General features: G+C 35.9%; 62 protein-coding genes (1 of these 62 only partly in view). 33 read left to right on the top strand and 29 right to left on the bottom strand.

Annotation, left to right across the window (positions count from 1 at the left end):
• The 4 genes from ACHUE4_RS09830 to ACHUE4_RS09845 form a co-directional block, all read right to left on the bottom strand.
• A protein-coding gene (locus tag ACHUE4_RS09830) for a disulfide oxidoreductase (RefSeq protein WP_394189471.1) crosses the window boundary here: on the bottom strand, positions 1-114 show its beginning. It extends 333 nt beyond the left edge of the window; the window shows 114 of its 447 coding nt (coding positions 1-114); the start codon lies at positions 112-114; the stop codon falls past the left edge of the window.
• Positions 107-784, bottom strand: coding sequence for a DsbA family protein (locus ACHUE4_RS09835; RefSeq protein ID WP_394189473.1), 678 nt, complete (start codon positions 782-784; stop codon positions 107-109). The genes ACHUE4_RS09830 and ACHUE4_RS09835 overlap by 8 nt, the downstream gene beginning before the upstream one ends.
• 23 nt (positions 785-807) lie before the next feature.
• Positions 808-1,695 (bottom strand): copper resistance D family protein, encoded by an 888-nt coding sequence (locus ACHUE4_RS09840; RefSeq protein ID WP_394189475.1) that lies wholly within the window; start codon positions 1,693-1,695, stop codon positions 808-810.
• A 206-nt stretch (positions 1,696-1,901) separates the two neighbouring features.
• Positions 1,902-2,444, bottom strand: a complete 543-nt coding sequence (locus ACHUE4_RS09845; RefSeq protein ID WP_394189477.1) for a copper resistance CopC family protein — start codon at positions 2,442-2,444, stop codon at positions 1,902-1,904.
• Between the two features lie 150 nt (positions 2,445-2,594).
• Between ACHUE4_RS09845 and ACHUE4_RS09850 the strand changes: the two genes are divergently transcribed.
• The 3 genes from ACHUE4_RS09850 (at position 2,595) to ACHUE4_RS09860 (ending at position 5,580) form a co-directional block, all read left to right on the top strand.
• Positions 2,595-2,978, top strand: coding sequence for an ArsR/SmtB family transcription factor (locus ACHUE4_RS09850; RefSeq protein ID WP_394189479.1), 384 nt, complete (start codon positions 2,595-2,597; stop codon positions 2,976-2,978).
• Positions 2,971-5,079: a heavy metal translocating P-type ATPase gene (locus tag ACHUE4_RS09855; protein ID WP_394189481.1), complete on the top strand. Its 2,109-nt coding sequence runs from the start codon at positions 2,971-2,973 to the stop codon at positions 5,077-5,079. The genes ACHUE4_RS09850 and ACHUE4_RS09855 overlap by 8 nt, the downstream gene beginning before the upstream one ends.
• 258 nt (positions 5,080-5,337) lie before the next feature.
• Complete coding sequence (locus ACHUE4_RS09860) at positions 5,338-5,580, top strand: hypothetical protein (protein ID WP_394189483.1); 243 nt, start codon at positions 5,338-5,340, stop codon at positions 5,578-5,580.
• Between the two features lie 410 nt (positions 5,581-5,990).
• Here ACHUE4_RS09860 and ACHUE4_RS09865 read toward each other — a convergent pair whose 3' ends face one another.
• The 3 genes from ACHUE4_RS09865 to ACHUE4_RS09875 form a co-directional block, all read right to left on the bottom strand.
• Positions 5,991-6,206 carry a hypothetical protein gene (locus ACHUE4_RS09865; RefSeq protein WP_394189485.1) on the bottom strand — a complete coding sequence of 72 codons (216 nt, stop codon included), beginning with the start codon at positions 6,204-6,206 and terminating at the stop codon, positions 5,991-5,993.
• A 192-nt stretch (positions 6,207-6,398) separates the two neighbouring features.
• Positions 6,399-7,121, bottom strand: a complete 723-nt coding sequence (locus ACHUE4_RS09870; protein WP_394189487.1) for a ZIP family metal transporter — start codon at positions 7,119-7,121, stop codon at positions 6,399-6,401.
• A 142-nt stretch (positions 7,122-7,263) separates the two neighbouring features.
• A complete protein-coding gene (locus ACHUE4_RS09875; protein ID WP_394189489.1) occupies positions 7,264-7,653 on the bottom strand; it encodes a hypothetical protein in 390 nt (129 codons plus the stop codon).
• Positions 7,654-7,893: 240 nt separating this feature from the next.
• Between ACHUE4_RS09875 and ACHUE4_RS09880 the strand changes: the two genes are divergently transcribed.
• Positions 7,894-8,193 carry a YjzC family protein gene (locus ACHUE4_RS09880; protein ID WP_394189491.1) on the top strand — a complete coding sequence of 100 codons (300 nt, stop codon included), beginning with the start codon at positions 7,894-7,896 and terminating at the stop codon, positions 8,191-8,193.
• Between the two features lie 89 nt (positions 8,194-8,282).
• Here ACHUE4_RS09880 and tatC read toward each other — a convergent pair whose 3' ends face one another.
• The 7 genes from tatC to ACHUE4_RS09915 all read right to left on the bottom strand — a co-directional run bounded on the left by tatC (position 8,283) and on the right by ACHUE4_RS09915 (position 13,486).
• Entirely contained in the window at positions 8,283-9,005 is a 723-nt protein-coding gene (tatC, locus tag ACHUE4_RS09885) for a twin-arginine translocase subunit TatC (protein ID WP_394189493.1), read from the bottom strand.
• 37 nt (positions 9,006-9,042) lie between these two features.
• Positions 9,043-9,237 (bottom strand): twin-arginine translocase TatA/TatE family subunit, encoded by a 195-nt coding sequence (locus ACHUE4_RS09890; RefSeq protein ID WP_394189495.1) that lies wholly within the window; start codon positions 9,235-9,237, stop codon positions 9,043-9,045.
• A 45-nt stretch (positions 9,238-9,282) separates the two neighbouring features.
• Positions 9,283-9,468 (bottom strand): transcriptional regulator, encoded by a 186-nt coding sequence (locus ACHUE4_RS09895; protein WP_394189497.1) that lies wholly within the window; start codon positions 9,466-9,468, stop codon positions 9,283-9,285.
• Positions 9,469-9,527: 59 nt separating this feature from the next.
• A complete protein-coding gene (locus ACHUE4_RS09900) occupies positions 9,528-10,697 on the bottom strand; it encodes a ZIP family metal transporter (protein WP_394189499.1) in 1,170 nt (389 codons plus the stop codon).
• A gap of 15 nt (positions 10,698-10,712) precedes the next feature.
• On the bottom strand, positions 10,713-11,729 hold the full coding sequence (locus ACHUE4_RS09905; RefSeq protein WP_394189501.1) for a multicopper oxidase domain-containing protein: 1,017 nt from the start codon (positions 11,727-11,729) through the stop codon (positions 10,713-10,715).
• A gap of 535 nt (positions 11,730-12,264) precedes the next feature.
• On the bottom strand, positions 12,265-12,654 hold the full coding sequence (locus ACHUE4_RS09910) for a hypothetical protein (protein ID WP_394189503.1): 390 nt from the start codon (positions 12,652-12,654) through the stop codon (positions 12,265-12,267).
• 346 nt (positions 12,655-13,000) lie between these two features.
• The gene (locus ACHUE4_RS09915; protein WP_394189505.1) at positions 13,001-13,486 is read right to left on the bottom strand and encodes a hypothetical protein; all 486 of its coding nucleotides are present in this window, start codon (positions 13,484-13,486) and stop codon (positions 13,001-13,003) included.
• 239 nt (positions 13,487-13,725) lie between these two features.
• Between ACHUE4_RS09915 and ACHUE4_RS09920 the strand changes: the two genes are divergently transcribed.
• The gene (locus tag ACHUE4_RS09920; protein WP_394189507.1) at positions 13,726-13,884 is read left to right on the top strand and encodes a hypothetical protein; all 159 of its coding nucleotides are present in this window, start codon (positions 13,726-13,728) and stop codon (positions 13,882-13,884) included.
• A 35-nt stretch (positions 13,885-13,919) separates the two neighbouring features.
• Here ACHUE4_RS09920 and ACHUE4_RS09925 read toward each other — a convergent pair whose 3' ends face one another.
• Positions 13,920-14,378, bottom strand: a complete 459-nt coding sequence (locus tag ACHUE4_RS09925; RefSeq protein ID WP_394189509.1) for a JAB domain-containing protein — start codon at positions 14,376-14,378, stop codon at positions 13,920-13,922.
• A gap of 625 nt (positions 14,379-15,003) precedes the next feature.
• Between ACHUE4_RS09925 and ACHUE4_RS09930 the strand changes: the two genes are divergently transcribed.
• On the top strand, positions 15,004-15,129 hold the full coding sequence (locus tag ACHUE4_RS09930; RefSeq protein WP_394189511.1) for a hypothetical protein: 126 nt from the start codon (positions 15,004-15,006) through the stop codon (positions 15,127-15,129).
• A 776-nt stretch (positions 15,130-15,905) separates the two neighbouring features.
• On the top strand, positions 15,906-16,304 hold the full coding sequence (locus tag ACHUE4_RS09935; RefSeq protein ID WP_394189513.1) for a hypothetical protein: 399 nt from the start codon (positions 15,906-15,908) through the stop codon (positions 16,302-16,304).
• Between the two features lie 44 nt (positions 16,305-16,348).
• Here ACHUE4_RS09935 and ACHUE4_RS09940 read toward each other — a convergent pair whose 3' ends face one another.
• Positions 16,349-16,783: a hypothetical protein gene (locus tag ACHUE4_RS09940; protein WP_394189515.1), complete on the bottom strand. Its 435-nt coding sequence runs from the start codon at positions 16,781-16,783 to the stop codon at positions 16,349-16,351.
• 311 nt (positions 16,784-17,094) lie between these two features.
• On the opposite strand from ACHUE4_RS09940, the gene ACHUE4_RS09945 reads away from it, so the two are divergent.
• Positions 17,095-17,520 (top strand): ribbon-helix-helix domain-containing protein, encoded by a 426-nt coding sequence (locus tag ACHUE4_RS09945; RefSeq protein ID WP_394189517.1) that lies wholly within the window; start codon positions 17,095-17,097, stop codon positions 17,518-17,520.
• A gap of 564 nt (positions 17,521-18,084) precedes the next feature.
• On the opposite strand, the gene ACHUE4_RS09950 is transcribed toward ACHUE4_RS09945, so the two are convergent.
• The 5 genes from ACHUE4_RS09950 to mobQ form a co-directional block, all read right to left on the bottom strand.
• A complete protein-coding gene (locus ACHUE4_RS09950) occupies positions 18,085-18,951 on the bottom strand; it encodes an Abi family protein (RefSeq protein WP_394189519.1) in 867 nt (288 codons plus the stop codon).
• Between the two features lie 184 nt (positions 18,952-19,135).
• Complete coding sequence (locus ACHUE4_RS09955) at positions 19,136-20,737, bottom strand: ArdC family protein (protein ID WP_394189521.1); 1,602 nt, start codon at positions 20,735-20,737, stop codon at positions 19,136-19,138.
• Entirely contained in the window at positions 20,727-20,951 is a 225-nt protein-coding gene (locus ACHUE4_RS09960; protein ID WP_394189523.1) for a hypothetical protein, read from the bottom strand. The genes ACHUE4_RS09955 and ACHUE4_RS09960 overlap by 11 nt, the downstream gene beginning before the upstream one ends.
• Before the next feature lie 50 nt (positions 20,952-21,001).
• Positions 21,002-22,987 (bottom strand): VirD4-like conjugal transfer protein, CD1115 family, encoded by a 1,986-nt coding sequence (locus ACHUE4_RS09965; RefSeq protein ID WP_394189525.1) that lies wholly within the window; start codon positions 22,985-22,987, stop codon positions 21,002-21,004.
• 15 nt (positions 22,988-23,002) lie between these two features.
• Positions 23,003-25,063, bottom strand: coding sequence for a MobQ family relaxase (gene mobQ, locus ACHUE4_RS09970; protein ID WP_394189527.1), 2,061 nt, complete (start codon positions 25,061-25,063; stop codon positions 23,003-23,005).
• 219 nt (positions 25,064-25,282) lie between these two features.
• Here mobQ and ACHUE4_RS09975 point away from each other — a divergent pair, with 219 nt between their 5' ends.
• The 5 genes from ACHUE4_RS09975 (at position 25,283) to ACHUE4_RS09995 (ending at position 28,508) form a co-directional block, all read left to right on the top strand.
• The gene (locus ACHUE4_RS09975; protein WP_394189529.1) at positions 25,283-25,513 is read left to right on the top strand and encodes a hypothetical protein; all 231 of its coding nucleotides are present in this window, start codon (positions 25,283-25,285) and stop codon (positions 25,511-25,513) included.
• The gene (locus ACHUE4_RS09980; protein ID WP_394189531.1) at positions 25,500-25,763 is read left to right on the top strand and encodes a hypothetical protein; all 264 of its coding nucleotides are present in this window, start codon (positions 25,500-25,502) and stop codon (positions 25,761-25,763) included. Before ACHUE4_RS09975 ends, ACHUE4_RS09980 begins: the two co-directional genes overlap by 14 nt.
• 235 nt (positions 25,764-25,998) lie before the next feature.
• Positions 25,999-26,727, top strand: coding sequence for a Fic family protein (locus ACHUE4_RS09985; protein ID WP_394189533.1), 729 nt, complete (start codon positions 25,999-26,001; stop codon positions 26,725-26,727).
• A gap of 39 nt (positions 26,728-26,766) precedes the next feature.
• Positions 26,767-27,432, top strand: a complete 666-nt coding sequence (locus tag ACHUE4_RS09990) for a Fic family protein (RefSeq protein WP_394189535.1) — start codon at positions 26,767-26,769, stop codon at positions 27,430-27,432.
• Between the two features lie 437 nt (positions 27,433-27,869).
• Positions 27,870-28,508, top strand: a complete 639-nt coding sequence (locus ACHUE4_RS09995; protein WP_394189537.1) for a hypothetical protein — start codon at positions 27,870-27,872, stop codon at positions 28,506-28,508.
• 317 nt (positions 28,509-28,825) lie between these two features.
• On the opposite strand, the gene ACHUE4_RS10000 is transcribed toward ACHUE4_RS09995, so the two are convergent.
• From ACHUE4_RS10000 to ACHUE4_RS10020, 5 genes are all read right to left on the bottom strand, one after another.
• On the bottom strand, positions 28,826-29,140 hold the full coding sequence (locus tag ACHUE4_RS10000) for a hypothetical protein (RefSeq protein ID WP_394189539.1): 315 nt from the start codon (positions 29,138-29,140) through the stop codon (positions 28,826-28,828).
• Positions 29,141-29,348: 208 nt separating this feature from the next.
• Entirely contained in the window at positions 29,349-29,690 is a 342-nt protein-coding gene (locus ACHUE4_RS10005; protein WP_394189541.1) for a hypothetical protein, read from the bottom strand.
• A 263-nt stretch (positions 29,691-29,953) separates the two neighbouring features.
• Entirely contained in the window at positions 29,954-30,475 is a 522-nt protein-coding gene (locus ACHUE4_RS10010) for a hypothetical protein (protein ID WP_394189543.1), read from the bottom strand.
• 104 nt (positions 30,476-30,579) lie between these two features.
• Complete coding sequence (locus ACHUE4_RS10015; protein ID WP_394189545.1) at positions 30,580-31,071, bottom strand: hypothetical protein; 492 nt, start codon at positions 31,069-31,071, stop codon at positions 30,580-30,582.
• A gap of 147 nt (positions 31,072-31,218) precedes the next feature.
• On the bottom strand, positions 31,219-31,410 hold the full coding sequence (locus tag ACHUE4_RS10020) for a hypothetical protein (RefSeq protein WP_394189547.1): 192 nt from the start codon (positions 31,408-31,410) through the stop codon (positions 31,219-31,221).
• Between the two features lie 782 nt (positions 31,411-32,192).
• Between ACHUE4_RS10020 and ACHUE4_RS10025 the strand changes: the two genes are divergently transcribed.
• The 5 genes from ACHUE4_RS10025 (at position 32,193) to ACHUE4_RS10045 (ending at position 37,039) form a co-directional block, all read left to right on the top strand.
• Positions 32,193-32,861 (top strand): hypothetical protein, encoded by a 669-nt coding sequence (locus ACHUE4_RS10025; protein WP_394189549.1) that lies wholly within the window; start codon positions 32,193-32,195, stop codon positions 32,859-32,861.
• 104 nt (positions 32,862-32,965) lie between these two features.
• Positions 32,966-33,394: a hypothetical protein gene (locus ACHUE4_RS10030; protein ID WP_394189551.1), complete on the top strand. Its 429-nt coding sequence runs from the start codon at positions 32,966-32,968 to the stop codon at positions 33,392-33,394.
• A 370-nt stretch (positions 33,395-33,764) separates the two neighbouring features.
• Entirely contained in the window at positions 33,765-34,622 is an 858-nt protein-coding gene (locus tag ACHUE4_RS10035; RefSeq protein WP_394189553.1) for a ParA family protein, read from the top strand.
• Positions 34,615-34,977 carry a DUF5388 domain-containing protein gene (locus ACHUE4_RS10040; RefSeq protein WP_394189555.1) on the top strand — a complete coding sequence of 121 codons (363 nt, stop codon included), beginning with the start codon at positions 34,615-34,617 and terminating at the stop codon, positions 34,975-34,977. The genes ACHUE4_RS10035 and ACHUE4_RS10040 overlap by 8 nt, the downstream gene beginning before the upstream one ends.
• A gap of 550 nt (positions 34,978-35,527) precedes the next feature.
• Positions 35,528-37,039, top strand: a complete 1,512-nt coding sequence (locus tag ACHUE4_RS10045) for a primase C-terminal domain-containing protein (RefSeq protein WP_394189557.1) — start codon at positions 35,528-35,530, stop codon at positions 37,037-37,039.
• Positions 37,040-37,170: 131 nt separating this feature from the next.
• On the opposite strand, the gene ACHUE4_RS10050 is transcribed toward ACHUE4_RS10045, so the two are convergent.
• The gene (locus ACHUE4_RS10050; protein ID WP_394189559.1) at positions 37,171-37,485 is read right to left on the bottom strand and encodes a helix-turn-helix domain-containing protein; all 315 of its coding nucleotides are present in this window, start codon (positions 37,483-37,485) and stop codon (positions 37,171-37,173) included.
• A 317-nt stretch (positions 37,486-37,802) separates the two neighbouring features.
• Here ACHUE4_RS10050 and ACHUE4_RS10055 point away from each other — a divergent pair, with 317 nt between their 5' ends.
• From ACHUE4_RS10055 to ACHUE4_RS10105, 11 genes are all read left to right on the top strand, one after another.
• Positions 37,803-38,747: a replication initiator protein A gene (locus tag ACHUE4_RS10055; RefSeq protein WP_394189561.1), complete on the top strand. Its 945-nt coding sequence runs from the start codon at positions 37,803-37,805 to the stop codon at positions 38,745-38,747.
• 219 nt (positions 38,748-38,966) lie between these two features.
• Positions 38,967-39,191 carry a hypothetical protein gene (locus ACHUE4_RS10060; RefSeq protein WP_108587780.1) on the top strand — a complete coding sequence of 75 codons (225 nt, stop codon included), beginning with the start codon at positions 38,967-38,969 and terminating at the stop codon, positions 39,189-39,191.
• 20 nt (positions 39,192-39,211) lie between these two features.
• A complete protein-coding gene (locus ACHUE4_RS10065) occupies positions 39,212-40,246 on the top strand; it encodes a TrsD (protein WP_394189563.1) in 1,035 nt (344 codons plus the stop codon).
• A 12-nt stretch (positions 40,247-40,258) separates the two neighbouring features.
• Positions 40,259-42,130 (top strand): VirB4 family type IV secretion system protein, encoded by a 1,872-nt coding sequence (locus ACHUE4_RS10070; RefSeq protein WP_394189565.1) that lies wholly within the window; start codon positions 40,259-40,261, stop codon positions 42,128-42,130.
• Between the two features lie 17 nt (positions 42,131-42,147).
• Positions 42,148-43,221, top strand: a complete 1,074-nt coding sequence (locus ACHUE4_RS10075) for a M23 family metallopeptidase (protein ID WP_394189567.1) — start codon at positions 42,148-42,150, stop codon at positions 43,219-43,221.
• Between the two features lie 14 nt (positions 43,222-43,235).
• The gene (locus tag ACHUE4_RS10080) at positions 43,236-43,787 is read left to right on the top strand and encodes a hypothetical protein (RefSeq protein WP_394189569.1); all 552 of its coding nucleotides are present in this window, start codon (positions 43,236-43,238) and stop codon (positions 43,785-43,787) included.
• Between the two features lie 30 nt (positions 43,788-43,817).
• The gene (locus ACHUE4_RS10085) at positions 43,818-44,069 is read left to right on the top strand and encodes a hypothetical protein (protein WP_394189571.1); all 252 of its coding nucleotides are present in this window, start codon (positions 43,818-43,820) and stop codon (positions 44,067-44,069) included.
• Complete coding sequence (locus ACHUE4_RS10090; protein WP_394189573.1) at positions 44,066-45,091, top strand: conjugal transfer protein TrbL family protein; 1,026 nt, start codon at positions 44,066-44,068, stop codon at positions 45,089-45,091. The genes ACHUE4_RS10085 and ACHUE4_RS10090 overlap by 4 nt, the downstream gene beginning before the upstream one ends.
• A gap of 14 nt (positions 45,092-45,105) precedes the next feature.
• Positions 45,106-45,846, top strand: a complete 741-nt coding sequence (locus tag ACHUE4_RS10095; RefSeq protein WP_394189575.1) for a hypothetical protein — start codon at positions 45,106-45,108, stop codon at positions 45,844-45,846.
• Between the two features lie 38 nt (positions 45,847-45,884).
• Positions 45,885-47,429, top strand: coding sequence for a hypothetical protein (locus ACHUE4_RS10100; protein WP_394189577.1), 1,545 nt, complete (start codon positions 45,885-45,887; stop codon positions 47,427-47,429).
• A 12-nt stretch (positions 47,430-47,441) separates the two neighbouring features.
• Entirely contained in the window at positions 47,442-47,690 is a 249-nt protein-coding gene (locus ACHUE4_RS10105; RefSeq protein WP_394189579.1) for an AbrB/MazE/SpoVT family DNA-binding domain-containing protein, read from the top strand.
• A 690-nt stretch (positions 47,691-48,380) separates the two neighbouring features.
• On the opposite strand, the gene ACHUE4_RS10110 is transcribed toward ACHUE4_RS10105, so the two are convergent.
• Positions 48,381-48,653, bottom strand: a complete 273-nt coding sequence (locus ACHUE4_RS10110) for a hypothetical protein (RefSeq protein ID WP_394189580.1) — start codon at positions 48,651-48,653, stop codon at positions 48,381-48,383.
• 506 nt (positions 48,654-49,159) lie between these two features.
• Positions 49,160-52,123 carry a Tn3 family transposase gene (locus tag ACHUE4_RS10115; protein WP_394189582.1) on the bottom strand — a complete coding sequence of 988 codons (2,964 nt, stop codon included), beginning with the start codon at positions 52,121-52,123 and terminating at the stop codon, positions 49,160-49,162.
• A 147-nt stretch (positions 52,124-52,270) separates the two neighbouring features.
• On the opposite strand from ACHUE4_RS10115, the gene ACHUE4_RS10120 reads away from it, so the two are divergent.
• The 4 genes from ACHUE4_RS10120 (at position 52,271) to ACHUE4_RS10135 (ending at position 56,677) form a co-directional block, all read left to right on the top strand.
• Entirely contained in the window at positions 52,271-52,846 is a 576-nt protein-coding gene (locus ACHUE4_RS10120) for a recombinase family protein (protein ID WP_258858938.1), read from the top strand.
• 875 nt (positions 52,847-53,721) lie between these two features.
• Positions 53,722-53,901, top strand: coding sequence for a phospholipase D-like domain-containing protein (locus ACHUE4_RS10125; protein WP_258858981.1), 180 nt, complete (start codon positions 53,722-53,724; stop codon positions 53,899-53,901).
• 27 nt (positions 53,902-53,928) lie between these two features.
• A complete protein-coding gene (locus tag ACHUE4_RS10130; RefSeq protein WP_394189585.1) occupies positions 53,929-54,612 on the top strand; it encodes a DUF421 domain-containing protein in 684 nt (227 codons plus the stop codon).
• 1,618 nt (positions 54,613-56,230) lie between these two features.
• On the top strand, positions 56,231-56,677 hold the full coding sequence (locus ACHUE4_RS10135) for a hypothetical protein (protein ID WP_394189587.1): 447 nt from the start codon (positions 56,231-56,233) through the stop codon (positions 56,675-56,677).
• The last annotated feature ends 91 nt before the right edge of the window (positions 56,678-56,768 follow it).

Here is a 56,768-nt window from a genome sequence, read left to right on the forward strand (position 1 = left end):
AAATCCTCTGATTTCACTGAAATACAAACTTCCCATTGTTGCAACTACTGAAACCAACCATGCAAAATAGAGAAACCAAACCTTTTTGCCCTTGTTGTTGGTTGCATTATTCATTTTTTTTTGCCTCAAGCTCTTGATCAATCATCTCTTTAATTGCTTCATAATTAAAAGGATCTTCAATTGTGCTTCCATTTATTTTTATGGTAGGCGTCTGAGTTACATTATGTTCTGTATATAATTTCTCATCAATATCCACTTGAGGCTTCGTTAACTCTTCTTCAATATCTTGCTTGAGCTGATCTTGATTAATTGAAGGGAACTCTTGGGCAAGTTCAAGCATTTTCTCTTTTGAAAGCCATACATCATCATGGTTCACTTCAGGCTGAGCATCATAAATAGCTTTATGAAAATCCCAATAAGAATCAGGGGCTTGCTTAAAAACAGATTCCGCAGCCATTGCACCAACAGTTGATTCTTCTCCATGGAACAACACATTAACATAAGAGAATTTAATATCACCAGGTATTAAGTAATCTTCTACTAATTGCGGATAGATAGTTTCACCCCACGCTTTACATGATGGGCATTTGAAGTCACCAAACTCAACCACTGTTACCGGTGCATCCTTTTCACCTAAGGCGGGTTGACCTGTAAGATCGACCTCTGTTTTTTCAGTCACGGATTGTTCCTGACTTTTATTGCTGCTTATTACCACAATTATAGCCAGTAAGGCTACCGCAACAATTGTTACGATTACTGCAAATTTCATATTGGAATTCTTCATCGTCAACACTCCTATAATTTTATTTAGAAAACAACACTATTCATTAAACCTAAATACATTGAGATGATGCAAAGAATACTCATACTAAAAGCTAGAAGAGGTGAGAATTTTTTCACCGTCGCAATCCATGCAAAACATAAGAAACAGAGTGATAATGCGAAAAATAATGTGCCTAACATGCTGAAATCCATGTAAGCATCAATTGGCAAAGAAATGGATTCGGAGTAAACCGTACTGAATAATTTCGACATGCCATTGCTCCCTGCCACTGCTCCAATGTCATGTGGTGGTTCTTGTTGTCCGAGTAAAGCTGTCGCCGAGAATATGAGTAATAAAGTAAAACTCTCTGCTTTTACCCAATTACGTGGATTAAATGTTGGGTCTTTTTGAATTTTCCGTTTTATCCAAATTCCATTAACACATGAAAAAAAAAGGATTGGAATAAGGATTAGATGCTTGATAAGCAAGGATTGTCCATATGGAAGAATCCAAGAATTAGGATAACTGGTTAAATCAATCACTAAAGTCACTAAAAAGTAGCCCGTTATAGATATGACTAAGAGACAACCAAGAGCAACGGGTGTAAACCATTTTAAAAACGCAAGCCAGTTCTCATGATTCAAAGAAAACCAACTAACTACGAGTAATAATCCTACCCATATGGTTACCGCTAGAAAATGAAGCGAATGTGCGATAAATCCACTCCACTCGTTCAGAGAAGCCGAATGGCTAGCCCATCCTAGGGCTAAGAGAAGCATTATGCTAAAAGTTAATGAGATGACTGTATGAATCTTTTTAGTGAAAATCGGGATGATGGAGACATACAAATAAAATGCAATGGATACAAACAACGTAAATGACCATGCTTGTCCCACTTCAAACGTGGAAATCACGTTCTGTATGGTCATCATTAACCCTATATCCTCATAAAGAAAAAGGACTAGCCGTATGACCGGAAAAAGAGAGAAAACCACAATCCCTAAAATGGAAATCTGAATCCATCGTTTGTGAATGAATATTTCCGGCTTTTTACTAGAAGGTATAAGTGAAAAAATGAGTGAACCTATAATAAGTGAAAAGCACAAATATAAAAGCGTTTCGGATAAATAAATCCAAATCATTTCCTTCGCTCCTTTTTAAACAACACTAAAGCTGTGCCAAATGCTATTCCAGTTAACAAAATTGCCATTACAATGACGACAAAATTGGATTTCTTAGATTTAATAGTTTCCTTTTGGGGCTTTTCGATAGGAGTCGGAATCATTTCTTCATGTTGTTTTTCCTTCGTCACTTCTGAATTGGCGTTCTTTACAAGCTCTACGGAAAATGAAAACTCCCCCTCAATCGGATGGCCATCTTTTCCGATGATTTTCCATCTAACCATGTACTTCCCTTTAGCTAAGGGTTTCTCAAGTTTCCCAACCATTTCATCCACGTTTATTAAAGTTTTTTCAATGGGCATTTCAACGCCGTCTGCATTAATGACTTTAAGCATGCTGGTATTCTCAATTGTAGTGTTAAATCGTAAAGATACACTTTGCACTTCATCTTTCATGATTTCTTCAGTGGCAGGGTTGGAACTTGAAAGTCCAGAATGCCCTAAAGCTACAGGGGTTAAGATAAAAAGAAATAGTAATGTGAAAATACATGTTTTTTTCATTTGGAAGCCTCCTATTTCCCTATACTTCATGATTGTAACAGGAATCAAATCATATTCAAACAAACATTTGAATATGATTATTGACAATATATTGTCTATTGCATACACTAAAAATAACAATCAAACGATTATTTGAATGAGGTGGAGTAAATGAGTGAATTGATTGAAATTACAGCAACGGATGTTTGTGAAACGACTTGTTTCGACGAAGTAGTTGTGAATCGTGTTAAACCTAAGATAGAAGAAATAACTGGTGTCGAATTATTATTTAAAGCTTTATCAGATGCTACTCGGTTGAAAATAGCGTATGCATTGAGTCTTGAAACAGAGTTGTGTGTTTGTGACGTTGCAAATATTATTGGGACTTCGACAGCTACGGCTTCTCATCATTTGCGTTATTTACGAAAAATGGGATTGGCTAAATATCGAAAAGAAGGAAAAATGGTCTTTTATTCCTTAGTCGATGAACATGTACATCAATTAGTACGTATTGCACTGGATCATTCGAAAGAAGGGTGGAACAAACATGAATGAGGATAAAAATGTATATAGATTGCAAGGACTATCTTGTACGAATTGTGCTGCCAAGTTTGAAAAAAACATTCGCGATATCCAAACTGTTCATGATGTCCAATTAAATTTCGGTGCATCCAAACTTACCGTACTAGGAAATGCCACGGTAGACGAATTGGAAAAAGCTGGTGCTTTTGATGGGATTAAAGTTGTACCTGCAAGCCAAAAAATCCAGATAGAGAAAGAGCCTTTCTGGAAAAAAAGAGATAATCAAACGACTTTTATTTCTGCGGTATTACTCCTTCTTGGATATTTGTTCTCAACGGTTTATGGAGAAGAAAGTATTCAAACCATTCTTGTATTTGGAGCATCGATTTTGATTGGTGGCTACAATCTCATCAAAGTGGGATTAGCTAATTTAATTAAATTTCAATTTGATATGAAGACATTGATGACAATAGCCGTAATTGGTGCTGCTATTATCGGAGAATGGGGTGAAGGAGCTGTTGTCGTCTTTCTCTTTGCCATAAGTGAGGCATTGGAAAGCTATTCAATGGAAAAAGCACGACAGTCCATTCGAACTCTCATGGATATTGCACCAAGTACGGCAATAATCAGACGTGGTAAAAAAGAGTTTGAAGTGGCAGTGGAAGACATACAAATCGGAGATATCATGATTCTGAAGCCTGGCCAAAAAATTGCCATGGACGGTGAGGTAATTCATGGCCAATCATCTATTAATCAATCCGCCATTACTGGGGAATCCGTACCAGTCCATAAGGTAATCGGTGACGAAGTATTTGCTGGCACGTTGAATGAGGAAGGATTATTAGAAGTTAGTGTAACAAAGCGAGTGGAAGATACCACGATTGCTAAAATTATTCACTTAGTAGAAGAGGCTCAGGCCGAAAAAGCACCATCTCAACAATTTGTAGATAAGTTTGCCAAGTATTACACACCGGCAATCATGTTAATTTCATTATTGGTTGTGGCGGTACCTCCCCTTTTCTTAGGTGGAGATTGGAGTGAGTGGATCTATCGTGGGTTGGCAGTCTTGGTTGTTGGATGTCCATGTGCACTCGTCGTATCCACACCAGTAGCAATTGTAACTGCCATCGGAAACGCTGCAAGAAATGGTGTATTGATTAAAGGCGGTATCCACCTAGAAGAAACCGGTCGCTTAAAGGTTGTGGCATTCGATAAAACCGGAACACTAACAAAAGGAACACCTGAAGTAACGTCTGTGGTTTCTCTTTCAGATTTGAGCATTGCGGAAATTCTTCAGCTGTCTGCTTCCATCGAAAAATTTTCACAACATCCTCTTGCTTCAGCCATCTTAAAAGAAGCTGAAAGACAAAAAATCGAATTGGTACCGGTTGATAATTTTCAATCAATTACAGGAAAAGGTGCCAAGGCGACGATTGGTGAACAAAATATCTTTATTGGAAGCCCAAAAATGTTTAGAGAAACTCAGTCTTTATCTAGTGCCATTGAAGATGAAGTGAAAGCGCTCCAAATGGATGGGAAAACGGTTATGTTACTGGGCAATGAATATGAAATTAAGGGATTCATTGCAGTTGCTGATCAAGTGAGAAAAAGCAGCCTAACTGTCATAAAAAAACTTCACGAATTGGGTATTCAAAAGACCATTATGTTAACGGGGGACAATCAAGCAACTGGTCGAGCAATTGGTCAGCAATTAGAGTTAACTGATGTTCGAGCTGAACTGATGCCACAAGATAAATTGAATGTGATTAAATCACTTCGAGAAGAGCATGGTAAAGTTGCAATGGTCGGAGATGGCGTGAATGACGCGCCAGCATTAGCAAGTGCAACGGTCGGCATCGCCATGGGGGGTGCCGGAACCGATACAGCGTTAGAAACAGCTGATATTGCTTTAATGGCTGACGACTTAGAAAAACTTCCTTATACCATTGCGTTAAGCAGAAAGACATTAAACGTCATCTATCAGAATGTTGCATTTGCCCTGGGCTTGAAAGTTTTGGCTCTCCTATTGATAGTCCCAGGTTGGTTAACCTTATGGATGGCAATTTTTGCGGATATGGGAGCCACGGTAATAGTTGTACTGAACTCATTGAGACTGTTACGTACAAAAGATTGATTTTTTAAGAGTGAAGGATAAATGAATAAAAGAACCCTACCGAATCCTTCGTATTAGTCGGTAGTGAATTAATTTTGATTATTGCTTATTTCATTAGTTCAAATTTTTAGAAGGACTCACTCCAAATGAATTGTGAAATGAACTGGTAAAAATGATATCGTCACGGTTTGTTCACTCTTCCTTCCCACGAGACATTTAAAAGACTGTATAATGTCAAATTATAAGTACTAAAAAATGTCTTTAAAAAGGATGGTTTACATGGAATTTTTGTATTTTCCAGAGGATAAAACTGAATATATAAAAGCGATTTTCACTTTTTTACCGTTTATTTTGGGGACTATTTTCACATTTTGGTGGCTCTCAAGGCTTTCAAAAAAAGAACAGTCATATATGGAGAGATCTCCAGAACAGTACATTTCAGAGAAACTATTCATACAACCCTACATGAGTGAAGAAAAAAATAATCAAAAACAGAAATTCAATAAAAATAATATTTATTAGGAACCTTCATTCACATTATATGACATGTAAAATTAGGGGTCTTTTGTTTCAGTAATCCATAGAACCGTATTGTCTTGGTCATAATTGAAAAAATAAGCACTACTAAGTGCTTTTCAGACTGAAGACAAACTCATCAAATTTGAGTTTGTCTTCAGTCTTTTTTTCTTTTTATATCTGAAATATAAATAGTTTAGGGGAAATCGACCATGAAGACGATGAATTTAGGAAACAAAAGCGACCAGCTTGAGATGTGTACTTGAACCTGGCAAGATCTAATTATGAGCATAAAATAAATGTTCCAATGACCAAATAATCAAACCAATTTAGTATAAATTCAGCAAAAAAATAAACGAACCTGAAATCGGAAAAATTTCAAGTCCATTTGTCTACAGTTTGAGAAACTGAGGGTTTCATTTTTGTTTAGGAATGGGTTTTGGATCAACTTTTTGAGAATCATTATCGTTCCTTAATAAAAAATAGGAAATGATACCGGAAACAACGGATCCCCCTGCAGCAATTAAAATACGTGTGACAAGTGGTACTTCTGAATAATCCTTTTTAAGGAACCAAATTGCAAGAATGGCCACAACAACCATGATGGGAATGACAAATCTGAAACGCTTCATATAATACATCCTTTTTTTCTTTGAGTGTACCATATAAATTATTGATACCTTGGCGTAAATTGTAGCGTTTTTAAGTCTTTTGGATTCAGTATATATTGCTAGTTGTAATTTCAAAATACTAAGTAATCAATCACAGTTTCAAAAAAAAACAGATTGTATTTTGGATCGTATTTTAGGGAGATAAACATAAAATTAAATCATTAAAAAATACCAACCTGTAATCACAAAACCTAATAATGCTAAGACGAAAACATGAAAAGATGATGCATTTTTAATTGGTTCAGATAATACTTCTTTTATGGTGATCATGTATATGGTCCCTACAGCTAAACCTATCGTTAAGGACCAAGCCAATGGATTTCCAACGCCTATCAGTTTTCCAAAATATGCTCCAATTCCTACTGGAAACGCAATGACTAGGGATAACAGTAACCATGTTCCAATTCCAAAGCCAGCCATAAATAAAGGCGTGAATACAATAATTCCTTCTGGGATGTTGTGAAGAATAATAGTTTGAAGAAGAGTTTTGTTAAATGCAACGTTTTGGTTCGCTCCAAGTACGATTCCTATAGGCAAATTATGAAAAGAAATGCTCAGCACTAACAAAATACCCGAATGTAAGAATGACTGCTTACGTCGATCTTTTATTGCACATACGAACAAGTTGGTAACACTATGTACAAAATTAAAAATGATAACCCCTATTACAAACCCCATACTAAATGTAATCCAATTCCCTAATTCTAATGCTTCCGGTGCAATTTCAAAACTTAACATTCCTAATAGAGAACCAGCACAAATACTATAAATGACGTCCATTCTCTTTTGAAATCCTCTTAGCATCCATGCAATCATTCCACCAATTCCAAAACCTGTAGCAGTCGACAAATAGCCAACGACCCAAATTGCTGCCACGTATTCACCCTATCGCTTTTTGTATATATATGGTTACAAAAATTTGATTATGAAAAATGTGAAATTACTGTATGAAAAAATCACAAAATAATCCCTAACCTTTAGTTCAATAGAATCCGAATATTTCATTCTTTTTTCAGTTTTAATATTTTTTTGCTTCTTCTCTTGCAAAGAGATTCAAGTGATCCAAAATTCCTTTTTGAATTTCTTGAGCATCCTCACTATTTTTAATATGTAAATCATCTTCTTCATTTCTTAAAATTTTCTCTATACTCCATTGGAGATGCTTTGTTTTTTTCTTGGATGCTTGTTCAAAATAAAAGAGATACTTTTCTTGATGAAGTAGCTTCATGAAAAAAGGCATGGGACGACAGGTCAATAAAGCGGAGTCCTTGTTAGCAACTGAAATCAGTTTATTATAAAATTCATGATCACCTAAAAAAAACACATTAATGGTGTAATACCCTCTATTATCTTCTTGCTCTTTAACTAAAACATTAAATTTATAAAGTTTATCATGTATGTGATTCATTAAAATTCCCCTTTCCTGATTTTTTCGCATGACAAGAAATACATTACCTTTAAAAGAAACATTATTTATAGTATCAGAAAACACTTAAAATTGCTTGGACTCATCATATTTAAACGTAGTGTCATTTATTATTATAAAGGCTATTAACTGACGCTACTCAAACACGGAGAAGGTTTAATAATCCATAAACAGGTTATTATAAATTCAAACCAATAAATTTACTTAGAGAGGAAAATGAATATGCACTCGCAAAAAGATTTACACCAAACTGGAGAGACCGTTGCTGAATCAGGGCATTACTTTGATAAGGACGGAGAGCATATTGCTCTTAAGCAAGGGGATACTTTTCCAAATTGTCCAAAGACGAATCAACCCACTTCGTGGCGCCATGAAAACCATGAACATCGAACAGGTGATGAAGTCACGGAAACTGGATTGTATGTTGATCAAGATGGAGAAAAGGTAGAACTTACCAATGGTGATAAGTTTCCCAATTGCCCAAAAACAAATCAATCCACTACATGGAAACATGTTCAATAATGCCAAAAAGAAAGCCAACAGTCAGATCTGTTGGCTTTTTTTTGGAGAGCTATTATTCAAGTTGAAAAATTTTACTTAGTAAACGTGTGCTAATCAAGAAATAAATTTTTTTGTTGACGTCTGTACACAAATTTTGACAATGTGATACTTCCCTCATAAAGAAGGAGTAATGGAATAATCACAAGAATATCAGATAAGAAATCGGGTGGTGTTATCAAAACAGATGTAAGAATGAGCACGAAGTACGCATATTTCCTGATTTTTTGTAAAACGAATGGATTAATGATGCCTAAACTTGTTAAAAACATAATCACAACTGGTAATTCAAACAAAAACCCAAAAGGTAAGGTCATGTTCAACAAAAACTTGAAATATTTTTCGGTTGTAAAAAAAGTCGTAAACAACTCATTAGATAGAGACATTAAGAAATTTAATACTAAAGGAAATAAAATAAAGTATCCGAAACTAATACCGACCATGAATAGGACAAACAGAGCAGGTACATAGGCAAGCGTCACTTTTCGTTCCTTTACTGTTAATCCTGGACTAATATATCGCCAAATTTGAAGTGCTGCGACCGGCATTGTGGCAGCTAACGCGACAACACTTGCAATCATTAAATAAACCATTAATATGTCACTCGGTCCTAACAAAGCTAGCTTAAATGGTAAGTCTTTGACCAGTAAGTGATAAATATCTTGGACGTAAATGAAGGCAAGCAAAAAGAATAATAGAAAAATCCCTAAAGTGACGATTATTGACTTACGTAATTCTTCTAAGTGTTGAACAACATTCATGCTTTGACCCTTCATCTACATCCCTCTCTCTCTAATTTTCCATATCAGATCTTTATTCTTTGTTCGACTTCTCTTGGTTTGACGGTTCTCTTTTATCGTCTGTTAATAAATCTTTTGTTGAATTCTTGAACTCTCTTAATGTGGAACCAAATGCTTTTCCGATTTCAGGTAATTTGGATGGACCGAAAATGATCAGTGCAATGACCAATACTAAAATCAATCCTGGAATGCCTATATTTTGCATCATTTTATCCTCCTATCAGGTAGTTTGTTATTAATTAAGAACGGTCTTTTAGAGAAAATCATTTATTTCAATACTTTTTCCAAGCATTTTTAGACCATGATTTATTTTGGCAAGAGTTGAAAACCTCGGTAAATAATTTTGGTTGTTACATATTTTTTTTATGGTCGCATAACCGATGTTCGATGCTTCTTCTAACAAATGAATATTGATGTCTTCTTGTTCATCGAGCCACATACCAAAATTACTCCTTTTGCCACAAAGATTCCTGTGCAACTTTTTCACCTCAAGTAAATTTAATATTTAACGAAAAAGGCTGTTAGGTACATGATGAGCAGACCTAATGTAAAACCACTTAAGTTTAACCATGAAACAGTTGGTTCCAAATGCTTCTTATGATCGTTAATTAACATTTTTGTAATGACATAAACAACTTGTAAAATGGCTCCTGCACCAATACCCAAGAACAATGCACCTAGAATTGGAGAGAAAATGAATCCACCAAACCAAGTTCCTAAAATAGCAGGCGCACCAGCTACTATTCCAAGTAATATAAAATCACGTATACGTGGTTTTATTTTTAATAGAGGGGCAGCAATACCAATTCCTTCGGTAATATTATGAAGAGTAAACCCGATAATCAAAAATGTACCTAATGCCGCCTCACCTAAAGAAAATGATGTTCCAATCGCCAAACCTTCACCAAAGTTATGAAGTCCTATACCTACTGCCATCAACAAGGCGATATTAAAAGGAGAAGAGGCCTTCTTTTCCAATCTTTTTTGTTGAAACTGATCAAATCCAATCAACAATATGAAAGTTAGCAATGCTCCTAAAATAACTACCATATCTCCTTGCAAAACGGCAGGAGCTTCCGCACCGATTTCAAAACCATCGGCCAAAGTACCAATAAACAGGAACAGTAGCAGTCCCACTGTAAGTGCAAGAATCGCGTTAATCCATTTTCGTGAGAATCGTTTCATAAATGGATACCACAACAAGCCTAATGTGATGGGAACGATTCCTACATAAAATCCGATAAATCCATAATTCAGGAAATTGTCCCAACTTCTTTCAGGTGTGCGGGTCGCAGCCGCAATTTCACCTTCTGTGATTATTCCATTTGCAGATATTATTTTGATTATATGTGGATCGCCTTGCACCCACGGATAATTGATTTTGACTACACCTTCATCAAAACGCTCAAATGTTTCTGAGGGCGACACGCTAAAATTCCAGATTGAATCATCCACGATTACTTGTGAAATGGTCATCGTTTCAGGTCCAGTATTACTGACGGATAGCTCAAATCCGTTATTTGTTGTAATGATGCGTTCGATATTCAACACTTCTATCGGAGCCGCAGGATCTTTCTCAATACCAGCTCCATTAACAGTTACCCAGGCAACTACTGCGATAAGTAGTAACAAAGGAATTAATCCAGATATCAACCATTTAGTCTTCACTTTAGTGAACCTCCTTTACTCAACTTGAAAGAATCCCATCCAACCTAATTCAGCAAATTCGCTTACATGTGCATGAAACATATAATTGCCGGTGTAAGGAAAACGAACTTCGATTATTCCCCGTTCACCCTGACATTGCATAATTGTGTCAGTAAATTGGGAAGGATTATCGTTTCTACCTGTTGGATAATACGTAAAGTAGTTAGCATGTAAGTGGAAAGAATTCAATAAATCAAATTCGGTTAAATTGCTTAAATAAATACGAACGAGCTGGTCTTTATTAATTTTAATTGGGTGATTCATAAATGCATTCGCATAGCCGTTAACTGTATAAAATTCGTTTGCACCATCCAAATCTAAATCATATCCATTCATCACCATGTTTAATTCCAATGCGGGTTCTCTAGGCTTTTTAGGATCGATGATAAAATTCCCATAGAGACCTTTATGAATATGACGTGCTAAAGGAAGAACATGGCAGTGATAGATTTGGAGTCCGTATGGTTTTGCTTCAAATTCATACGTAAATTTTTGCCCTGGATAGATAGGTTCCAATCCATCCATTTCTGGCGGATGGATTCCATGAAAGTGAATGGAGTGAGGATGACTGCCTTTATTCACAAAGTGAAAGCGTAAGAGATCCCCCTCTGTGCATCTGAATGTAGGTCCAGGAATTGTCCCGTTATAGGTCCATCCAGGAAACTTAATTCCTTTGGCAATTTCAATTTCTTTATCAACTGCTTCAACCTCGTAAACTCTTAACGTTTGCCCATTCGGTAAAGTACTAACCTTTCCATAATCAAACGCAGTCAGTGCTTTTTCAGCCATCTTGTAACCTTCGCTGTTTGAAACATCGGTCATCGTCTTACTGTGATTCATATTGCCATGCTTATTTCCACTATGCGTAGCAGCCTTAATGACGGGATTTAATCCTGTTAAAGAATCTAATAAGTAACTACCAGCTACTCCAATAATCCCAGCAGATCCCAGTTTTAAGATATCGCGTCTTGAAACATGGTTTTCTTTGTTCACTTTTTGACCCCTCCCAAAAAAGTTTCGTTTAGGAAACTTTATAATTATTATCCTTACTTTATTCCTGAACTAAACTTTTTGTCAATGTTTTTTTAAAAATGATAAGTCTAAAAAATTTAAAACAGGTTAATAACAGTTTGTGACATGGATTTAAAAAAGCACCAAAGCCGATTTAGGTAACCCGTTCAGTAATCTGGTACTAAATCGAAATTAAACATACAAAAGGAGCCCAAATTCGCATATGAATTGGGTTCTTTTAAATTGCCTATGCATCAGGATTTGTTGTTGTTTAACGTCTAATATGTACATCGTTTTAGCACGTCTATTAGCAGACATACAATTTTGATTGTTTATCTGTTAATAGACGTGCTAAAAGTGGTGTTAAATATCTGCTAATTACTCGAATTGAAATATTAGAAAGTTAATAAATGTGAATTTTAAATGCAAAAAAACCCAGCCGAATAGCTGAGTTTTCACACCGAATATTTATAAGTCTTATTCAACTAAAGCACCTCGTTAGTTGAACAAGACTTGTTTACCCTTCAACGATTGCAAGATATTTTTTGATTTCTCCTTCAGATTCAATAATTAAAATATCTCCTCTTTCTTTGGTGGAAAAAATCTTTGCACCAACAGGAAGTTTATTCGACATCTCATCTTTAAAATCTGTATTTGCATCATTTTTTGTTTTTATTTCACCGATTTGAACATCTTTTGTTAAAGACAATTCTTCAACCCAATCAATATTAGTTTTGTAAATAACTCCATCATACTGAAAAATATCAGCATCAGAGTCCAATGTTAAAACTTCTTCGGCATCAATACTATCAATTGTTGTTACTGTGGTTGTTTCCCCTTCATTGGAACACCCACTAATCATAAATAACGTTAATGCAATCAGGACAAAAAATAACTTTTGAACCAATGTAATACCCCCTTTATACATATAGTCGGAAATACACTATCATAAGTTTCATCTTCAACTAAACTGCCGCGTTAGTTGAAGAACAAAAGTAGCAATCAATCAATACATCTATTATTAATATTACCATATATTTGATGTTAACCCTTTAATTTTTAAATCAAATATCGAAAAAAGCACTGCTAAAAGCAATGCTAATTTGTATGTTAAAATGGCGGTAATTGTTGCTCTATTTGCCGAGTTATTTACATTTTTGTACCAGATTACTGAACGGGTTACGATTTAGGCTTAAGTGCTTTAGTAGAATGAGTATATCCAGTTTCGTATTCGAGGGAAATTTGTTATTCATTTAAGGAGTATTTTTGGTTTTTATCGGTAAATCATGTATATAGGTTTCAATTTCTTCTTTTAGCCAGTAAGGTTTACCTCCAATTAAGGCTGTTTCAGTGGGCAGTTTCCCCCTCTTTCGTAACATGTGAATTTTCTTGGTATCCATGTTTCCTCCATGTTTATTTATCAACTCTCCAATATCCTTCTGGCTTAATAAATCATTTGTATTCTTAATAATCAGCGGTTTAAATGATTCTGCATGATAAGTGTCGGAATAAAAGTAAGTCAGTAATCGATCCATTGCGAATTCAATCCAATTGGAATCCATTTCTTTAAAGACGTGATTCAAATCAAGCGATTCTTCATATTCAAAGAAACGTGCAAGTGCTACGAGCACTTGTTCATTTTGATTTAATGATTTCAAGTCTTGCTGCTGTTCCTTTGTTTCTACATAAAACCTAAGATTCTGGCACTTCGCCAGAATTTCCATGGTTGCCTTTTTCAAGTGAATCCCCCCTTGTTGAATGATTCAATATTTTACTAATATATCAAGCTTCGTTGAATCATTCAACAAAATTCCTTTATCGCATTTTTAGTGACTACAAAACACCAGTTAAGCGAATTACTGAGGAAATATTAGCTGCCCATCTTTACCATCTTTACATCACCAAACGCTCTATTTTGTGAAGCTGCATAGATTACACTATTTTGAATTGCAAATGGGATATTCAGTTTGTCGCATGATTGGAACGCAAAGAATATAGCTTTTCTGGTCTTGGTGCACTCGATGACATGTTGTTGTCTGGATGCAATCATCAGATTCCTTCTCCAAAAGTAGAGAGCACGAAGAGCACGTACTTATTTTTCGTTCAGTCGGCTGGTCATGGTTATTATCCGGTATGAATGAAAGAAAAGGGGAAAGCTCCCCTTTCGCCTCTTTAAATCATTCCTTTTTCCCTTAAGGAATAGCCGTCTGAATGACTGACGATGATGGAATCTAATACCTCAATGCCCATTATCTCTCCGGCTCCTTTTAGTCGTTTACTGACTTCAATATCTTCCGGGGAGTACTGACAGTTACCACTTGGGTGGTTATGGGCTACCATGATGCTCCCTGCATTATTTAGAATAGCTGATTTGAACACTTCCCTTGGATGAACAATACTAGCATTTAAGCTACCCACATGGCTTTTATGAATGGCAATAACCTCATTTTTAACGTTTAAGCAAAGTACCAAAAACACTTCTCTATCTTCTTCTGCTATAAGTGCTTTAATAAAAGAAATTGCATCTTGTGATGAACGTATTTGTTTAGGTAGTAGGCTTGTATACGCTTCTTCAACCTCTCGAATTTCCTGTTTGATTCGTACGATTTCAATCATTTTTTCTAATTTCATGATGTGTTCCTCCTTTTGTGTTGTTCGCCGGGCGGTATATGTCCCAAAAGGGATAATTTTTTGCCTTTTGACACGTGGAACGAACACATCCCTTAGCCGACCGGTCAAGGGTTTCAGCGCAACAAGTTTTTCAGCGAAGCATAATTTGAAAAAGTTTTTCGCCCCTTGACTGTTTTCTTTCTTTTCTAGTCGGCTCCTGTCTTAATCGGAAAAAGGGGTAGGGCGAAGCCAGGGAATCTGCCACTATTTCAGATTTAGACAGGTTGGGAATGGGTACGATCCGGAGGACAAAAGCAAAAAATTCAATAAAAAATGGCAGTCGCTTGACTGCCATCCATATTCTTTATGTAATTAATGTTTTCGGTTCGTTTACTCGTTGGAAAAAGAACAGGAACCTACGGCATGTAGGCAACGTCTTACAGTCCGTGGTTATCGAGCTTTTTAGAGGAAAGCGACACGCTAGAGCTCATTGCAAAGCGTTTCCTGATTTGATATGCGCTCTCGTGCTGCCGCCAGTCAAAGTTTTTTATGTAAGAGGTCTATTTAAAGAAGGATTGTTCTTGTAAATGGAGAATATTGTAATTATCCTATAGAACTATAAAATAAAGAAAGTGAGATTATACATATGAAAATGTTAAAGACAGTAGATGCAGCAAAAAAAGAGATTAAAGAACTTCAAGATTTTGTATTTCTAGTAGAAAACTATGAAGTGGCAACAGTAGAGCAAAAAATCTTAAAGGAGTATGCCTAGAACCTAAGTTAAATAAATAATTAGACCGTGAATCATAAAAGGAGAATTAAAATCAAGAAAAGATTACTCAGTTTTTAAAAATTAGTTTATAGGGGGAATCAACTATGAATAAAGTTCAAAAGATTTACTATATCGTATGTTTTGTTATATTTACATGGCTTAGTTTTTCCAATTTCTTTTTCAGTGAAGAAGAAAACTTATGGAAAAAAATCGGAGTTTTATTTCTTTCTTTAGTTGTAACGAATGGATTTATTTTCATTGTATACACGGTACATAAAAAAATTCTCTCTAAAAAAAGTAATCTAATATAGTACATACAAGATCATAAGCAGCGAGAAAAGAGTAACTGAAACTTATAGTGACTCTCCTCCTTGTCTCTTTTTTTTATTTTAAAAGCTGAACCTATCATGTATGCGCCATGCATTATAGGTTGACATAACGCCAGTTAGTGGCAGTTCGCTCCTTCACGACACCCCTTATCAATCCTCACTTTCTCTTCTTTTCGTCTTTCCTTCTGATATACATCCTTGATTTCACGGGCTTTTGATCCATGCATCCGTCTGGTTCATTGAATAAATATCCATTTGATCTTTACGTGATAAGTTTATTTTTCTGTCCAAAGTAGTTGATCTCTATATTGGAAAATTTTCCATTCGTTTTTAGGGTGATGATTTTCAGCATCCCAAATAAAACAGTTCCCCCGTTTAGATTTAGTTTCTAATAAATGATTAGTTATAGGCATATCCTATAATGAAATTCCTAATTGGAGGGATTAAATGAAAAAATCTAATAAAGTTTTTATACTAATTTGTTTAGTATTAACGGTAACAATTTTTGTTTTTTATAATAACTCACCGTTAGCCAAAGAACCTATTAATAATAAAATTACAGTTACTGATGGATTCACCGAAGCTAATGAGATATTGGGAAAAATAGATGAAACTAAATTGGCTTTTCAAATCGAAGAAGCATTAAAAAATAATAGTTACAGTCCTTCTGGAGGAGTTGCGTTTCAGATATATTCCTCTGATAAACAATACGTGACAATTCTTATGGAAAACATAGATACAAAAGATAAAAATACTCAAAATAACATTCAAAAAATTGTTAATACTGTTGCAGCAGCAAACGATTTTAATTTATTTGTAGTTGATATACAAAAAGCAAACAAATAAAAAAACTAGCTAACCATTTTTGGTTAACTAGTTTTTTTATTTGTTTAATCTTCCACTACTAGTCTGACAGCATCACTACTTTGATTCTTTGAGGTTGTTCTTAAATAAAGATTTACTTTTCCAGTACTATCAGTATAAGGTCTAACGTCTATCTTCCCAAAACAAAAATATGAGCCTTGGGTACTACCAGTATTAGTATAACTCATAACGGGTAATACAGAGCCCGAAGGAGTTACAAAATGTGAATTAACCGTGTTTCCCGGATCAACCGATTCTATACAAAGTCTTACATCTCCTCCACCAGAGGTAAAGGTTGATGTGCTAGTTCCATATATTGTTGCGGTGACGGATGTATTGTAAATTACGTCCCACTCTCCAGGTCCATACATAACTGATTCATTTGCAAATGTTGAAGAAGGAACTGTTAAAGCGAGTATCAATATGAAGAGAAACATTCTTAAATCTTTCAATTTTTTCATAGTAATTTACTCATCCCTTTCAATAGTTTTTGGACAACAAATAATAGATTCGCCATTGTAATTGGAATATCCTTCAAATTAATTGAGTGAAATCGAAACTGAAAAAGAATAATACAGACAAGGGACTACCCAAGCTGCCAATGCAAGGGTAGGTTGCCGAAACTATAAGGATAATCCACCCGAAGCAACTAACTGACTAACTCACGGGTGGACATTTTTTGTTTAAAATCAAAATTAAGTTACCTAAAACACTATATTATAAGTTACTTAAAATATATAATAAAAGTAACTTGAAACATGGAGGTTATTTTATGAAATGTATGAACTGTAATGGCACAAATGATGTAGCTGTATTTTCTCGTGGTGATGAACAAATGACGTTGTGTGCTGAGTGTCGTTATAAGTTAGCAACGGGCGGTTTAACAGAAGTTAACAAAGTCGGTCGTCCTTCGCTTGGTGTGACAAAGAAGGTATCACTTACGCTTTCAGAAGAAGAGTGGGAATGGTTTGATGAAAGAGCAAAAGGGAATCGTTCACAATTTCTCCGCGATTTAGTTCAACAGTCACCAGAAAGTGATTGGAGCAATAATGCCTGTCTTGGTTATGCCATTTTAGGGGCGAAACAACTTGGATATGACAAGGAACAGATCAACCAACTTGTGAAAGCAATCTATAGTGAGTTTGATTTTAAAAGTGTTGAGAAAGCAAAAGACGTATACAGCAAGTCACCATATTAAGCAGGGAAAGGGGAGCGATTGGCTGCCGCTTATTTCTCATGAATAAGTCAGCGCAGGATAAGGGGAACGGCATTCCACTCCGCATCAGATAAAGCCTGTTGGGGCATGACTTTAAGGACGCCGTTCTTCAATAGAAACTTCAAAATTATCATACAAACAGATAAATCTGAAGCTAACTTCTAACTGAAGTTAGCAAGATTCACTTCTTTTTCAAGGAATGACTATATCACTGCTAGTCTTAAGCGTAGTGAACTTAAAATTTTTAAGTTCATTACTCTGACTAAGAAAATAATTAAAAAAAGAACTCATACCATATTATAAGGTTTGATTACTATTTAAAAATGAATAAAAAAATCCACCCTTGAGTTAGCTGCTCTCGGATGGGCAGGTGGATGCCTTGGAATTTCAACTAATTTAGACATTAGACTTTCTACTACAGATTTTATTTCAGCCTAATGTTCTCTTCCTTATAAACCAGGCATTTAATGAAATTCGCGGCGGAATAATGCTTTCTATAAGAAAGGACTGCTCCCCATAAAGAGAACAGACCTGAATATAAGTTTTTTATAAATGATTGTCCCAATCCTTCGGAAAACCCAAATGTGTTATGTCAATATACTCATCATATTCGTCAATAAGTGCCTTTAATGAGGTTGAAAGGTTCAGTCGTTCATTGCTGCTTAATAGTTTACTCAAAACGATTATGGCAGTAAATATGTCATCAGTGCTTACTTTTTCACGTATATCATCAAACAATTGAGGCTGTATAGATAGTTTTTTTCCGTATAACCTACCGTGATGAGCGCAAATATTTCTGATGGTGGTCAAGGTATGTAACCAACTCTGTGTATATTTAAAATGCACATTATAATAGTGCTTAGATATGTATTGCTTATCCTTATTTTTAAGGTTTTTAAATAACATCGATAACGTTGAAAAGGAAAGGACTTCAATAGCCACCCAAACGGGAAAGACTCCGCTATATTTTGTGTGATGGTGAGCCACGAATAATTCTGTTTTACTATCTTTTATAAATCGATCTAGATTGCTCATGAACTTCTCGTGATATGCAGGATTCGAAAAATTAGCTGACTCCAGGTATCCGAGTGCTCCGTATTCATGGGAGTGATGATAAGAAATATGTGCCCTGAAGGCGATCTCGATACTTTCCAATGCACCCAACAGTATCTGGCGTAATTTTTTGTCAAACTCGTACATAGAAATTAGCTTACTAAATGTGGTTCCTTCAAGATATGCATCCTCTTTAGATTCATCTTTCAATGTTAGACCGTAGGCAACTAGGCGGTAATAATTGACTTTTTGTAATGCTGCTAGGGCTTCTTGAGGATTATCAACGATAATACCTCTAGCTTGAAGAATTAGAAGTTGTTCTTCGAATGTTTTAGCATGTTTTATTGGACGTGGTTCCACAGGAATGCCCCCTAAAAAAAACGACCCACCGTGGTCCGCATTGTTAAGAGGCGTGGTGGGTTCTGTTACTTATAATATACAGCAAGCTGATAAATATGTACAGATTTTAATTTAACAGCTAGCTCTATATCTAGTTCTGCTGAAAAAAGAGAAAGTGGGTTCATTCCCACTTTCTCCAATTGGTTCATTTCTCTAATTCTTGTTGTTTTTCTTTCGTTGCAACTGCTTCTTTTAACTCTTTGGTGTGACTGTGGTGAGGATTTAAGGACTCGATGTTTTTCTCTAATGCCTCTCGGGATTGCAATAATGGATTTTTCATTAAATGCCATCCTACCGTAATATTGTGTTGATGTTCGGCTTTGAAATTTTTCGCTTTAATATATTTGCCGAGGCGTTCATTTAAAAGTTTTTCGTTTTTGGTCTGTAGATGATTGGTTTCTTTCACGGCCGTGACAGATAGAAATCGTTCGGTGTTTAAGGACTGGGCGATTGCTGTCTTCTGAATAAACTTTTGCCCTTCGATTTTCTTCGCAAATGTTCGTTCTGTCGTTGTGCCCCCCTCAAGTGTCACCGCATATTTACCATCTTTGATTTTGGTGACCTTCATGAAGTCTTCCACTTTTTTATACTCTTTTACGATTTCATTCTTGTTTTCCAATACGTTGAGGACATGATAACGGCTCTCTAAGTCACTTAACGGCACCAAGCGATTGGTATTAGTGCGCAGGATAAATTGGTTGTCACGTGTATTTTCTTCCACTTTCGCAAATAAAACCAATCCGTTCTTTGGATCTACTAACTGCATGGTTGGATAATCGTTAAAATCAATCTGAAGTTTTTCCTCCAATTCAGATTTCACTTTGGAAGGATCGATGGATTGATAAAACTCATTGATTTTTTCACTTTGTAGGGAATTGATTTGTTCAATCATCTGACTGGATACTTGCTGCACTTCTCGAATCGCTTGTTTGGCGACATTCAAGTCCTGAGCCCAGGTCGCAATGTAGCCAGTAGAAGTCAGGTTGGTATCTAGCCCATAATATTTTGACACAATGTAGGCTGCGGATTCTGCCTGTGCTTCCTTATGACCACGGGAATATTGATTCACGTCATTATCTTTGTTGTGAAGTAGCCCGTGTGCATATTCATGAATGACGACTCTGAATTTAGCATCCGTGGTATTGGAAACTGCTGTATTGATAACAATCTCGTCGGTCGTACGATTATAAAAACCACCATAGGATTCATGCTCGTGGTGAGCTTCTTGAATAGATAACGGATTCTTTTCGTCTGAGTTTACGTTTTGTACAAAACGGTCATACAGTTCACTCAATGATTCTTCCGACTGTAAATCGTTCTGGACGAAATCTCGAACATTTGGCAATTCTCGGCCATTAGTTTGAGCGACATCAAACACCTTGCCAAATACATAGCCACTAATCGATTCTTTTACTTTCACTTGGGGATCGCCGTTTTCATCCTCAAGGACACGACCGGTTTCCTTGTCTACGGTTTGTTCCACTTCCTTTTGAAAGGTAGGCACTAGAATGTCAATACTCTTTTCGCCTTTAAGGACGTGACGTCCGAGCGCTTGCCATTGCTTGAATCCGCGAATCATGGTCGCATCCGGATATTGAGAGGCAATTAGTAAAGCGTTATGGAAAGAATAATTATGTCCCGAAGCCATAACATTCAACAAGTCCTGGAATCGGTCATTTTTGAATAGATCTTCTAAGCTCGTCTCTAACCGTTTGGATACTTCAGTTAAATCTACTTTATTCGACATATTCAATCACGTCCTTTCGTACATACCAAGCCTCATATAAAGGCTCTAACCTGCCTTCAATACGAATGGGTGTGTAACAAGTTACCGTGTAATCTGCGATATTTTCTTCTAAATCGAGAACACCATCATATGTAAGCGCCTCAAAAGGCACAGGGTCATAAAAACTTAGTATCCGTTTGTCCGTTGCAAGAATTTCACTAATGGTCAAATACATCCAGTTCACTCCTTTTGGTGTGTGGGTTTCATCAAATCGTCCATCTGGAATTAGAAGAAGTTTTGAATGGTCACTTCTTTTTCTTTTAATCGTTTTTGAATGTCCTCTTTTTCAAGTTCATGCTCTTCTTCGGTGAGCGATTCATTTGGTTCCAGCTCAGCCTCATCAAAATCTAGGTCCAGATGTTCTGATTGATTCCGTTCTTCCTCGAGTATTCGAGTGGTGGTGCCGCCACTGTTAGAGCGAGGAGATTCAGCTAGTGTCTCCTCTTCTACTGTTGCGGCGATTTTTGTTTCTGCGACATGCTCTGGTTTCTCAACTTGTTCATGCTGCTTGAATTGGTCGAGATAGTTTGCAAACACTTCAGATTGCCAAGCCTTTTCAAGCTTCATCGGGAACATGCCACTGACAAATAAGTAGCTAGTATCCTTTGGAATATTGGATAAGTCCCCTTCTGAGATTAAGGGCTTTTTCACATACTGTTCAGATTGACTGGAACTAGCACTCGATTTGCCACTCATGAAGCCTCCACTTTGACTGGTAGAACCGGTTTGAACTTTTGCTGTCGTTTCGCCAGCGAGTTGAGAGAAATACTTGATGGTCTCCATGTCCTTACTTCGTAAATATAAGAGTGTGTCATGGTTGGATAAAATAGAACGAGCCATTTCTTTGCCATACATCGCTTCAATCTGACCGTTATCCTGAACGATCGTATTCATGGATAACCCTAAGCCTCGACAAGTGGCTAAAACGCGACCGTATTTCTCAATTTTTCCAATATTCGCAAACTCATCTAATAAGAAAATCGTAGGGATTTTCAACTTGCCTCGATTTTCATCCGCCATTTTATAAAATTGTGAGATCAATTGGTCGAAAAAGACGGATGTTAAAGCCATAAAGGGATTGTCATCCATAGGCAGCTTGACGTATAAGATGCTCTTTTGTTCTTGGAACGCTCGGAAGTTAAAATCGCTCGTGCTCGTCATCTTGCTGATTTTATTTAAGGTGAAAATGCTCACTTGTGATGCAAACGATGAGGTAACACTTGCGCGCGTGTTGCCTCCAAGAGTCGTTAACCCTTTTAATAGTTGATACGCTGGATGATCTTGACCTAATTCATCTTCTACCCAGTCTCGGAATTCATCTTCATCGGGTGCCACTTTTTGATTAAATGTGTGAATGACGTCTTTCATGCTAGCATTCTGTTTTTCTGTTTTGCAGTAAACAATCAATCCAGCCAACATTTTCTGCGCACGTTCCATGAAAAAGTCTTCTTTTCCATCTTTCGTGGAGTTTTTCGCAATCGTTAAGGAGACGCTTTGCGCATCCTGATCGTCGAGAACATAATCAAGTAAATTGTAACGGTCTTCATTAAAGTTAATGAAATCAACTTGATAGACTTGATATCCTTGTTCACGCTTGATTTGGGCTGTTCCATAATAGAGTTCGCCTTTAGGATCTGTGACGATAATCGATTCTTCTCGATTGTTTAACAAGTTCGGGATAACGTAAGATTGCCCTTTCCCACTCCCACTGGATCCGACCACATACACATTTCGGTTATCGATGGACGTTTCACGTGGGATGATGAGCAATTGCTTTTTATCAGGTACTTTTCCTACAATTAAACCATTTTCAAGCGATTCAAACGTTTTAGTTGGATTCGTTTTGTGGTACTTGTTGCGTTTTGCTAACTGTTTTCCATTCATAACTTCCTGGGGCAGTGTAAAGCGTGCCGAACCATGGACCCCGTAATCATGTGCATCTTCATAGGTTTTTTCAATCAAGTTCATCTTGGAAATAAACCAAAAGAAGAATACGCCCATTAATAGAAGAATTAATAATTTGGTTTGATTGTCGTCATCATTAATAACGTAATCCAGCGTACCGGACACATCGAGTAATCGGTTGTTAAGATCGCCTTTTAATTTCAATACCGTAAACAGTCCAGATAAAACATACCCTATGAGAAGAGTTAATAGGAATGTCATCGCTATTCGGACTCCGGCACCTTTTCGGAATTTTCGTTTCGCCATTCTTCTTCCACCCTTCTATAAGTCGACTTCTAAATCTAATTGCTGACGGATGCGTTGATTCTTCGTTTTTCTCTTTAGTTTGGATGATAGTTGTGTAGGATGCTTTGGTCCGTGAGAAGAACTAGATTGATGGATTAATTGCTCAAGCAATTCGCTGGATGCTCGTCCCCCAATAAAGTGTGAGATATCTCGTTGTGCGGTTGATAAACGATTGAAAAATGAATGAGCTTGTGTTTTTTCATAGGCTTGATGCTTAGCTGTTCGTTCCGTTTCCTGGACTGCAGCGAATCGGATGCAAGCTTTTAAATTTGGCTCCAACCCATTCTTCAACTCATCTTTGTAATAGCGCAAGATGTCAGCTTTTACTTGGAGTGGTAACGCATCAATCTGTTTAAGTGTGCTTTCTTTTTCATCTGCAAACTTATCACAAATCAGCACTCCTAATTGTTCGTTTACCACTTCAGCTTTACGACTGCTTTGTGTTAAAAGTTGCTGCATCGTATTAACTTTAATAGAGAGCTGATACACCTGCTCAGGTTCACCGCGCATTTGTATAAGCGCATCTTTTTCTTTACCCAACTTATTGCGAGTGAGCGATTGAATTCGAACGGTATTGCTTATACTATCGCTTTTTTCTATGAGTTGTTCGATTTCAGCGATTGCTAATACTTCTGAGACTTCTTCAGGATAAGGTACTTGATCCAACCTATTCTGTTTGAGTGCTTCAACAATGTCAGATTTCGTGCGAAGAACGCGATCATTCCATTTAAATTCTTCTGCGACATCTGGGAAGATTTCATTGAATGTACGATGTGTAATGAGTGAACACACATTGTAAACTCGTTCCGTATGTTCAAGTAACATGTCTTGCGTTTTCGCTTCTTTTTCTTGGTCTACATCTTTACTCTCATATGCTTCTAGTCGAGGAACAAATTGCTCATAGAATCCATCTATTGAGAAGCCTTGTGACTGAAGAAATTCCTTGTTTTGTGCATGATACGATTTGTTCACCGCATCCAGTAATGCATGTGTAACGGTCAATTCGGTTTCTTTAGGTTCGAGTGTACGCTCTCTCCAACGATACAGTCCGTCTAGGTGATGACGGACATTTGTAAAATTCACTTCTTGTTTCAAGCGTCCTTGTAAGAAATGAATACTCTTCATGTACTCGGGTTCAAGTTGACTCATTACGAGACTTGATTCCTGGTGAAGAAGGTTCTCTACTGATGGTGTAGATTGATGTGCAACGAGAGATACAATTTTAGATTCCAGTCGTGCAATCTCATGATTTGTTTTTCGGATTTCTTGATTTATTTGATGATAAAAAGTGGTAGCTTCTTTCCCTTGTGCTTCTAATCGTTTCACAAACTGATATTCATTTCGCTTTAAACGAACTTCTGCCACTTTTTCCAAGCCTTGTTCTTCAAAAGAAAGCGCAGATACTTTTTGATCGATACCGTTTTCTAAAAAAGTATCATTAATGGTTTCAGCATATGCAAGTCTCCACTTTACCAACGTTTCACGGTGATTCCAATCCGTCGATGATACCGTTTGGAAAATCTTTTTTCCATCATCTGTTCGTTTTATTTCTCCATTTTCATCTCGTTCATACACTCTTCTCTTTTTATCTCCCCATGTACCATCTTCCTTAAATGGACGAACCGTCAATAAGATATGTGCGTGTGGGTTGTGTTCTTTATCTCGATGAATAGCGACGTCCGCCACCATTCCTTCATCGACAAAGTGTGTTTGAACAAATGTTTTCACTAGATTCTTCTGTTGATCGTGATTGAGTTCGAGTGGCAAAGCAATGAGAATTTCACGAGCTAACTGAGCATTCCATGCTTTTTCTTTAGTCTCGACTTCATTCCATAATTGTTCGCGATCAAGCGTCCATTTAGGGGCGTGATCAGGTTTTAAGATGAATGCTTCAGGGGCTACCCCACGAGTTCGAAAGCATTTCGTTTCTTCATCACGTTCTGAATACAAAGGCATTCCACTTCGGTAGCTGGCACTTGCTACTACGGATTGTGTTTTTTTACTAATCACGTTCGCTCGCAGCATGTAATAACTCATCTTAAATCCCTCCCCTCTTTTTTCTTAATCTTCTATATATCCGAAGGCGACAAACTTTTTGACCGAAGGAAAACCCAGGGCACCACTTTAGTGGTGTATAAATGGGCACTCGTCTTTTAGTCCTCGGATTGATTATACCATAAATTTTCCTTTTCTCTAGATTATTTTTATTTATATGTTAATATTTTTATATATAAAACAAAAAGGAGTGAAAGACTAATGGCGAATAACTTTGAAAAGATTTTAACGATCGAACAACAAATTGAGAAATTAAAGGAGAAACAAAAACGATTAGAGGAACAAATGCAGGTGAATATTGGACGAGAACTATTGAAGGTATGGAATGTTGATTCAGAGGAAGAAGCATTGAAATGGATTCAAGAGCTGGCTGTTCATGTGAATGGAGAAAATAAAACACTTCAAGACGAAGTGATGAATGATGAAGGATAATCGACTCCAACAAGCGAAAGAGTTACAAGAAAAAGTGAAGAGCTTGCAGCAAAAGAAGAAACGATTAGAAAACGAAGCTTTGCGAAAGGTGAGTTGGGAAAATAGAAAAGCTCGAACCAAACGGTTAATTGAAACGGGGGCTCTGGCAGAAAAATATTTTGGCTTAGAAGAATTGTCCGTTGAAGATCGTGAGAAAGTATTTCAGATGTTTTCTGGATTTGTCAAAAGCAAGAGAGTGGAAAAAAACTAAACAACTTGGCTGTATTCAAACAAGTAGAAATATCTACTTATGTTAGGAGTAAATATTTAGTACTCTCCCCCACTTGGATGAACGTAGGGAACATCTATCTAACTAAATCAAGTCTCACTTTGATGTAAATGGTAGAATAAATTATGTGATTTAAAATCAATTGAAAATAAAAAATGTGATTTAAAATAGGATATAGATAAGATGGCTGTTGAGAGTAGCTAGAGAGGTGATTTTTATGCGTTTCCAAGAAATTGACTTAAAGAAGAATAAATTAGACCAAGCTCGACCTTTGCCGATTCATTCTGTGAAATCACTGTTAAATCATGTATTAATCGACTGGACCTATAATTCAAACGCCATCGAAGGAAATACATTAACAATTTCTGAAACGAAAGTGGTTTTAGAAGGAATGACAATTGGCGGCAAGACAATGCGAGAGCATCTGGAAGTGATTAATCATCGAGACGCAATTAATTTCTTAGAAGAAGTTGTTCAAAAAAATGAACGTTTAACGGAGTGGACAATAAAATCTATTCACCGACTTGTGTTAAAAGGAATTCAAGAAGATAATGCCGGCGTTTATCGAAAAGAAAATGTGGTAATTGGTGGTGCATCTCACCGTCTGCCAGACCATGTAATCGTTCCAGAATTAATGGAACAATTTATTTCAAAAGTAGAAAACGAATGGTCAACGATTCATCCTGTAGAACGTGCAGCAAAAGTGCATGCTGAGTTTGTGAAAATTCATCCATTTATCGATGGTAACGGACGCACTTCTCGTTTGTTAATGAACTATGAATTAATGAAAGCTGGCTTCCCCCCTGCTGTTATAAAAGCGATTGATCGTGCACGTTATTATGACGCCTTGGATCTTGCGCACACGACTGGCGATCACGAACCATTTATTCAGTTAGTTAGTAATTCTGTAAATGAAAGTTTAGATCTTTGGTTAAGTGTTGTTTAATTCGTATTCATTAATTGTTTCAAAGAAGGAGAAGTATTCGTGAACATTTCAAACAAGTACAACCTGAATGAGCGAGAAGCCAAATTTTTATTAAAGAAAAGTATTGTGGGACTGATTCATTCGGCTTCACGCTTAGAAAAGGTGAACACAACCTTTCCTCAAACAAAAACAATTGTAGAAGGTATGAGTGTAAGTGGAGTTAGCATGGATGATGTACAGGTTATCCTCAATCTTAAAAATGCCTATCAATATGTATTGAAATTATCTGGTGATACTACATTTAATTTGAGTATAGCTTGTAAAATAAACAGTTTTATTTCTTATAATGAATCATTAGAATGGGGCGTTTTACGAACAGGTAATGTTGGAATACATGGTGTTGACTATACACCTTCAATTCCGATCGAATCAGAAGTAGTCTCTGCGATACATGAAATTATGAGTGGTGAAGGATCACTAACATACAAAGCTTTGAAATTTATGTATTATGCGATGCGAACACAACTGTTTTGGGATGGAAATAAACGTACGGCAATTGTTTCTACCAATGCTATTATGATGTTAAATGGCTTGGGTATTGTGAATATCAGTGAACAACAACTCGAGCATTGGAATCAATTGTTATCCGAATTCTATGAAACGAATATGGATGAAACAATCATTCAATGGACCTATGATAACTGCGTTCATGGAATCGATTATTAAATGGATATATAATTCAGTTCCAATTAAATTAAGCAGTCTTACAGTTACTAAAAACCAAATCGTAAAAGAGCACACAAAATAAAGTAAAAGAGTCCAATTCATAAGCGAATTGGACTCTTTTAAATATCGATAAATATTTGACTTTGTAGGACATACATTTTTTTAAAAAAGTGAGAAAGTAACTCATTTATCAGTTTTAGCCTTTTTCTTTTGCAACGGAAGATGGTGTTTATTTGCATGATCAATGGCTTTCTTTGCCCATAACATTGCTTTATCTTTCTTTTCCTTTCCCATGATAATCCTCCTGTTCTTATTCTTCGATACTAGCATTCTTACCAATAGCGAAAAGATCTATACATATCTCCCCCCTCTCTTTCATAAGTTAAAAATAAACCTATGACACTAAGAAACTGTCACAGATATAAGGAGAGATAAATATGGCTCAAGTACATCAGGAAATAGGGAAGAGAAAAATACGTAGCGATAAAAAACATGAAGTGAAGCCAACAATTACTATTCATTTAAAAGAAGCGATTTCACGCTTATCGTATATTTCAAATACACCTGTAAAAAATGTGGCCGAACAAATATGTATAAAAGGTATCGTCACACCGAAAGTGCTTGAGCATCTTGCGTTGAACTTTAGACGTGACTTAAAGCTTGGGACTACTTTCTATATGGGGGATTTAAGTAGAACGTCTATGCAAAAAAAGACGGTCTCTTCTCAAAATGAACGAATTGGAATACGGTTTAAGCAGAACGATTACGAAAATCTGACCGCATTGGCCTATGCACTAGATGTAACCCCCTCTCGTGCGACCGCTCTCTTACTTGAGGCAAGTATCAAAAATTCGAATTTTATAAATGATTTTTTTCATAATTACCTAACAACACAACTTGATGGAAATCGAATGAAAGAATTAAAGAAAGTCATGAAGTTCATTAATGCAAATAATCCTTACGAAGAAGAAATATCATGGGGAGTTATGATTTCACTTATTTATGATGAAATGAAAGTAGGAACGAAAAGTGTGCCTGAAGCGATTAATGATTTTATTAATTACTGGAGAAAATAAAAAAACTGCCATCTGCTGATTACGGCAGAGTTTTGGTTTATTGTTTTTCAATATCTTGATGAAAAACGGTTAAACGGTTAAAAGTGTATGTGCATTAAAATAGATTGAGTATTAAATAATATTTCTATTTGTAGATTTGTAGACTCGTCTACAAGGGTGCTCTTCAAAAGTTTAAAAAACGAAATCGAGTCCCAAATAGGAATTTAAAATGAGTTGATAGTAGTGGTTTAGGGTTTCTTTTTTGTGTTCTTTTTGTAAGCTTAATTTTTTTCTTACTCCTTGTTAAACTAAAGCACCTCGTTAGTTGAATAAGAATTTTAATCTGCGACTGTCTTTAATTCAAACTTCATACGGTCTAAATCCCAAACGTCATCATCATTATTAGAAAAGACAGTTACTACAAGTTTCTGCCCAATGCTATACTTCTCTACATTATCAACAGGTATTTCGTAAATATTCCCGTCTTTTCTACCTTCATCTACCCCGTCATATTCTTTAATAACTAACATTTCTTCTTCAACAAGTATCTCCTCTACTGTTCCTGTGAAAGTAAAGTCCTCTTGATAATCAGAACAGCCAGTAATAAATAAAAAAATCAATAATAATAAACTTATTGTGATTTTATTTTTCACAATAACACCCCCTTGAAAAATTAGATGCATAATACGTACTAAAGTTTTAGATTGTTGTTCAACTAAACTGCTGCGTTAGTTCAGTAAGCAAAAGAACTCATACTCAACCTGAGAATCTTCAACTCAAGCCACCCATTAGCACAATAAGCTTAATATTTATCCGTTGTTATGTGCTTCAAGTTTGTTGTCATCCACACTTAAACTTCTTCTATTTCCTGATTAAGGTCCCAATAGTTTCTTTGCTTGAACCATCAACAAAAATAGTGATATTTCCCAAGTCTTGGTTTTTACTCTCAAAAGTGACCGAATATATTTCATCTTCATTATGTTTACCAAAAAATATTTTTGCATTATTAGGGAGAGCGTCAAGGTCTACTTTCTCTATCTTTGCACTATCATTTTTATTTACTAGCTCCGCCTTTTCTTTTTCAGACAAACTAGTGAATGCAATGTCTTGAAGTTCACTATTATCATCTACATTACAACCTGTAAAAATAAACATTATTAATATAAAACAAAATATATATAATATTTTTTTAATCTTTCTCAACTCCTCTTTTATATATCTAAACAGTTATTGAACTAAATGTGTTTTTGGTGGTTAATGATGAAAATGAAAACCGCGTATTGAAGTAAAGGACACCTTAACACATTCTCTTACGCTTAATAATTTACATATATTAACTTATTCAACACTACTCAAATAAATCCTTCTTCTTAGACTAACTGCCTCGTTAGTTCAACAAGCAAAAGGCTTTACCTCTTCTTGAAGTAAAGCACTCGTTAGTTCAATAACATTACTCATTTATAGATTTAATACTCAGGTGAAATTTCATAGTAATGTGTTTGCTTCTTCTTACTATCAAATACAACAGATTTATCTAAGAAGAAATACATTCTAAAGCCATTTTCATCCTCGATAATCTTTGGATAGTTATTTTCCTCATCTTTAATCCGTTTAATTTTATCGTCTGTTATTACTCCATAACGAACATAAAAATCATCAAAGTTAGTAAACGACCAATTAAAACCATTTTCTGCGTGAAGTGGAAGGGAACCTCCTCCGACATACCATTCCCATTTAGCATTTTTCAATTTAATAAATGCATCGTAAAGTTCATTATCTTTCGTATAAAAAACCAGAATACCGTCTTTTACAACTTCTAAATGAATTATCTCCTCTACATCCATATTTGTATCTTTCATTTCATCCAGCAATTGTTGTTTAATGGTTGTAGTTTCAATTTTGTTGTTATCACAAGCACTTATTGAAATTATCGAAACAATAGATAAACAAGCAAATAAACATAATTTAATCCATTTATTCATCTTCAATCTAAATCAGCTTCCTTTTCTTTAACTAAATTTCTTACGTTAGTTCAACAAGCACAATGCTTTACCTCTAATTGAAGTAAAGCACCCGTTAGTTGAATAAGAGATTAGTCAATTGCCACAATTTTGTAAACAGGAATTTCAATTTTGCTTTCTATCACATTATTTGAATCCAACGAAAAATTAGCAATCGCTTCAAATTCAAAAGTGCCTGGCTTTAATTTAAGTTTTTCTATCCCTTCAAAATTCACCCTATGAGGTTCATTCCGAATCAGTGTTGTTGTTAATAATGGTAGGTTCATAGCACCTAAATATTCAAAATCACCATCTTGTTGATAAACATTAAACATAAAAATACTTCCACCATGATATATATCTTTTTGAGCTTCTTCTCCCATATAAATAATGGTGGCATAAACATTAAGGTCTTTTTCACCAGTTTCAACGTTTATTGTGACTTTGAAATCATCCACCTGATTAGATTCATTGTTGATTCCCGGTTCATTACTAACATTTTCTTTATTGTTATTTGTTCCACAGCCCATTAGTCCGAAAACCAAAATTAATAATAAAGATTGAACAATAAATAATCTACTCATCGTCTCTACCCCCTTTGTTTATTAGCCGTTATTAAATAAAAAAAAGTTCAAAAATATTAAATGTCCTTATTAAACAAACCTGCTGCCTTAGTTCAATAAGAAAAAAAGTTGCCTAAGCAACCCGATGTTTTTTACTAAAGCACTCCGTTACTTTAATAAGGTGTCATTAGTTTTAATATTCTTTTTTGCAAAAATGCCAGTTAGTAAAATTATGATTCCTATTATGGTTACTGTAAATTCAGCAATATAAAAGTCACCATCTCTAATCAAACGAATTAGAAAAGAAACACCAAAGCCAGCTATTAAAACTAATCCAAAATACACAATCCAATTTTTCATATTAACTCTCCCTTTTTTATTCAGGTTTCGTAAATCTTGCCGCGTTAGTTTAAGTGAAAACCTTCATAATTTAATATTAATTTTAACATATTTATCCATTATGAGTGTTTATATTAAGGAAATTATTCTTCATATCTTTAATGATCTTTAATGATTTATCCCCCCCTCCTTTTACATGCCCAAATCAAATAATTTAAAATTCACCCTATCACTGCATCATAAAAAAATACGGCAGTTGCCCTTGAAAATAAAGGGAATTTACCATGTATGTCGAAATAATAGCATTTAGAATGCTGTGAAAATTATTGAAGTGGTCTACAAGTAGTTAGTGGTTCACCAATGCTACAATTTAGGTTTCGTTACTGGTCTATAGGTGGTTCGTGATGCACAAATGGTGATAACAGAAATTAAGTTGGGTGGTCTATTGGTAGACAGTGGTCTACAGATGATTAGAAATCTAATTCCCAATGAGCAACGATTGGTTGTGGGTTCATTAGTGTTCTAGGAATGGCTTATCATTTGTTGTTAAGTTGGGTTCGCTGAGGCATGATCGATGGTTCTAGTCCACCTAGATACCAATGCCGTGTGGTCTATGAGTGATGAGTGATCTACAAGTGGAGTTTATATATAAATCTTTGGTGTCCTATTAGTGATTAATGATTTAGTAATGCTCGATGAATGATGCACCACTTTTGTTGCTGGATGCATGTAGGTTGGTTCATTTGTGGGACGCAAAGCATTCGTGAATCACTCTAACTATTTAATAAGAAGGCGGTATGTATATGGAGATAAAAGATGCAGTTTGGCAAATAAGTGACTTCACTGAAGAAATACAAAAACGATACGAAGAAGAAACCACTGTTAAAGATTCTGTTCATTACAATACCGTCGATAAATGGTTTAAAGATCTTGAGAACAAAGGAATTCATTACATTCAAAGAGTAGCAGACAAAAAGGTGTATGATGACTTGGACATTGCGATTGCCATCTTTATCATGAAAAAAAGATTGCAAAAATGGAGTTTAGAGGCGATTTTTAACATTCTTTCAGCCCACCTAGAAGTGAGGCCATTTCCGGATTTACGTAATGATGAACCACTTGGGTTAAGTGAGGCACAAGTGATGGTGGAGATGGTTCGTAAATTTGAAAAAATGCAGAAAGAATTAGAAGCAAGATTATTTATCGAACTGGATTTAAAGAAAAAAGAATTAGAACAACAATTGTTAAATAGATTGCCAATACCAAAAACAGATCAAGAAATTAGAGCTGAAAAAACAGACCTCATGATTTCTTCAGTCAGAAAGCGTTATGAATTAGAGGAAAAAGCGATTGCCGAATGGAACCAGCTGCCGATAGAACAGAAAGTGAGAAAAGTTGGCTTTTTCCGTAAGGAAGAAGATCTTCTGAAGAGAGACAACTTTATTAGGGAATTTGTAAAAAAAATGCTTTAAATATACTAACGGGACAGAATTCTGAAACATATGAGGTTTCAAAGCCGTATAGAAATCATCTGGGATATACTTAGAAAAAATTTGAAGAACAAGGGGTGAAGAATTTGAATCGACAGGAATTGTATACAAAAATAAAATTAATTGGTGTAGAGTCAGGCGTTATTGAAATTAGTTATAGTGGCACACATATTGGAATTGATTTTTACGATGAAGATACGGGAGTCTCTGATAGATTACACTCAATTGAGCTAGTGAAATATAGTTGCATTAATGAATCTTATGTAAATTTAGATCGCATTAAAAATAGTGAAGAAGCAAAATCAGTAGAGAGGCAACTCAGGGATAAGGGAAATAAGATGAGGTCTCAATTAGTAGCCAAAGCAAAAGAAATGGCAGCAGAAATTACTAAGCGAGCAGGTATTCCTGTTAAGGTTATTCCAAGACTACAAGGAACTCCTTATGTTGCAACTGAATTTGAAAATAATATGGATACTGCACGTGATGTCTTCGCAGGAATTGATGATGATTATTAAAATATAATGAAATATTGGTTCAAAACTTCACTTCGACAAACGAGTGTTTGAGTTGAACAAGAAAGAAGATCGTTGTATGCGGTCTTTTTTTATTTGCCTAAGCCCATAAGCATTTTTTAGGAAATTACTCTGATTTTAGTAAAAATCTACAAATCTACATGTAGATTTGTAGATTGGTATACATGTAGATTTGTAGATTAGTGGGAAAAACTAATATAAACCCTTGATATAACTAATGTTTTTTAAAAAGAAGGTTGTACTATTTTAAAATCAATGTTATTTTTAAATTATTAGTTATCTCCATCAGTCTACAAGTATACAAAAACATAAAACATAATTTACAATTTTCATAATAAAAGGAGGCAATTTAATGGACAACTTATCATGTCAGGTTATCACATTTGGAAATTTCAAAGGCGGTACTGGTAAAACTACGAACAGTACAATGATTGCGTATTGTTTAGCTAATATGGGTTACAGAGTGTTATTAAGCGACCAAGATCCTCAAGCGAATGCAACTAGTTTATTTCTCCGGACCAAGGCATTATTGGAAGACGATATTGTTTCATACGAAAAGACTTTGATGTCCGCAATTCAGGAAGAAGATTTAAGTAGCATTGTTACTCAAATTAAGAATAATTTGTACCTTCTCCCAAGTTTCAGTGACTTTGCCCAGTATCCTAAGCTATTAGAAAAAAAATTCCCTAATGAAATTGATAGGGTACAGTTTTTTTCTAAATTGTTGCAACCATTAAAGGAAGACTATGATTTTATTTTCATTGATGTTCCTCCTACCATTTCAATTATCACGGATTCAGCTTTATATGCTTCTGACTTTGTCGTTGTTGTGTTGCAAACACAAGAGAGAAGTCTGCAAGGCGCTGAAGGATTTACCACTTATCTTCAAACATTAATAGATGATTATGATGCGGATCTCGATATCTTAGGAATCCTTCCGGTCTTATGGAAAAATGGTGCAGCTGTAGATATTCAGACACTCGATACCGCCAAAGAGATTTTTGGCGAACATAATATATTCCAAAAAGTAGTTAAACAGATGGAAAGATTAAAACGATTTGACATGACGGGCATTACTGAAAATGATATGCATGATAAAAATGTCATTGAAAGCTATACCCAGGTGGCAACCGAGTTTATTCATCGATTAGATGCAGCAGTTAATTCATCAGATTCAACAAACACGATTGGAGAAGTTGTAGATGTCTGATTTACTTAGAAAGAAACAACCTAACAAGATTCAAAGAAGCCAAAACGTTGTACCTAAAAATACGTTTAATATAAAGGAACTTGAATCCAATCAAGAACATAAACAAGAATCAGTTGCTCTCTCGTCAACAAAGAAAGAAAAAAATAGCAATGTGACAGCCGAAAAAACTACGACTGTTCGTGTTAGTATGAATACCAAAAATAAGTTAAATGCCCTAGTTACTTTGGGTATCGCTACAACGGTTGACGATGTAACGGATTTGTTAATTAATGATTACCTTACCAATATATTAACTAAGGACGAAAGAAAACAATTTGAAATTATCTTCGACCTTTATAAAAGTAAAACTAAATAATATTTTAAGATGAAATAGTTTCTGCTATTTCATCTTTTTTTAAAACGGTAGATTAATCTACTTGTAGATTAGTAGATTCGTCTACAAGTAGATTTGTAGATTAGTAGATTCGTCTACAAGTAGATTTGTAGATTCATCTACAAGTAGATTTGTAGATTCATCTACAAGTAGATTCCCATCTTCGGTATTTTAAAATATATTGTATTTTTAAATGCTTTTCTTAATTTCTTAAAGCTCTGATGTATAAGGTTTTCAAGGTATACTTCCTTAAAATAAATACCACTTATATGTAGATTTGTAGATTGGTCTACAAGTAGATTTGTAGATTAATCTACAAGTAGATGTGTAGATTCGTTTACAAGTAGATTAATCTACTTGTAAATTTGTAGATTTGTAGATGAGTCTACAAGTAGATTTGTAGACTCATCTACAGTATCTATAAACGTCAAAAACCCCTATTGTATAGGGGTTTTTGTTCTTCTATACTTTGTAACTAATTGAGAGATCCAGGTAATTTCTTAAACTAGTTGCTAGAGATAGGAGATGCGTAATGGAAGATTTGAAATCATTGTTTGACTTAGTTCTTCATGATGGATTAATGGAACTCAAAAAAATCGGTTCACGAGCATCTCTACTAAAACAAACTCTTGTTAAGAGAGAATCTTCTCATAACAAAAAAGGAAGTATTTTTGTTACTCGTACAAAAGGAGATTTACATACTTCTAGTGGAGTAAAAGGATATATTCTAACTTCTAAAGAATCATTGATTGAAGATAGTAATCAACTATCACACTGGACACCTAATATTTTTAACTACGGTAGTTACACCAATAATCGACGTAATTACATAAAAGGACATGCAGAAACAAATTTACAACAAATCAATTCGTTTGTTGTCGATATCGATTCAAAAAAACAAGCATATACAGAAATTTTGACGGCAGCGCTGGATCAAAGCATTGGTGCACCGACAATAATTTTGGAAACCCCAAAAGGTTTTCAAGTTTATTTTGTACTGGACAAGCCATTATTTATTTCAAACAAAAATGATTTTCGTGGACTCAAAGTGGCCAAACGAATTTCAGAGAATATTAAACGCAGCTTAGCGAAGGTCTTACAGGGAGTCGATCTCTCGTGTAACGATTTTGGCTTTTTCCGTATGCCAAAAGAAGAAAACATTCGTTGGTTTTCAAAAGAAATGACGTTTGATTTTGGTCATTTAATTGAATGGTCCAGAAGACAAGACGACAATCATGGTCGCGGTTTATTTGAGGTGCACGAAAAAGAATCAGCTCACGATGTTACACAAGAAGCATGGTTTCAGGAATTACTGCAAGCCAAACATGTAAAAGGGCAAGAAGGACAAATTGGCCGTGATAACTTATTATTCACGTTGGCTTTAGCTTGTTACAGTGCTGGAAAAGAGGAGAATGTAACGTATAACATGCTTGATGAAGCGAATTCTTCTTTGCATGCTCCGCTGAAGCACTCGGAAGTGAGAAAAATTATAAAAAGTGCCTACCGTGGGCGTTTCAAAGGTGCTCATTCCTCCTATATTCAACAACTAGTAGAAGAGTGGGGGAGTGGAAAACAGATTGTGATTCAGTCCAACTCAAAGGGATGGCACAAATTTAAGAAGGCTCGGAAAGATCGGTCTCGAAGTCATTACAACGAGTGGGAAAGTGATATTTTAACGTATATCAGTACACACGCGAATGTAAATCAACCGATCAAGTGGGGGACACAAAAAGAAATGTGCGAAGAAATTGGCATCTCTCGCAGTACATTTCATGAAGTCGTAAAACAATCGACCAAAATCATGATGAAAACAGAAGGAAGAGGCTGCAAAGCAAAAACGGGATTAACGTCGGTTGCTGTGCTTCTTCAATGTGCGCTTTTATTCAACCAAGCCCATCGGGCAATATACTACAAAGCCGTGCAGCGAATGATGAGTGAACGAGAGAACTTAGAAGCTATTAAATCACTGAATGACACGGTAAAATCTGTTGAACATGCTGTCATACCAAGGGAACCGGATCTATTTACGATCGATTCAAGCTAATTGTCCAGTCTGCCATTACATATCTGTATACGTATCTTGTTCTGTTTTTGCTCCTTTGTTTTAGGTATCTATCCATCATCTTTTTTCTTTGCAAACAAAAAAACACAACCAGAAATAGGCGTGTTTTCAGGTTATTCGTTTTCAGTTGGTGTTTTCTCAAGTTGATAGGCAGCGAATTTGTCAAAGATACGGTCTAATTGTTGGGATTTGAAATCCTCTGCAAAAGCGCGGATAAAAACTTCGTTTGGATTGATATCAAGGACGTTGCAATAATGAATAATCCATCCAATACTCAAATTGGATTTGCCGTTTTCAGCTAATGAAATCCTTGCTGCATGTTGATCACTGTTTTTTTCAATTTGCTGAAGCGTCAATTTCTTTTCTTTTCGAATCTCTTTTAAAGTTCTGCCTATTTTTTGATAAATATCCTGTTCATTTTCGGTCATAGTGGAAAATCCTTTCAAAAAATCATTATGCATCTAATGAATGTGAGTGTTATACTGGATTAAAATTTTATTTATATATCAAAAAATCTCTACAAACTTGGTTATTGGACAGTTTGGCGACCAGCAATAATCAAGTATATCGGTAGAGAAATTCCAAGGAAAATTCATGTAATTGATGTAGTAAGTATAGCATTTGAATCAAGAATTGTGAACCTCTATTCATCTGTTATCTTTGCCACGTAGACATCAAAAGTGAATGAATGAACCCTTCTTTGGAGTCTCTAGTGTATTAACTAAATACGAAGGAGGATTTTCACATGTCTAAGAAGTTTCGCGTGCAAGAAGAAGTAGGGGAACGTTTTTATCGTTTACCGAAGATCTTTTTTACGAGTGAACAGTATAAGAAAATGAGCAATGACGCGAAGATTGCCTTTGCTTTGCTACAAGATCGATTAGAATTGTCCATTCGAAATCAATGGTTTGATGAAGAAGGATATATTTACTTTCTTTTTGGAAATGAGCAATTAAGTGAGATTTTAAACTGCAGCAAGCCGACTGTCATTAAAATCAAAAAAGAGCTGCAAAAGGCTGATTTGCTGGAAGAAAAACGAATGGGTCTATCGCAATCAAATCGTCTTTATTTACTGAAACCACAGGTCACAATTGACGATGTAATGAAATTACAAGAGAAGAAAGAATACCCTCTGTTCTTAGAGCCCCAACAGAAGTTAAAAAATTTAACTTCAAGAAATCAAAATTCTTTACTTCAAGAAGTTAAAAAATTTAACACTAATGATACTGATCTTAGTGATACTGACTTTAAAGAGACTGATTATCTTATCAATCAAGGAATTGATGATATTGAGATGCCTGTCGTGATAAAAGAAGTGCTGATCAAATATAAAGAGCGATTGATGGATGATGGAATTAAGATACGTGATATTGTGAATCATTATTTCGGACATGCGTCTATTTTGACTGATTACCAATATGCGGATGCACTGCAATACTCGCTTGAACGGACGCCAGGTAAGATTAAAAGCATAACGGCTCGACTTACAAAAGCAGTAGAAGACAAGAAAGAGTGGTTAACGATTCAAGGAAAGAAGGGCAACTACCAGAAGAAAGATGAAACAGTGCCTGATTGGTTACTTCAGCAGCAACACAATCGAAAAACGCAGGCGTTTGATGAACAGCCTGACGAGTTAACGCCGGAATTCTTAGAAAAAAGAGAAGAGTTATTAGCAAAGTTGAGCAAGTAAGTTATCTCAACTTTGCTTTTTTTATTTATAAATAAAAATACAACTTCAAAGAAATAGACTTATCTCGAAATAATGTCTCTTGAATTCATGATAATATAGGAACTTATTGACTAGATAAAAAAGTAAAATTGAACTACCTAAAATATGGCATTCGCACTTGCCTTTATTGTGGCAATTCTGTTAAGGTGGATGAAATATAAGATTTAGGAGGTGGAGGAAATGTTTGAGAGAATACAAGGATTTTTAGATACGCTCTTTAGCGATATGCAGGGGACGTTTATTACCATCTTCGCCATTGGTTTACTTATTTGTGCAATTGGTGTGTGGGCAGGAGATGAACAATCTTCTCCAAAATTCAAGAACGGAATTAAATTATGTGTTTTAGGCGTGGTTCTATTCCTACTTGCTCGTCCGGTGATCGAGTATGTTCAAACGAATCTTTAATCTAGAAAGATGTGATAGCTATGCGTTCGGAAGGATACTTTGAACGACAAGAACGATTACGAACTTCTGGAAAAGTTGAATTACCGCTGAATATCGACACAAAGAAATATGTATATGGCAATATCTCATTTCAAGATGTGTTTGTCCTTTCACCTTTTGTATTGTTAGGAATTGTGATTTCGTATTCGTTATACAGATTCGGCTATTTAGATCAAAAATTAATGTTAATTGCTTTTGCACCTACGATGTTGGTCGCCGTATTTCAACTAACTAAACATCCAGTACGTAAGAATCTGTCACTTTTGCAATATAAGGTGATCTGGAAACTCAAAGCGAATGTGAGAAAAAAAGAGTTTTATTATGCGAAAGGAGACTTGCCGATGAGTCGAAAAAATGGCGATACACGAACTGAACTAGGATTAGTGAACATTGCCAATGGCTGCATCGAATCGTCCAATCGCACGCTAATCAAAGTATTAGAAGTTTCCTCTGTGAATTTATCACTAATGAACGAATTATCAAAAGAACGGGTGCTTGAGTCGTATCAATCGTTCTTGAATGATTCTGGGGAAAAACAAATTCAAATCATGCAGGTGGCACAACCCATTAATTTAACGAATTATTTGATGTGGTTTAATGACCAACTGGAGAATGATTCTTCTTATGCCAAACGTGTTTTGAAAACGGGGTATTTCAATCAAATCGAACGGATTCAGAAATCCAAAAACATGGTGACACGAAAACGCTATGTGGTCATCTCGAGACCAATGACTAGTTCAGATAAGGATTATCTGAAGATTGATACAACCGCAAACATATTAAAATCTAAACTTGAACAGATGCTAAGCGGATACGAAAAGCTGGACGTGACCGTACTGAATAATGATGAATTGTTGCGATTTTACTACTCGTGTATCGATTTTGAAAATGCACAAGCTCAAGGTGAAAACATCATCAGCAAAACCAATGCCAGTGCAGATGTCATTATCGGCAAAAACACAGCGAAAGAGTTGCTGAACTATTACAAGGATCAAATGAACAATCGATTTGAATAAGGAGGTGTCAGAATGAATTGGCTCAAACAACTACTCCCAAACAAAAAACAAGAATCAAATTTTGAAGAAACGGTGCGAGGGATGAATCAGTCTCTTCTGACCGTCTTAGCACCTGATAACATCACGGAATACGATTCGTACGTGCGTGTAGGTGCCAACTATACCCGGTCATTACTCATTGTTGATTATGATCCGGTGCAAGACCAAAACAAAATTCAACAAGTGACTGAAATTCCAGAGAACGTGTCTATTATCAATTATGTTCAGGAATACCATACAGGCGAAGTCCGTTCGCAACTTGTCAAAAGCATTAAGCAAAATCGTATGAAAATGAATACACGCTTTGCTGATGAAAATACGATGATTGATTCGCAAGGACAAATTGACAGTGCGTCAGAAATGCTCAAAAATTTGGCGTATCGAAACGATAAAATCTTCTTATTCCACACACTTATTCATTTAGTGGCGAGTTCTACAGATGAACTCGATCAATTAACCACGACAGTCAAAAGTAAATTCTCCAAAATTGGCATTATCCATAACCCGACGGATCGTGCTGTTGATGCTTTCCGTTCCTTTTTACCTCTGAATGAAAATAAGGTAGATGAGTTGACCTACAAGATGAGCAACTCCGAAGCCATTTCCTATTTCTTTCCCTTTCATGAAAATGAAATGTTTTCCCAGACGGGAATTATTAAAGGACGAAACATGACGACCGGTAATGTCGTAATTGTGGATGATACGAAGTTATTGAATCGACATGAGTTTGTCATTGGCATATCGGGTATCGGGAAATCTACGTATCTATTTGCCAATATGACGAACAAGCATATGCTCGGTCGTAAAATCATTACCATTGATCCAAAAGGAGAGTTCGGACGCAATTACGCAGATCTAGGTGGAGCGTGGGTGAAGTTCCAACTAAAAGGCGGGAATCGTATTAATCCGTTGGACCTCCCAAAAGTCAGTGATAAAGTCATCGTCGAAGAAACCGAATTTGGCAATATTTTGTTGACGAAAATCTCTAATCTACTGGTCATGTTTCGACTCATGTATAACGGCATGACGGATTTACAAGAAGAAATTTTGAGTAGTTATATTCAAAAGGTGTATGAAGAGAAAGGCATTACCGATGCGACCAATACAAGCGCACTAACAGCAACCGACTATCCAACATTACAAGACTTATATGAACTCATCGGCAAAGATCAAACGAACGATCCCTATTTATTTGATACGGTACGGGATTTTTATACGACACTCAAAACCTATGTAACGGGAATGTATTCGGAATTGTTTAACGGACACACCAACATCAGCATCGATAATGAACTGGTTTGTTATGACTTAAAAGAGATGAGTAACAACGAGAAGATTCAACGAATCTTGTTTTATAACATTCTCTCTCATACGACCTACGAAATTATGAGTGGGGACCGTGAACCAAGTGAAATATTTATCGATGAAGCTCACGTTATCGCAGACCCTAAAGTACCAAAAGCCATGGAATTCATTTACTTCATGATGAAAGTATTACGTTCCTTCAATTGTGGCATTACAACGGCTTCTCAGTCGGTAGAAGATTTTTTATCTGCTCGAGATGAGAATCGGAACTACGGGAAAGCGATTATCACGCAATCCGTACAGCGGTTGTATTTACCAATGAGCGAAGAAGAATTGAAATATTTAGAAGACGAACTAGGCAACACATTCTCAAAAGGAGAACGTGAAACACTCATTTTAAAAGATGGGAAGAAAAAAGAGCAGGCTGGAAAAGGAATATTCTATACGGGTTCTAAAAAAATCAAGTTGGAGGTCCAACTAAATGAAGTGACGGAAATGTTGTGGTTTGACCAGAAAAGTATTAACGATATCACGATTTAATGAGGAGGGATGAGGAGATGAATGCAAAGGAGACCGCCAAAACACTTGGCCATTTGCTATTCATGAAGGTATTCTTCAATCCAATTGGGTTGGTGGTCTTCGGAACTGCCCTCATTCTGATCGTACTTCCTGTCTTTATGTCGATGAATGGAAAAGACAAAGGCTTTGATTTAGAAAACCCAGAACAAAACATAGACGCGCTCTCAGGAGCCACAGGAGGCGCGTATTGCGCTGTTAATGGAGAAATAAACCAAGAGTTATGGGAAGCCAAAATGAGCACCGCAGGCGTCTTTTCTGGCAAAGAAAATCTCTTTATCCAAATTGCGAATGAACAAGGCATTGACCCGGTTCTCATGGCTGCGATTGCATTGCATGAAACGACCAACGGGACGTCACATGCAGTGGTCACCAAAAATAATCCAGGTGGGTTGATGGGGAAAGATGGCTTGATGCAGTTTTCAACATTAGAAGAGGGTTTGGAATCGATGGGACAAACGCTGCACAACCGCATCATTAAAGATGGATACGTGACCATAACCGATTTAGGTTCGGTTTATGCGCCAGTCGGGGCAGAGAATGACCCAACGAACTTAAACGCCCACTGGGTACCGACGATCACGGCGATGGTCAGTTCACTCGGTGGATTAACCATGAATTGCACGTTACAGTCCGGAGAATTTGCACAACCCATTCCAAATGTTCAAGTAAATTCAAATTACGGTATCCGTATTCATCCCGTTACGGGAGAAATCAGTAATCATCAAGGTGTCGACTTTGCGTGTAGTAGTCCTGAACCTATTTATGCAGCTAAGGAAGGGAAAGTCGTGTATGCAGAGTTTCCTAGCAGTTATCCAACGAATACGTACGGAAACATCGTTGTCATTCAGCATCCCAATAATCTCTTTACGGCGTATGCACATTTAAGTCGTATTGACGTTAAGGTTGGGCAAGAAATTCGACAGCTGGAAGTCATCGGCCGATGTGGGTCTACTGGTCGTTCGACAGGTGACCATCTTCATTTTGAGATTCATGCAGGACAGAAGTTTGGAACCCGACTCAATCCGATGTTGTATTTAAAAGAACCCGTGTAAGGGAGGGGTAGCCTATGGAAAGTCGCTTGAAACTCGTCAATATCTTACTGATTGTCTTGGTAGTGGGGTTGGCACTCGTTTTGTTTAATGTATTTGCAGCCAATCAAGACTTAAAACGAGAAAATGCAGACTTGTCGAACGGTGTCGAAAAAGTTGAAGCCTCTAAGAAAGAAGAAAAAGAAGTGTTTACTCAAACTGAACGTTTTCTAACAGACAGTTTACAAGGCGGCTCGATGGATTACTTTACGACACGTTACCGTAAAGAGGTAGAACAAACCCTGTCAGAAAACGAAACGTCTGAAGACGTGGACGTGAGTGAAATGAAAGAGCTTGAGATTTATAACATTTCCGTTCGAAAGCAAGAAGACTCCTATAAGGTATATGCACTATACAAAGCTACCTTAACAGGGATTGACGATGAGTTTGTGAATCCTGGGGATCAACCACTCTTAATCTTGATGTCCACGATTACATGGATAATCGAAGACGGTGAACTGAAGGTAGATGCCCACGATTTGGAACCCCTCGTATCAGGAGAACAGGTGATTCAAGAGATTTCTTCATAGACACGAGACACAAAAGGGATGTGAACAGAGATGCCCATCTTACAAAGAATAGTAAGGATGCAACGAAGGGTAAATCAACTCTTTGAGACCATCATTGATAAATTAGCCAAAAAGCAACTGGAGCAAGCCAGTCGGCAGTATGAATTGCAGTATGACAAGCCACTTAGTGCTCAAGAAGTTATTGAAATTAAAAAAGGTGTGGTCTTGCGAGTCGGGTTTTTCGGGTTTATTCCAGTCGTCATCCTGTTACTTACCCTCATGAATGGAGGTGTTGGAGGATGAAGAAACACATCTTGTTAGTCTTTGGGATGTTCCTACTATCATTTTTTATGATGAATGGTGTAGAGGCTGCTGAGGGTGAATTTATGGAAGATACTCTAAGAGATTATGAGAACACAGAAAATGTAACTACAGAGCAAGTAAACAGTGCTGAATCTTATATGGAAAATGCTTTATTTTTGAATAAATATGATTATGAAACAAATCAATTTGACTGCAATTGGTATGAAGTGATGTGCCAAACAAATGGATTCTTATTTACGACGGTTAGTGGGTTTGTATTTGGGGCAATTGATAGTTTTGGGAAATTTCAAATTGATTCTTCAAGTATCACTGGGAATGAAACTTATGAAGGCTATATGTTGAACTTTAAATCATTGGCATGGACAATGACGGCAATCTTTCTTATTTGGCAGACCATTAAAATAATCATTTTGTATTCTGCAAATGGTGATGAAGGTATGAACACGCTTTATGAAAAAGTGGTTGCGGTGATTACAGGAGCAGTATTACTAGGCATATACGGTGAATTGTTTGATTGGATATTGGAACTGACACATCTTTTAACAGAAACGATGTTAACCAATCCTGCTACACACTATAATGTGATGCAGGTGTTGGCTGTTAATTCCGTTGGATACGGAATTATTTTGATGTTAGTGGTATCGGCCATCTTGTTCGTTTTCTTTTTGTCTATCTTGTATCGAACAGTACTATTTGTTGTTTTGTATATTTCAGGAGTTGTAGCTATCCCCACCATCGTGAATGATCAATACAATTTCTTTAGTTTATGGCTCAAAATAGTAGTCAGCAATATTTTAACGCTAACGCTACAATTGTTGTGTTTTGTTCTGGGTGTAAAAACGTTGATTAATTTACAGAATGGGAACCTGTTATTCGGGTTATTATTTTTCATTGTTGGTTTGTCCATTCCAACATTGTTGAACCAATTTGGTGCGTCAACTGGTTCTGCAAGAGCCATGGGATCAACTGTTAAATATGTTGCGCGTTACGCGAAAAGATAAGGAGATGTTTGGTTATGAAAAAGTTTTTTTTGACAAGTGCTTTATCACTAGTTCTTTTACTGATAATTTCTGGTTGCAATAACGATGAAACTCCAACAAAAGAAAATGGTGAAAAGAACGAAACAGTATTTACTGAAGCAGATAAAGAGAAAGCTTTGGAGATGATTAAGGTATTGGAGGAAAACCTTGTTGAGTTCGAAAAACAAACAAATAGTTCAATTGCTGCTGGGGAAGTTGAAACTGGAGATAATGAAGCGTTTGTACAAAAAGTGAATGAGATGAGTGGAGATATTGTTTTGAAACCTTTTCTTGAAAAATTTCCAAAGAGTTTAATTAGTAATAGAGGAGATTTGAAAGTTACTTTTAGCCCTTTGAGCTCGGATGACTGCACTTTTGGTAATTGTAATTATGACTCCATTGTAGCTCCTACTTTACAAGTTAATGATAAGGAGTGGGAGACTTACAAGTCTGTTGAATTTGATATCACAGAATTAATATTAACAGATGTGAAAATTTCTTATCCGAACAAACAAGATACTGAGTCAACTACTATTAGCTTTGTAAAAGATGTTTCTGGTGATTTATATTTTTCCTTTAATCCTATTGTCAATTCAATCAATTTCAACCTAAAAGAATGGGATCAAGAATTTACTTCTATAAAATCTAAAGTTCCAGAAAGTGAAGTTGATGAGGAAGAGGATGAATTTAAACAAGAAGTCGAAGAACTGTTATCCAAGTTTCCTAAACTTCAATAAAGAAGGATTAAGTTAGATATGAAAGGAATGATAAGAATATGGTCATTCGAACGATTGCAAATAAGGTAGGGACCTTTGAGATTGAAGGAAATACGATTTCTTATTTACAACCCCTATCGACGTTTCACACACAAGAGATGAATCAAGTGCAAAAATGGTACAAAGATAAATTGCAAACTCTGAAACAATCTGATCAATACCTTCCTGCAAAAGACATCAGTTTTCAGTCTGGACAAGTCTGTTACACGTACGATGTGACTGGTCTTCAATCATTTAATGTTCTAAAAAAGATGTATTTAGAAGATAAATATCCATATTATCTTTCATTGATTCAATTGGCTAAAGAAAAACAAGTACAGGTTTTGTGGGAAACGGAGAACCTGGTAATTGATGTAGACACTAGCTCAGTAAAAACGCTCGTTATTGAACATCAATCTTTTACAATTGAGAATGAAAAATCACGACTGAATGCCGTGAAAGAATTAATTATCGTTTCGTTAACAAGCTTGCAGCATGTATACGGTCGTCCTAAACGTAGTGACTTTTTCGAACAAAGCGAGGAAGTCATCCAATTTGCTGAAATGATTTATTTGCGACTTGATTCACTTGATCATATGGCGTCTTTCATTCAATCATTGTACGATGAAAGTGAAGAACGAAAACGCCAAGAACAAGAGGAATTATCGCAACGAATAGCCGACAAAAAACGCTTCACTATTCCTAACCTAATTCCTATTCAGTTTTTTCAATCAAAATCAGATAAACGTGCTGAAATACGTACTGATTTATCGACTTCTTCAAAAAAACAGAAATCGATAAATCAAAAAGAAAGTAAGATGCGTTTTTTAATCGGGACAGCGATTATTTTAGTAGGTGCGCTTTTATTGAACATCCTTTTAACGAATGCCAATAAAAACGCGGAGTCATCTGAGCGTCAACCAGCTATTCAACAGGAAACAAATAATGTAGAAAAAGTCTACTTGAATGGATTATTGGGAGATACCGAAGGGGTCATGAAGGTTCTAGAAGCACGAGATTATGACAATTTAGATGAAAAAGAAAAGAAGTTATTGCATCAGCTTTGGATGAAACATGGATCTTATGAAAAGCTTTTAGCCAAGGATGAATCTGCAGTCAGCCAATTAACCGAGTATATGACGAATCAGAATCTACCTAAGGAGTTAGATCGGCTGCAAGACATATTGAAAGTTTCAAACCCACATATTGAATTTGCCAAAGGTGTTCTTGCTAAAGAGTGGGAAAAAGTTCTTGCAAATCGAGATGTTGTGGAACTAACAGAAGGGCGGAAAACCCATATCGTCACCGCATTTCTTCAAAAGAAAGACATGAAGGGTGCCAAGGCATTTGTTAGTGAAAACGCACCAAACAATGATGGATTGATGGATCGTGTATTAACTTCCGAGAAAAATCAAGTAGAGATGGCTGCACTAGAAGAAGAAAAAGCACTTCTTCAAAAAACGATTGATGAGAGCGAAGATTTGAGTAAAGTCTCAGAAGCCATGCAAAAAATGAATGAAGTTAAAAGTAAATTGGACAAATTAAATAAAAGTAATGGACTGTGAGGTGTTGAGAGATTGCAAACAAAACGAATTGGGAAATTAGGACGAATCTTATTACCTAAAGATATTCTAGAACGCTTTCAATTAAAGGACGGCGATATGATTGATATTTCGTATAATGATACCCAAATAATCATTGAGCCCCATCGTGAAACTTATGTTTGTGCTATTACAGGTAAAATTTCAACCGAGGCGGTAAAAATTGGTGAGGCGTGGATTAGTAAAGATGGAATTAAAAGATTAATTGAATATATTGATCAGTAAAAGCCTGAAATAGCTTCAGGCTTTTTTGTTAGAAAACCAGGAATTAATGGTCTTCGTATACTTACAGTGTTTTTTGAGCTTTTGAGCTTTCTTGAATGGTCAAGAACTCGTTCAACAATCTTAGTTCAGTAACCTATACGACACTAAGCTTAGGGACAAGATTAGGATCGTGGCCAAAAGAAAAGCCACCTTGTAAAGGCAGCAAAGAACGCGTTATTTGAAGAAGACTTATTTTAGAATTGACACTCACTGTGACATAAAAAGTGACGGGTTTCCCCCGTCTAATTTAGCTTATCTAGTTTATCAGAAATATTACTTAGTATTTTGTTCTTTTCCTGCTGTATCTGTAAAAATTTAATCAAAAACCAAATTACAAATACAACTGGGACTATTGTAAACAAGATACTTAAGATTGGTAAAATAGCAAATACAGAATCACCAGTCATTAATAAGCCAACTCTCTTTTTTGGAAATTATACCATAATAGGAATGTATTACGGTAGTACGTTTGTCGCTTGTTTAACTAACCCGTCAGTTGAACAAGTACCTTAATGATCCTCCGTAAACCATCGAATTTACTTGCTCAACTGGATGTATCACGTACACATCATAGGTTGACATAACACGAGATGAGGAAGTAACAGGGGCTTTAAGTCAATAAAACAAGCTGCCTTAGTTGAACAATCTCTATCACTTCATATATTTGTAGTAAAGATTTAATAAGGAAAAGTAAACTAAAGCAGAACCAAAAATAAAAAATAAGAACTCCTTTATCTTTTTCGCTTCCATCATTAAATCTTCATTGTAAAAAAGGCGCATGTTTTCATTTAAAGAAATGGGAGTCGTAAAAATTGATAATATTAATCCAAAAACAGCGAAACCCCCATATAGATTTAGAACTGTTCTTATAGTAATTCCCCTTACTATTTCGGCATTTTCAGACGTTTGTTGATTTATTTCCAAACTCCTAATCCCTCCATTTTTCATAATGCTAAAATTAACTATACGAATAAACACAAGAGAAAGTTTCTTAACAACCGGATTGCATCTCGCATACACCGTAGGTTGACATAACACCACTTAGCAAACCACCGAGTACAAAACCTGTGGTTGTATAGTTATTTCCCACAATCAAGGCCATTGATAAGCCAACCAATATTAATACAATTACCAGAACAAACAGGACATCAAACTTATAACCTAACCTAAATAGTAATCTCACAATCTGGATATATTTTATAGCGACTGTACACAAAATAAGAGTAACAAGATGCTTTGAACTTTTTTACAACCTTGCAGCAGTTAATTAACTAAGTTCTTTCACCACCTGTAAACCAATCTTTATCTTTTGGAGAATCGTATTTGTTTATAACTTCAACATTTCATATTCTTTATGGGGTACCGTCAGGAAAATGCGGATATACAACGCTAAGCCCATTTCCAAGACGATTCCCCCATTTTTAACAACGCTAAGAAAGTTTCAGTGGTCTTAAGGAATCTAATGAAACCACTTTATCTGAATTAAAATGGTATTCTCCTAGTAAATTGATATGTTCCCAACCTAAAGGTGACATATGATGCAATAAGTCTTCATTAAAACTACCTGTCTGTTTTTGATATTCAACTGCTTTTGTTAGATGTAGGGTATTCCAGATACTAATGGTATTGATAATTATGTTTAGCGCACTGGCTCTTTGCAATTGCTGCTGTATGGTTCGCTCCCGAAGTTCTCCTTGTTTTCCAAAGAAAATAGCTCTTGCCAATCCATTCATGGCCTCTCCTTTATTCAATCCTTTTTGTATTTTCCTTCTTAAGGATTCATCCGAAATGTAATTCAGAATAAAGATCGTTTTTTCTATTCGGCCCATCTCACGTAAGGCTGTAGCTAAGCTGTTTTGTCTTGAATAAGAACCTAGTTTCCCCATAATAAGGGATGCTGAAACAGTTCCTTCCCTTATTGAATGAGCTAATCGCAAAACATCTTCATAATTTTCTTTAATGACCTTTATATTTATTTGTCCACGTAAAATGGCTTCTAGTTTTGGATACTCACTTGCTTTATCTATTGTAAATAATTTTGAGTCCGATAAATCTCTTATTCTTGGAGCAAATTTAAATCCTAATAAATGGGTCAATCCGAAAATTTGGTCTGTGTAACCGGCTGTGTCTGTATAATGCTCTTCTATGTTTAGATCCGTCTCATGATGCAATAAACCGTCCAAAACATGAATTGCATCCCTTGAATTAGTATGAATAATCTTTGTGTAGTAAGAAGAGAATTGGTCACTTGTAAATCGATAGATGGTGGCTCCTTTTCCAGTTCCGTAATGTGGGTTTGCATCTGCATGTAGTGATGAAACACCTAGCTGCATTCTCATACCATCTGACGAAGATGTTGTACCGTCGCCCCAATAGAAAGGCAATTGTAATTTGTGATGGAAATTTACTAATACGGCTTGGGCTTTATTCATTGCATCTTCATACATGCGCCATTGAGATACATTGGCTAGGTGCTTATATGTAAGTCCAGGTGTTGCTTCAGCCATCTTACTCAATCCAATATTCATTCCCATTCCTAAAAGGGCAGCCGTGATAATGATCGTTTCTTCTTTATCTGGCTTTCGATTATTGGAAGCATGAGTGAATTGCTCATGAAATCCTGTTAAATAAGCAACATCCATGAGTAAATCGGTTAATTTTATTCTTGGGAGCATCTGATAAAGGCTTGCACTAAATTTCTTTGCTTCTTCTGGAACATCTTTTTCCAAGCGTGAAATTGATAGCTTTCCTTTTTCAAGAGAAACTCCATCTAACTTGTTGGAATTAGAAGATAACCACTTTAATCTTTCATTAAGGCTGCTGGTTCTTTCTGTCATATAGTCTTCGAATGATAAACTAACTGATAACCTCGTATTTCCCTTCGTTTGATTCCAAGTATCCTCTGAAAATAAATATTCCTCAAAATCTCTATATTGTTTACTGCCCACAATGGAAACATCACCAGCCCGAACATGTTCCCTTAGTTCTGTTAAGATTGCCATTTCATAATAATGACGATTGATTGTACCATCATCCTCATATAAGTGTTTTTTCCAACGCTTTGAGATAAAGTCTACAGGTGAGTCATCAGGTACTTTTCGCTTTCCAGATTCGTTCATTCCTCGGATAATCTCTACAGCTTGTAAAAGTGGTTCATTTGCCTTTGTAGAATGAAATTCCAATACCCTTAAAAGTGTTGGCGTATATTTTCTAAGTGAATAAAATCGTTTTTGCAGTAAGTCTAAATAATCATAGTCAGCAGGACGCGCAAGCTCCTGAGCTTCTTCCACCGAAGAGACAAAAGAATTCCATTCAATAACGGATTCTAAAACCTCAAAAACGTCTAATTTTTCCTCTTTTGCTTTGATTAAAGCTTGTCCGATGTTCGTAAAGTGTATAACTTTCTCATTTAGTTTTTTACCATTTTGTTTCTGAATTTCTTCTTGAGCCTTACGGCCTTTTGATAACAGACTGAGTATTTGTCTGTCATGAATTTCAAAAGCTTTATCAGTTAACTCCTGAGTAAGATGTAATAAATAGACGGTTAATATTGAATATCGTTTATTTTCCTGAAAGTCACGAAATGCATAAGGCTCATATCTTGAACCTAAGCGAGATAGCTGTAACAGGCGATTGCGATGCAAATGACTAATTTGTACCGTTTCTAATTCCATTCCTCGTATGTATTCGAGTCGTTCTATTAGTTTTAGAAATGTTTCGGGTGAAGGATGACCCGGTGGTTCCTTTAACCAACCCAATATCGTTTTATTGGATTCGGATGGATGCTGCGAAGTAATGATCTCTTCAATCTTTTCTTTTTGCTCATTTGTTAAAGATTTACTAACCGTATTAAATAGCTTCTTTTCAGCCATTGCCCTTGCCTCCCACACCATTCTCTCGAGTGTAGTGATAGCAGGCAGTATGATTTTGTTTTTTCTTAGAAAATCTATGCATTCATGTAGTAGATGAATGGCATCACCATTTTCCAAAGCTAATTGATGAAGATGCTTAAATGTCATTCGATATTCTTTTAGGGTAAAAGTTACAAAGTCGTATTCACTTCGTATTTCTTTCAAATGATCCCAAAGTGTATTTTCTCTTTGAGGATAAAGCCTAAGCGAAGATGGAGTGGCACCGATTTGTTTCGATATATAATGTATGACTGAATCTGGGATGTTTTTGATATGAGTATATGGCCAACCGGGATGCCGAAGAACGGCTAATTGAACGGCGAACCCTAAACGGTTTTCTTCTCTCCTTCGTTTATTTATAATTTCTAAATCTCGTTTGGTAAAAGTATAGTAGGTTCCAAGCACCCACTCATCTCCAGGAATTTGCATAAGGGCCTGTCTCTGTTCTGGTGTAAGCAATTCCCTACCTCTCGCAATTTTCATACAGTATCATCTCACTTCTGTAATTATTCAGTTAATTAGTTCAATTATATATCATTAGAGTGTACTCTATTGATACAAGTGTAGTAGACTGATAAAATCATAGTTAAGAGCGTCTCATAAGACTTGTCTCAAAAATGAGGTGATATTTTGCGGAAAATCGGTTATATACGTGTTAGTTCGACTAGCCAAAATCCTTCAAGGCAATTTCAGCAGCTAAACGAAATTGGAATGGATATTATATACGAAGAAAAAGTTTCTGGGGCAACAAAGGATCGCGAGCAACTTCAAAAAATGTTAGAGGATTTACAGGAAGATGACATCATTTATGTTACAGACTTAACTCGAATCACTCGTAGCACACAAGACCTATTTGAATTAATCGATAACATACGAGAAAAAAAAGCAAGCTTAAAATCACTAAAAGATACATGGCTAGATTTATCAGAAGATAATCCATACAGCCAATTCTTAATTACGGTAATGGCTGGTGTTAACCAATTAGAGCGAGATCTTATTCGTATGCGACAACGTGAAGGGATTGAGTTGGCTAAGAAAGAAGGAAAGTTTAAAGGTCGGTTAAAGAAGTATCATAAAAATCACGTAGGAATGAATTATGCAGTTAAGCTATATAAAGAAGGAAATATGACTGTAAATCAAATTTGCGAAATTACAAATGTGTCTAGAGCTTCATTATATAGAAAGCTATCAGAAGGGAACAAATAGTCCTTCCTTACCCCATATTCCAGAAAAGGGCCATTATATGTAGTATAATTTTTGACCGTATTCATTGTAAATAACGATACAAAAACAGCCTACTTTCTAACTTTGTTTACTTATTATCTTTAGTAAGTAATTATAGTTTTCAACGTAAACAACGATAGGAATTTACTTGGAGAGGTGGGTATGATAGGCTCGTTTGCCTGATGAAACCTTAGCTTCAGCCTTTCAAGACAAATCGTACCGTTCAACTATATGCACCTTATATATAGTTTCAACAACAAAACATTGATATGTTGCCCCTTTATCATTGTTTATATGTATCCACAGAATAGGCGTTTAAGGACTTGACTTGGAGCCTCTGTGTATAGGAATTTTTTTTGTAACATAATTTTTTGTTCTAAACGTTGAATGATCTGCATTTTTCAACGAAAGGATGAGCTTCTAACCGTTAAAAGTAAACATATTCAGCTTGTGGTGCATATACTGGATTGGTCCTTTATATAGGGTAGTAAATAAGATATCTAATCCTTTATTCTTCAGAACATAAACTTTAAATTTAGGGGGAGATTAGTATTGCAAACTGCACAGCAAACAATTGTTAGTATTCCATTCCCATCAGTATGGGGTATCCATGCTGCTATAGCTGGTAAACCAGAATAATGTAAGATTTTAGGTTTAAATGGAAGAAATGTAAAACGAACCTCCTTTTTTGTTTTTCGATACATCTCCAACATTAAATTTCTTGTGACAAAACAAACTAAAAAATTATTTGAGGTGTCTCATGAGAAAAGGTCAATCTAAACAATTCCTCGTATTCCAAACGTATACTTGCTACATAGTTTGTACATGTTAAGGGAAAAACTAAGGAGGAATTTTAGTTGGAGTGGATTTTTTTTCTATACCTGTTAAATACGTTCTTTATCTTATTCATAGCAATTTGGGAAGTTCGTCGGCCCGGGGTCCAAATCTACCAGTACAATAAAGGAATGTTACATGCGAAACTGATGATCATTGATGAGGAAATTGCAGAAGTAGGCGCAGCAAACTATGATATCTAAGTAAAATTTAAATTGGAGGAAAAAACTTTGGAAGAAGTTAATATTGGTTTACTGACGATCAAAGTCATCGTTGGTTTTGTCACTTTATTTTTTATCATTATCATAACAGGCAGAACATCCATCTATCAGTTAACCCCGTTTCACTTAGTTTTTGTGTTAGTACTTGGAGATTTTTTAGGAAATACCATTTATGAAGATAAGGTAGGGATTTTTCATTTTTTATATGCCATCGGATTGTGGACGTTTCTTATGTTGGGAATAGAGTTTATGACTCTAAAAAGTAAATCGACACGTTCTCTCTTATTAGGCAATCCTAACATAATCATTCGAGATGGTGTTATGGACAGAAAGTTACTTACAAAGAACAAATTGGATGTAAATCAAGTATTGAGTATACTCCGTCAAAATAATGTCTTTTCAGTTCGCGAAGTCAAATACGGTATATTGGAAGCTAATGGGCAATTAAGTTTATTATTAAAATCCAAGTATCAAAAACCAGACAAGCAAGATCTCAATCTTCCAGAAAGTCCAGTAGACCTCCCAACATCGTTAATTATAGATGGGGAAATTTTATGGGATAATTTACATGAACTCGGATTTGATCAACAGTGGTTAGATAACCAATTAACTACCAATGGATATGATAATGTAAAGCGTATACTCTACGCAGATTGGCGAGAGAGTGAAGGCATACATGTAAGTCCTAAATAATATTTGTTAGGATAAGAGCATATCAATTTTCTTGGTGAATATAAACTTTAGTCTTCAACAATCGGGCGCGCGCGACAAGTTCTGTTATAAGCGCTTATTGCGTGAAAGACAGGAGATTATGCAAGTAAATCTTAACTTTACAATGGAAGATGGGAATGAAGGAAGCAAGTTTTCTGAAACCATCTCGCCAATACTCCTGCATGTGTCATAATTGGCAGATTATGGGGTGTGGAGCACAGGTGGATTCGGCAGAACGAAGGCTGAAGCCATTCCTTACGGGAAAGGTATGCCGACGGATATGCCGCGCGGCTGAAAAACTAGATATGGTGAGAATGTTCCATAGAAAGGAACTGACGAACTTCCGAATGTACAGGTCTAAAGATTGAACATAGGGAAACCTATGTCCCATCCAACGATGGGGTGAGTGGTGTAGAGTAAAAATGCGCCCTCTGAAATACGCTATACCGAACAATGGTGGTATCCAGCTCACAGGCTTAAAGGAAGCACCTACGTCTAGAATGTATAGCTACGTTGTAAAGGACTTGGAAACCAATCAAGGGCTGTCACCTGAAACGGTTGCTATAAGACAATGGTCGAAATGCATTTATCCTTGTGAGGGTAGGGGTATGACTGAGGAAACTCCTGTAATGGGAGTAGAGGAACAGCCCCAAGTCTAGCAAAATGGAACGATTATTTTCCAAGCGTTCATCGCACCGATCGGGTAGGAACGTGGGGATTTCCACAGTGCGAGCTCTTAGAAAGAAGACATTAGACACCTACTTTTCTAAGGGTAACGAGGAACTTATAGTCTAGTACAAATTGTTAGATGGAACGCGAAATGATGGGAAACTATCACGTTTCGTGCGGAGTAGGGGAAAAGCTGGAGATTACTTCAAATGCTTACCTATTACTAACTTTAATGAAGTAACTAAAGCCTAATTTCTCACTTATAACACCGAGAAATTAGGTTTTTTATGTTTGGATTTCCTTAACGTTGTAAATCCGCATTTTCCTGACGCTACCCCTTTATTATGTATATATTTGTAGAATGAAGAAAAATGTTTGATTACTTAGTTCGTTACCCTTTTTCAATAATCATTTTAAATATCAATGACATGTTAGAAGTCGTTTCTACAGGTAGTAGTAGAATTCTGTGTAATTACATAAAAGTTTTTTCGGAATTTGCAACGAAAAGGAATTTTCATTCATCTAACGATTATAAAGGAAATGGAGGGGTGGTCTTTGTTTTATCAAAGTCGATTTAAAAAGGCTCAGCAAGGTGATCAAAAAGCCTTTCTTCAGATAATTGAATGTGATAAAGAAAAGCTCTATAAGATTAACGGGTTCTGTTTTGAAGTACAAAAAACGAAATACACAATAAAACGCTTATTAATAGCATTAAAATGGCACTGCAATTCGCAGTGCTTTTTTACGTGTTTCTTCCAAAAACTTCATAGCAATTATTACTTACTAAATTTTCAAATAATTAAAGGAAATAATTAATAAATATGGTAAGATTATATTAGAACTATTTAGTAGGCAGTGATTTTCTTCTTCAACTAACGCAGCAGTTTAGTTGAAGAACAATTGATTTCTTATGATAAAAGGAGTGAGAATATTGAAAAAATATCTTTACACGGGGATTTTACTTGGAGCTATTGTGTTAGCTGGGTGTAGTGCAAATGAGGAAGCAGTAGAACAAGCAAAAGAAGAGAAGATGGAAGATGTAACTAATGGACAAGCAGTAGAAGTTGAGACTTTACCTGATACGAATAAAGAAGAAGTTGTATCAGTGACTCCATTAACAGTTTTAGATTCTCAAGGTGTTTCATACTTAACTACGGAAGAATATTTACAGACACCTTCTGGATTACCTATTTATAAAACTGAATTATTTTATACCGATTTAGATGAATTACAACAACAACCCGAATTCTTCGAATTTACAAAGAATGTTGAAGGGCGTTTGTATAAAGGTACTCTAAAATTATATCAAGCCGATAAGCAGGACGACGATAGCTGGAAAGCTATGTATAGCGGGGTAATCTCTAGAGTCGAATTGTGAGTTTTTTAACTTAAACTAAACCAGCCAATAGTTTGTCAATATTTATTAATGAAAACTAAAAATAGTTCATGCTATACTTATTTGTGCATGC

The organism is Paenisporosarcina quisquiliarum (assembly GCF_043641925.1).
Classification (GTDB): Bacteria; Bacillota; Bacilli; order Bacillales_A; family Planococcaceae; genus Paenisporosarcina; species Paenisporosarcina quisquiliarum_A.

What these genes read in the sequence shown, in the direction of transcription:
- ACHUE4_RS10035 (WP_394189553.1), top strand. Translation starts at nt 33,765, where the DNA reads ATGGACAACTTATCATGTCAGGTTATCACATTTGGAAATTTCAAAGGC.
- ACHUE4_RS10040 (WP_394189555.1), top strand. Translation starts at nt 34,615, where the DNA reads ATGTCTGATTTACTTAGAAAGAAACAACCTAACAAGATTCAAAGAAGC.
- ACHUE4_RS09945 (WP_394189517.1), top strand. Translation starts at nt 17,095, where the DNA reads ATGAAATGTATGAACTGTAATGGCACAAATGATGTAGCTGTATTTTCT.
- ACHUE4_RS09965 (WP_394189525.1), bottom strand. Translation starts at nt 22,987, where the DNA reads ATGGCGAAACGAAAATTCCGAAAAGGTGCCGGAGTCCGAATAGCGATG.
- ACHUE4_RS10115 (WP_394189582.1), bottom strand. Translation starts at nt 52,123, where the DNA reads ATGAAAATTGCGAGAGGTAGGGAATTGCTTACACCAGAACAGAGACAG.
- ACHUE4_RS09845 (WP_394189477.1), bottom strand. Translation starts at nt 2,444, where the DNA reads ATGAAAAAAACATGTATTTTCACATTACTATTTCTTTTTATCTTAACC.
- ACHUE4_RS10090 (WP_394189573.1), top strand. Translation starts at nt 44,066, where the DNA reads ATGAAGAAACACATCTTGTTAGTCTTTGGGATGTTCCTACTATCATTT.
- ACHUE4_RS09860 (WP_394189483.1), top strand. Translation starts at nt 5,338, where the DNA reads ATGGAATTTTTGTATTTTCCAGAGGATAAAACTGAATATATAAAAGCG.
- ACHUE4_RS10025 (WP_394189549.1), top strand. Translation starts at nt 32,193, where the DNA reads ATGGAGATAAAAGATGCAGTTTGGCAAATAAGTGACTTCACTGAAGAA.
- ACHUE4_RS09865 (WP_394189485.1), bottom strand. Translation starts at nt 6,206, where the DNA reads ATGAAGCGTTTCAGATTTGTCATTCCCATCATGGTTGTTGTGGCCATT.
- ACHUE4_RS09985 (WP_394189533.1), top strand. Translation starts at nt 25,999, where the DNA reads ATGCGTTTCCAAGAAATTGACTTAAAGAAGAATAAATTAGACCAAGCT.
- ACHUE4_RS10080 (WP_394189569.1), top strand. Translation starts at nt 43,236, where the DNA reads ATGGAAAGTCGCTTGAAACTCGTCAATATCTTACTGATTGTCTTGGTA.
- ACHUE4_RS09895 (WP_394189497.1), bottom strand. Translation starts at nt 9,468, where the DNA reads ATGTGGCTCGATGAACAAGAAGACATCAATATTCATTTGTTAGAAGAA.
- ACHUE4_RS10070 (WP_394189565.1), top strand. Translation starts at nt 40,259, where the DNA reads ATGAATTGGCTCAAACAACTACTCCCAAACAAAAAACAAGAATCAAAT.
- ACHUE4_RS09935 (WP_394189513.1), top strand. Translation starts at nt 15,906, where the DNA reads ATGAAAAAATCTAATAAAGTTTTTATACTAATTTGTTTAGTATTAACG.
- ACHUE4_RS10050 (WP_394189559.1), bottom strand. Translation starts at nt 37,485, where the DNA reads ATGACCGAAAATGAACAGGATATTTATCAAAAAATAGGCAGAACTTTA.
- ACHUE4_RS10095 (WP_394189575.1), top strand. Translation starts at nt 45,106, where the DNA reads ATGAAAAAGTTTTTTTTGACAAGTGCTTTATCACTAGTTCTTTTACTG.
- ACHUE4_RS09980 (WP_394189531.1), top strand. Translation starts at nt 25,500, where the DNA reads ATGATGAAGGATAATCGACTCCAACAAGCGAAAGAGTTACAAGAAAAA.
- ACHUE4_RS10015 (WP_394189545.1), bottom strand. Translation starts at nt 31,071, where the DNA reads ATGAGTAGATTATTTATTGTTCAATCTTTATTATTAATTTTGGTTTTC.
- ACHUE4_RS09880 (WP_394189491.1), top strand. Translation starts at nt 7,894, where the DNA reads ATGCACTCGCAAAAAGATTTACACCAAACTGGAGAGACCGTTGCTGAA.
- ACHUE4_RS09890 (WP_394189495.1), bottom strand. Translation starts at nt 9,237, where the DNA reads ATGATGCAAAATATAGGCATTCCAGGATTGATTTTAGTATTGGTCATT.
- ACHUE4_RS09835 (WP_394189473.1), bottom strand. Translation starts at nt 784, where the DNA reads ATGAAGAATTCCAATATGAAATTTGCAGTAATCGTAACAATTGTTGCG.
- ACHUE4_RS09875 (WP_394189489.1), bottom strand. Translation starts at nt 7,653, where the DNA reads ATGAATCACATACATGATAAACTTTATAAATTTAATGTTTTAGTTAAA.
- ACHUE4_RS09930 (WP_394189511.1), top strand. Translation starts at nt 15,004, where the DNA reads ATGAAAATGTTAAAGACAGTAGATGCAGCAAAAAAAGAGATTAAAGAA.
- ACHUE4_RS09850 (WP_394189479.1), top strand. Translation starts at nt 2,595, where the DNA reads ATGAGTGAATTGATTGAAATTACAGCAACGGATGTTTGTGAAACGACT.
- ACHUE4_RS09960 (WP_394189523.1), bottom strand. Translation starts at nt 20,951, where the DNA reads ATGTATTTGACCATTAGTGAAATTCTTGCAACGGACAAACGGATACTA.
- ACHUE4_RS09840 (WP_394189475.1), bottom strand. Translation starts at nt 1,695, where the DNA reads ATGATGACCATACAGAACGTGATTTCCACGTTTGAAGTGGGACAAGCA.
- tatC (WP_394189493.1), bottom strand. Translation starts at nt 9,005, where the DNA reads ATGAAGGGTCAAAGCATGAATGTTGTTCAACACTTAGAAGAATTACGT.
- mobQ (WP_394189527.1), bottom strand. Translation starts at nt 25,063, where the DNA reads ATGAGTTATTACATGCTGCGAGCGAACGTGATTAGTAAAAAAACACAA.
- ACHUE4_RS10060 (WP_108587780.1), top strand. Translation starts at nt 38,967, where the DNA reads ATGTTTGAGAGAATACAAGGATTTTTAGATACGCTCTTTAGCGATATG.
- ACHUE4_RS09940 (WP_394189515.1), bottom strand. Translation starts at nt 16,783, where the DNA reads ATGAAAAAATTGAAAGATTTAAGAATGTTTCTCTTCATATTGATACTC.
- ACHUE4_RS10075 (WP_394189567.1), top strand. Translation starts at nt 42,148, where the DNA reads ATGAATGCAAAGGAGACCGCCAAAACACTTGGCCATTTGCTATTCATG.
- ACHUE4_RS09995 (WP_394189537.1), top strand. Translation starts at nt 27,870, where the DNA reads ATGGCTCAAGTACATCAGGAAATAGGGAAGAGAAAAATACGTAGCGAT.
- ACHUE4_RS09855 (WP_394189481.1), top strand. Translation starts at nt 2,971, where the DNA reads ATGAATGAGGATAAAAATGTATATAGATTGCAAGGACTATCTTGTACG.
- ACHUE4_RS09955 (WP_394189521.1), bottom strand. Translation starts at nt 20,737, where the DNA reads ATGTCGAATAAAGTAGATTTAACTGAAGTATCCAAACGGTTAGAGACG.
- ACHUE4_RS10055 (WP_394189561.1), top strand. Translation starts at nt 37,803, where the DNA reads ATGTCTAAGAAGTTTCGCGTGCAAGAAGAAGTAGGGGAACGTTTTTAT.
- ACHUE4_RS09975 (WP_394189529.1), top strand. Translation starts at nt 25,283, where the DNA reads ATGGCGAATAACTTTGAAAAGATTTTAACGATCGAACAACAAATTGAG.
- ACHUE4_RS10045 (WP_394189557.1), top strand. Translation starts at nt 35,528, where the DNA reads ATGGAAGATTTGAAATCATTGTTTGACTTAGTTCTTCATGATGGATTA.
- ACHUE4_RS09925 (WP_394189509.1), bottom strand. Translation starts at nt 14,378, where the DNA reads ATGAAATTAGAAAAAATGATTGAAATCGTACGAATCAAACAGGAAATT.
- ACHUE4_RS10085 (WP_394189571.1), top strand. Translation starts at nt 43,818, where the DNA reads ATGCCCATCTTACAAAGAATAGTAAGGATGCAACGAAGGGTAAATCAA.
- ACHUE4_RS10020 (WP_394189547.1), bottom strand. Translation starts at nt 31,410, where the DNA reads ATGAAAAATTGGATTGTGTATTTTGGATTAGTTTTAATAGCTGGCTTT.
- ACHUE4_RS10100 (WP_394189577.1), top strand. Translation starts at nt 45,885, where the DNA reads ATGGTCATTCGAACGATTGCAAATAAGGTAGGGACCTTTGAGATTGAA.
- ACHUE4_RS10065 (WP_394189563.1), top strand. Translation starts at nt 39,212, where the DNA reads ATGCGTTCGGAAGGATACTTTGAACGACAAGAACGATTACGAACTTCT.